The sequence below is a fragment of the Cryptosporangium japonicum genome (genome assembly GCF_039524755.1).
Classification (GTDB): Bacteria; Actinomycetota; Actinomycetes; order Mycobacteriales; family Cryptosporangiaceae; genus Cryptosporangium; species Cryptosporangium japonicum.
On record NZ_BAAAGX010000046.1, the window covers coordinates 211254 to 268924 of the forward strand.

Genomic DNA, 57671 nt, shown 5'->3' on the forward strand with positions numbered 1-57671 from the left:
ACCTGGCGATCAACGCGGCGGTCGGCGAGTTGTCGCAGCACAACGGACGGGCCCCGACCGCCAGCGAGCTGGCCGCGCACCTGAACCTCTCCCGCGAGGAGGTGCTCGAGGGCCTGGAGGCCGCCAACGCCTACCAGTCGACGTCGCTGGACACCCCGGTCGGCGCCGAGGCGGACGCGCCGTCGCTCGGCGACACGCTCGGCGGTGAGGACACCGCGATCGACGCCGTGGAGTACCGGCAGGCGCTGCAGCCGCTGCTGGCGAAGATCCCGCCGCGGGAACGGCGCGTGCTCGCGCTCCGGTTCTTCGGCAACCAGACCCAGACGCAGATCGCCCAGGAGATCGGCGTCTCCCAGATGCACGTGTCCCGTCTGCTGGCCGCGACGCTCGCCAAGCTGCGAGCGGGCCTGCTGGAGGAGTGAGCAGCTGTGCAGAGCGTGCGCTTGTTGATCCCGACCACCCCCGACCGGGTCTTCTCGGTGCTCGCCGACGGCTGGGCCTACGCCAGCTGGGTGGTGGGCGCGAGCCACATCCGGGACGTCGACGAGGGCTTTCCGGCGGTCGGGACGAAGATCCACCACAGCGTCGGCGGGTGGCCGGCGATGGTGAAGGACAACTCCGAGGTGCTGGAGATCGAGCCGGACCGGCTGCTCGTCCTGAAAGTGAAGGTCTGGCCGCTGTTCGCCGGCATCGTGCGGGTGCAGTTGGAGCCGGACGGCTCCGGGACCATGGCGACGATCTCCGAGGAGTTCGTCGACGGTCCCGGCAAACTGCTGCCCGAGCCGCTGATCGCGCCGGTGCTCAACGCCCGCAACCGCGAGTCGCTCAAGCGGCTCGCGGCCCGGGCGCTGAACGACAACCGTTACGCGGCCGGCGGGTCCCTCGGTCAGCGGTAGACCGCCCGGTTGGCTGCCCGGATCAGCGACGCGTAGGCCGGACCACCGAGCGAGTCGCGCTTCAGCGCGGCTCGCGCGGCGTTGCTGCCGGGCCCGCCGTGCACTCCCCCGCCGGGGTGGGCCGACGCGCTGGCCAGGTAGAGCCGGTCGATCGGGGTGTCGGCCCGGCCGAGCCCCGGCACCGGCCGGAAGAACAGCTGCTGGTGGATCGCCGCGGTACCCAGGTTCGCGACACCCTCGGGCAGCGACGGGTTCCCGTGCGTGACCTCGGCCGTGCTGAGCACCCGGCGCGCGACGATGCGGTCGGCGAAACCGGGCGCGTGCTTCTCGAACAGGGCCTGGACCTTGTCGGCGTGGCGCTCGGTCTCGCCCGGCTTCCACTCCCGGCCGTGGGGCACGTGCGTATACGCCCAGACCGAGTCGCCGTTGCCCGGCGCGCGGGACGGGTCGGCCACCGCCATCTGGCCGGCGAGCACGAACGGGTGCTCCGGGATCCTGCGGCGCGCCAGGTCGGCTCCGTACTGGGTGAGCCCGTCGAGGTCGACGCCCAGGTGCACGGTGCCGGCCCGGCGGGCGGCCTCCGCGGTCCACGGGATGCGGTCGGAGAGCGCCCAGTCGATCTTGATGATCGCGTTGTCCCAGGCGAACCGGTTGAGGTCGTCGACCATCCGCGGCGGCAGGTGCCGGTCCCCCACCAGCTGGCGGTACAGGTGGAGTGCCGCGGTGTCGGCCAGCACGGCTTTCCGGGCCTGGATCAGCGCACCCGACGCCGTCCGCACGCCCACGGCCTGACCGCGGGCCACCAGCACCTTCTCGACCGGCTCGGAGCAGCGCAGCTGCCCGCCGGCGGCGGTGAGCCGGGACACCAGCGCACCGGTGAGCGCACTCGCGCCGCCCTCGGGCACCGGGAAGCCCTGGAACTGCCCGAGCATCGCGAGCAGCCAGCCGAACACCGAGCTCGCGGCGCTCTCCGGCTGCAGGTCGGTGTGGAGCGCGTTGCCGGCCAGCAGCACCTTCGCGCCCTCGCCGGAGAACGTCTCGGCGGTGTACTGCTTGACCGGCTGGACGGCGAAGCGGGCGAACCGCAGCGCCTCGGCGACGCCGAGCGTGCGCAGCAGCCCGGTGGCGGCACGCACCGGCGGGAACGGCTGGAACAGCGCGTTGATGAGCTGGTCGGCGACCCCGCGGAACCGCTCGGCCTCGCGGCGCCAGGCGTCCCCGTCGCCGGGGGCGAACGCGTCGACCGAGGCCGCGGTCTCGTCCAGGTCGCGGGAGAGCACGGCGGCCCGGTCGTCGGGCAGCACGTGGGCCAGCACGTGCGGCGCGTGCCGCCAGCGCAGGCCGTGCTGCTCGAGGTCGAGTCCGGCCAGCACCGGCGAGGCGCCGCCCAGCGGGTAGAACGCGCTGCACAGGTCGGCGACGTAACCGGGGCTGATCTCGTCGGAGCGGACGGCGCCGCCGGGCTCGGCCGCCGCCTCCAGCACCAGCACGTGCCAGCCCGCGTCGGCGAGCAGATTGGCGGCTACCAGCCCGTTGTGTCCGCCGCCGACGACGACGGCGTCGACGGTCTCGGTGGGGGTGGTCATCGGCGTCCCTTCACCAGGACGGCGGTCGCGGCGATCACCGCGCCGCCGGCCGCGAGCACCAGGGGCTTGCGCCCGGCGGCCCAAGCCTGCCAGCTGTGCGACTTGGCCTTCTCGTCGAACACACCGTGCGCGCCCCGGTCCTGGACGTCGTCCAGCGGGCGGCTGAGGTTGTCCTTCCAGGCCGTGGCGTCGATCTCGTCGGGGGTCTGCTGGCTGGCGACGCCGTTGCGGGCCAGGTAGTGGTCGAGCAGGCGCGGAATGAACTTCTGGCCCCAGCGGGTCGCGACGGTGATCAGGCCGACGTCGAGCATCCGCTGACCGGTCCCGGCGGCACGCACGATCGCCTCCGCACCGACCTCCGGCTGGTAGATCGGGGGAACCGGCTGGGGGTGGCGGGGCAGGCGCGTGCGCACCCAGCCGAACTGGGGGGTGTTCATCGCCGGGAGGTTGACCTGGCTGATGCGCACGTCGCTCTTCTCCGCGAGCAACTCCACCCGCAGCGACTCGGTGAAACCGGCCACCGCGTGCTTGGAGGCGCAGTACGGCGCCTGCAGGGGGATCGAGCGGTAGGCCAACGACGACCCCACCTGGACGATCGTGCCGGAACCGCGGGCTCGCATCCGCTTGAGCGCGGCCAGCGTGCCGTTGACGACCCCGAGGTAGGTGACCTCGGTGACCCGCTTGAACTCGGACGGCGTGACGTCCCAGGTGTAGGCGAACACGCTGGCCATCGCGTTGTTCACCCAGACGTCGATCGGGCCGAGCTCGGCCTCGACGCGGGTGGCGGCGGCCTCGACCGCGTCCGCGTCGGAGACGTCGGTCTGGACGGCGAGCGCGGCCGCGGCGCCGTGGTCGAGGGCCTGGCGGCAGGCGGCCTCCAGGCCGGCCTGGCCGCGGGCGAGCAGTCCGACGGCCGCTCCCCGTCGGGCGAAGGCCAGCGCGGTGGCGCGGCCGACACCCGCGCTCGCACCGGTCACCACGACTACAGGGGCACCGGACGCAGTCGGCATGGCCGTCGTCTCCTTCTCCTCGGCGCGATGTGCTCCGACGAGGTGCCCGAGTCCTCCCGGGGGCAAACCGCCCGCGTCGATCAGCCTTTCAACGTGAGCGCGTGGAACTCGCGGGAGGTGACGAGCGTGCCGTCGAGCGTGCCGGTGACGATCGCCTTCGCACCGGAGGGCAGCGTGGAGAGCGCCCGGCGCTGTCCGTCGACGGTGATCGTGGCTCCGGCGACGAGCGCGACGGTCAACTCGGCGTGGCGACGGCGGCCGTCCTGTACGTCGCGGATCGTCACGGTGCTCTCGAGGAGGTCGAACCCGCTGATCGTGCCGACCAGCTCGACGTGCTGACCCCGGCGGCGTCGGTCCCGCACCACCGGCGCGTCGGCGACGGCGGCGAGCGAGTGCGTGCCGACGGAGGCGGCGGCGAACAGGTTGTCGGTCATCGGATCTCCCGGTAGGTCGGCGGTTGCCTGCACCGGGTAGTTCGGGCCGCTCCGGTCGCCTCCGAAGCGCAGGCGAGGGGCAGAACGGTTGCTCAGTGCGCGGCCCAGGAATCTCGGAGGTTCCTGGCGGCGATCTCGCGGAGGACGCGGTCGGCGGCTTCGGCGCTCACCTCGCCGTTGCTGCGCAGGCCCAGCACGGCCGCCTGCTCGGCCTCACGCAGCTTGCCCGCGACCCGGCCGGCGTCCATCATCCGCTGACGCACGTCCTCCGGCAGGTCCTCGCGCAGGTCCGGCACGATCCGGGCGTAGCGGCGCCGGATCAGGTCCACCACCCCGTCGTCGACCCGGCCGTCGGCGTGCAGTTCCTCCAGCCGGGCCATGGCCGCCCCCGCGGCCACCGAGCGGGCCTGGCCCACCTCGTCGAGCTCCTCCTCGGCCGAGCGGACGCCGAGCGCACGCACCATCCAGGGCAGCGTCAGCCCCTGCCCGACCAGCGTCACGACGACGACCGCGATCGAAGCGAACAGCACGACCGGCCGCCCGGGGAAGTCCATCGGCAGCGCCAGCGCGGTGGCGAGCGTCACCACGCCGCGCATGCCGGCCCAGGACACGACGACCGACTCACGCCACCCGTGGCCGTCGCTGGTCCTGCGCATCCGGCGCCCGGCCACCCAGCCGAGCGGCAGCACGAACAGCGCTCTGGTCGCGATCGCCGCGGCGCACACCGCGGCGGCGACACCGGCCCCGTAGGTGGGCACACCCGGGTCGAGCACGACCTTGACCAGCGCGTAGCCCACCAGCCCGAACGCGAACCCGCCGATGAGCCAGTCGAGCACCCGCCAGACCGTGCCACCGGCCAGGAACCCCGCGCCGGTGTAGGCGTCGCTGCCACCCTGGCCGAGGATCAGCCCGGCGACCACGACCGCCAGCACGCCCGACCCGTGCAGCTCCTCGATGCCCAGGTAGGCCGCGTACGGCAGCAGCAGCGACAGGCCCACCTCGGCGCGCGGGTCGGACAGGCGGCTGATCAGCGTCCGGCCGATCCAGCCGACGGCGATCCCGACCAGCGGCGCGACCAGCACCGACACGGCGAGCGTCCCGGCCGCGTCGGCGAGCGAGAACGCGTCGGTGAGCGCGGCCGACACCGCGGTCGTGTAGATCACCAGCGCCAGCGCGTCGTTGATCAGGCCTTCGCCCTCCAGCACCGCGACCAGCCGCTTGGGCAACCCGAGCCGGCCGGCCAGCGAGGTGGCCGCGACGGGGTCGGGCGGCGAGACGATCGCGCCGAGCGCGACCGCGGCCCCGAGTGTCAGGCTGGGGTCCACCCACTGGGCGATCAGGGCCACGACCGCGGTGGTGACCGCGACCAGGCCCACCGCGAGCGCGAGCAGCACCTTCCAGTTGCGGGTGAAGTCACGCCGGGAGCTGCGCTGCGCGGCCGCGAACAGCAGCGGCGGGAGGAACAGCGGCAGCACGAGATCCGGTTCGATGAGTTCGCGCGGCGTCTCCGGCACCAACGCCAGTACCGCGCCCATCAGCGTGAGCGCGACCGGGGCGGGCACCCCGAACCGGTCCGCGAACGGGCTGAGGAGAACGACGCCGAGCAGCAGGACCAGGACGACGACCAGAGCGTTCACAGGCACGTGCTACCCAGTGAACGCCAATCGGCACGCGGGGCGGAGGATTGCACCGGGCCGAACCGGGGCAGGACAGGTTCGCGGCCTGTGGCGAGCGTCGCTGGATCGATCACGAGGAGGCACGATGCAGGTGTGGGCCGGCACCAGTTATCCGCTGGGTGCGACCTACGACGGCGTCGGCACGAATTTCGCGCTGTTCTCCGAAGCCGCGACCAAAGTCGAGGTCTGCCTGTTCGACGACAGCGGCGCCGAGGAGCGGTACGCGCTACCCGAGGTGGACGGCTTCGTCTGGCACGGGTACCTCGCCGGCGTGCAGCCGGGGCAGCGGTACGGCTTCCGGGTGCACGGGCCGCACGACCCCCAGGCCGGCGTGCGCTGCAACCCCAACAAGCTGCTGCTCGACCCGTACGCGAAAGCGATCGACGGCGACGTCGACTGGGACGACTCGCTCTTCGGCTACAAGTTCGACGCCCCGCACGAGCGGTCCGACGGCGACTCCGCGAAGCACCTGCCGAAGTGCGTCGTCGCGAACCCGTACTTCGACTGGGCCGAGGACCGCTCGCCGCGCCACCAGTACCACGAGACGGTCATCTACGAGACGCACGTCCGCGGGCTGACGATGAAGCACCCGGGCGTGCCCAAGGCGCTGCGCGGCACGTACGCCGGCATCGGGCACCCGTCGGTCGTCGAGCACCTCTCCAAGCTCGGCGTCACCGCGCTCGAGCTGATGCCCGTGCACCACTTCGTGCACGACCACTACCTGGTCGAGAAGGGCCTGCGTAACTACTGGGGTTACAACACGATCGGCTTCCTGGCGCCGTACTCCGGCTACAGCAGCACCGGCACCCGCGGGCAGCAGGTGCAGGAGTTCCGGGCGATGGTCAAGGCGCTGCACGCCGCCGACATCGAGGTGATCCTGGACGTCGTCTACAACCACACCGCCGAGGGCAACCACCTCGGGCCGACGCTCGGCTTCCGCGGCATCGACAACCGCACGTACTACCGCCTGGTCGACGACCAGCCGGAGTACTACATGGACTACACCGGCACCGGGAACAGCCTGAACGTCCGGCAGCCCCATTCACTGCAGCTGATCATGGACTCGCTGCGGTACTGGATCACCGAGATGCACGTCGACGGGTTCCGGTTCGACCTCGCGGCGACGCTGGCCCGCGAGTTCTACGACGTCGACCGCCTCTCGACGTTCTTCGAGGTCATCCAGCAGGACCCGATCGTCAGCCAGGTGAAGCTGATCGCCGAGCCCTGGGACGTCGGGCCCGGTGGGTACCAGGTCGGCAACTTCCCGCCGCTGTGGACCGAGTGGAACGGCCGCTACCGGGACACGGTGCGTGACTTCTGGCGCGGCGAGCCGGGCACGCTCGGCGAGTTCGCGTCACGCATCTCCGGCTCGGCCGACCTCTACCAGCACGACGGGCGCCGCCCGGTGGCCAGCATCAACTTCGTGACCTGCCACGACGGCTTCACGCTCAACGACCTCGTCTCCTACAACGAGAAGCACAACGAGGCCAACGGCGAGAACAACAACGACGGCGAGAGCCACAACCGGTCGTGGAACTGCGGGGTCGAGGGCCCCACCGACGACCCCGAGGTGCTGGAGCTGCGTGCGCGTCAGCGGCGCAACTTCCTCGCCACGATGCTGCTCTCGCAGGGCGTGCCGATGATCGGGCACGGCGACGAGCTCGGCCGCACCCAGCAGGGCAACAACAACGCGTACTGCCAGGACAGCGACATCTCCTGGGTCGACTGGCGCAGCTCCGACGACCAGCTGGTCGACTTCGTCCGGCAGGTCTCGCAGCTGCGTGCCGAGCACCCGGTGTTCCGCCGTCGCCGGTTCTTCGACGGCCGTCCGGTGCGACGCGGCGCGGGCACCCCGCTCAGCGACGTCGAGTGGTTCACGCCGGACGGGCGGGAGATGAGCGAGGACGACTGGGAGAGCGACTTCGGCCGCGCGATCATGCTGTTCCTCAACGGGAACGGCATTCGCGAGCTGGGGCCGCAGGGCGATCTGATCACCGACGACTCGTTCATCCTGGCCTTCAACGCACACTACGAACCGATCGACTTCACGATGCCGCCGAGTGAGTACGCCACCAAGTGGAAGGTCGCGGTCGACACCGCTTCGCCGGCCGAACGGGCGGGACGGGTCGCCGAGGCCGGCGGTCAGATTCCGGTCGAGGCGCGCTCGCTCCTCGTGCTGCAGAGGGACGTGTGACATGGGCGCAATCCGAGGCACCTACCGCGTGCAGGTGCAGCCGGCGTTCGACCTGCGGTCCGCCGCCGGGCTGAGCGACTACCTGCGTGACCTGGGCGTCACCCAGCTGTACTCGGCTCCGCTGCTGCAGTCGACGCCCGGCTCGCAACACGGGTACGACGTCGCCGACCACTCGCACGTCAACACCGAGCTGGGCGGTGCCGAAGCGTTCGCCGAGCTCAAGGACGCCCTGCGTGCGCACGGGCTCGGGCTCGTCGTCGACATCGTGCCCAACCACGCCGGGGTGGCGGTGCCGCACGCGAACCCGGCCTGGTGGGACCTGCTGGAGCACGGGCCGGAGTCGGAGTACGCGCGCTGGTTCGACGTCGACTGGGAGCGCGGCCCGATCCTGATCCCGGTGCTGGGGTCGGACGACGACGTGTCGGCGCTGACCGTCGAGGACGGCGAGCTGCGCTACTACGAGCACCGCTACCCGATCGCGCCCGGCACCGGTGACGGTTCACCCCAGCAGATCCACGAGCGGCAGCACTACCGGCTGGTCGACTGGCGCCGGGGTGACGGTGAGATCACCTACCGGCGGTTCTTCGCGATCGCCGACCTGGCCGGGCTCCGCGTCGAGGACCCGACCGTGTTCAACGCCACCCACGGCGAGATCCTCCGCTGGTACGCCGAGGGCGGCCTGGACGGCATCCGCGTCGACCACCCGGACGGCCTGCGCGATCCCGGCGAGTACCTCCAGCGGCTGCGTGTCGGCGCGCCCGAGGCCTGGCTGGTCGTGGAGAAGATCGCCGAGCCCGGCGAGGAGCTGCCGGAGTGGCCGATCGACGGCCTGACCGGCTACGACGCGCTCGGCGAGGTGGGCGCGCTGTTCGTCGACCCGGCCGGCGAGGACGCGTTCACCGCGCTGGACACCGAGCTCACCGGCGTCGCCACCGACTACCCGGAGCTGCTGTACGCGTCGAAGAAGGACGTCGCCACCGGCATGCTGCTCGCCGAGCTGCGACGGCTGGCCCGGCTCGTGCCGGACGAACCGCAGGCCGAGGCGGCACTCGCCGAACTGCTGGCCGCGTTCCCGGTGTACCGGTCCTACCTGCCGTTCGGCCTCGACCACCTGGCATCGGCGCTGGTCACCGTGCGGGAGCGCCGACCCGAGCTGGGGCCGGCGCTGGACACGCTGGAGGCCAGGCTCACCGACCCGGACGACCCGCTGGCGATCCGGTTCCAGCAGACGTCGGGCGCCGTGATGGCCAAGGGCGCCGAGGACACCGCGTTCTACCGCTGGACCCGGTTCGTGGCGTTGAACGAGGTCGGCGGGGACCCGCAGCGGTTCGGCGGATCGGTGTCCGACTTCCATGCCGCGCTGGCCGCGCGCCAGGCGCACTGGCCCCGGGGCATGACGACGCTCTCCACGCACGACACCAAGCGCTCGGAGGACGTGCGGGCCCGGCTGGCCGTGCTCGCCGAGATCCCGGACGAGTGGGCGACGGCCGTCCGTCGCTGGCGCGAGGCCGCCCCGGTGCCGGACGGCGCGATCGCGCACCTGCTCTGGCAGACCGTGGTGGCGACGTACCCGATCACCGCCGACCGGCTCAAGGCCGCGCTGCAGAAGTCGGCCCGCGAGGCCCGCACGGTGACGTCGTGGAACGACCCGAACGAGGAGTTCGAGGCGGCGCTGGAGGCGGCGATCGACACCGCGCTCGCCTCGCCCGACGTGGCCGCGTTCGCCGAGCTCGTCACGCCGTACGGGTGGGTGAACGCGCTCGGGCAGAAGCTGGTGCAGCTCACCATGCCCGGCATCCCGGACACGTACCAGGGCACCGAGCTGTGGGACAACTCGCTCGTCGACCCGGACAACCGGCGCCCGGTCGACTTCGACGCCCGGCGCAAGCTGCTGGCCCGGATCGACGACGGCTGGCTGCCGCCGCTCGACGCCGAGGGCGCGGCCAAGCTGCTCGTGACCTCGCGTGCGCTGCGGCTGCGCCGGGACTCCCCGGAGCTGTTCGAGTCGTACACGCCGATCGCGGTGACGGGGTCGGCCGCCGACCACGCGGCCGCGTTCGACCGGGGCGGGGCGATCACCGTGGTGACCCGGCTGCCGATCGGTCTCGAGCGGCGCGGCGGCTGGGGCGACACCGTGCTCGAACTGCCCGACGGCGAATGGAAGGACGTGCTGACCGGGGCCGAGTACTCCGCCGGCGCGGACGGACCGGTCGGTTTGATCGACGTGCTGTCGCGGTATCCGGTAGCGCTTCTGACTCGAGTGTGAGGGACTCCGTCGTGACGACGTTCGAGCTGTGGGCACCCGTACCGTCCCGCGTCCGGGTGCGGGCCGGTGGCCGGGACACCGAGATGACCGCCGGTGAGGGTGGCTGGTGGCGAGCCGAGGTGCCGGACGCCGGTCCGGGCACCGACTACGCCTACCTCCTCGACGACGACGAGCACGCCTACCCCGATCCGCGCGCGGTCTGGCTGCCCCACGGCGTGCACGAGGCCGGTCGGGTGTACGACCACGGCGCGTTCGAGTGGACCGACGGGCTCTGGACCGGACGGCAGCTGGCCGGCAGCGTGCTCTACGAGCTGCACGTCGGTACGTTCACCCCGGAGGGCACGTTCGACGCGGCGATCGACCGGCTCGACCACCTCGTCGAGCTCGGCGTCGACATCGTCGAGCTGCTCCCGGTGAACGGCTTCAACGGTGCGTACAACTGGGGCTACGACGGCGTCGCCTGGTACGCGGTGCACGAAGGGTACGGCGGCCCCGACGGTTTGAAGCGCTTCGTCGACGCCTGCCACGGCAAGGGCCTCGGCGTCGCGCTCGACGTCGTCTACAACCACCTCGGGCCGTCGGGCAACTACCTGCCCCGCTTCGGGCCCTACCTGAAGGCCGGCTCGAACACCTGGGGCGACCTGGTCAACCTCGACGGACCGCAGTCCAACGAGGTGCGCGCCTTCATCCTCGACAACGTGCTGGGCTGGCTCCGCGACTTCCACGTCGACGCCCTGCGCTTGGACGCCGTGCACGCGCTCGCCGACACCCGGGCGTCGCACCTGCTGGAGGAGTTCTCGCGCGAGGTCGACGTCCTCTCGACGCACCTCGGCCGCCCGTTGTCGCTGGTCGCCGAGTCCGATCTCAACGACCCGCGGCTGATGGCCCCGCTCGAGGCCGGCGGGTACGGGCTCACCGCGGCCTGGGACGACGACGTCCACCACGCGCTGCACTCCGCGCTGACCGGTGACCGCAGTGGCTACTACGGCGACTTCGGTGCGCTCTCGACGCTGGCCATCGTGCTCACCGAGGCCTATTTCCACGCCGGCACCTACTCGACGTTCCGCCAGCGGATCCACGGCCGCCGGGTCGACCGGCGCAACACGCCCGGCCACCGGTTCGTCGTGAGCCTGCAGAACCACGACCAGATCGGCAACCGCGCCACCGGCGACCGGCTCTCGGCGACGCTCTCCCCCGGCCTGCTGACGATCGGCGCGGCGCTGATGCTCACGTCGCCGTTCACGCCGATGCTGTTCATGGGCGAGGAGTGGGGCGCGGGCACCCCCTGGCAGTTCTTCACCAGCCACCCGGAGCCGGAGCTGGCCCTCGCCGTGGAGCGCGGCCGCAAAGCCGAGTTCGCCCAGCACGGCTGGGGCGAGGCGGAGGTGCCGAACCCGCAGGACCCGGCGACGTTCGAACGCTCGAAGCTGGATTGGAGCGAGCTCGGCTCGAAGCCGCACGCGGATCTGCTGAACGTGTACCGCGAGCTGATCGCGCTGCGCCGGCAGGTCTCCGACCTCACCGACCCGCGCCTGGACCGGGTGTCGGTGGAGTACGACGAGGACGCCCGCTGGATCGTCGTCCACCGAGGCGACCACGCGGTCGTCGCGAACCTGTCCGCCGAGCCCCGGCGGGTCCCGCTCAGCGCCACGACGGTCCTCTTCGGCGAGGCCGAGCCCGCCGGGAGCGGCCTCGACCTCGGCCCGGAATCGGTGGCCGTCGTCCGCCGCTGATCGGCCCGACCGGGTGTACCGGGTAGTGGGTGGTTGACAGACTGTCGCCATGGGTGGGCATGTGTTCGTGTCCTACACGGCCGCGGACCGCAAGTGGGCGGAGTGGATCGCCTGGGTCTTAGAAGACAACGGGCTGCGGGTGGTGCTGCAGGACTGGGATTTCGTCCCGGGCACCGACTGGGTGCGGAGGATGGAAGACGCCGTCCTCCGGTCGGACCGCATGCTCGTGTTGTGTTCCCCGGCGTACCTGTCGTCGTCGGACTACGGCCGGATGGAGTGGCAGGTCGCGCTGCGCGCGGACCCGGCCGCGGCGGAACGGCGACTGGTGCCGGTGAAGATCCGCGACTGCACCGTGCCGGGGGTACTGGGCGGGCTGACGTGGATCGACCTGACCGGGCGCGGCGAGGCCGAGGCGGAGCGGTTCCTGCTGGACCGACTCACCGCGGCCGACTCCGGACGGGCCAAACCGACGGAACGACCGGGCTTCCCCGGTGCGGAACCGACCGGCGCGCCGGTTCCGCGGCCGGACTTTCCGGGGCGCCTCCCGCCGGTGTTCAACGTCCGGCGCCCGAACCCCCGGTTCACCGGACGCGAGCATCTCCTCGCCCGGCTCGGTGAGGCGTTGCGGTCGACGGGCCGGGTGACCGTGGCGTCCGTGCGGGGCCTGGGCGGGGTGGGCAAGACCGAGACCGCGGTGGAGTACTGCCACCGCCACGCGACCGGCTACGACACGGTGTGGTGGATCGACGCCGAGGACCCCGGCACCATCCCGGCGCAGCTGGCCGAGTTGGGTGCGCTGCTCGGGGTGGCGGCCGACCCGGGCGACGCGGTGGCGACCGCGCAGCAGGTCCGGCACCGCCTGGCCCGCCAGGACGACTGGCTGCTGGTGTTCGACAACGCCGAGGATCCGGCCGGGATCACGACGTGGATACCGGACGGAGGCCGCGGCGCCGTGCTGGTGACCACCCGCCGGACCGGCTACCAGTCCCTCGGCCCGGTTCTCGAGGTGCCGGTGTGGGAGCGGGCCGAGTCGCTGGAGTTCCTCACCGAACGCCGACCGGACATCACCCGTACGGACGCCGAGCACCTCGCCGAGACGCTCGGGGATCTGCCGCTCGCATTGGAGCAGGCCGCCGCATATCTCGACACCGCCCAACTGACCCCGACCCGCTACCTGGAGCTGTGGGACAAGGCGGGGGACCGGCTGTTGGGACGTGGACACGCCACCGGGCACACGCAGACCGTGGCGACGGTGTGGACGGTCGCGATGGACCGGATCGCCGGTGAGTCACCGGCGGCGGAGGTGCTGCTGCGGGTGTGCGCGCTGCTGGCCCCCGAGCCCATCCCCACCGGCCTCTTCACGGCAGCTCCGGAGCCGTGGCCGCCGGTGCTGGCCAGGGCCGTCGAGGACGAGTTGGAGTTCGAGGACGCTCTCGGAATCCTGGCCTCGTACGCGCTGATCACTCGTGACCGCGACACGATCCGGCTGCACCGCCTCGTGCAAACCGTCACCACCACCAGTACACCGCCGCCGCAGCGCGAGGAACTGCTCCGCGCTGTCCTGGCCTCGCTGCGTGCCGCCTGTCGCTTCGACGTGACCGCCCCGGCGGCGTCGGCGTGGTGGCGCGGCCATCTGCCCCACGTACTGACCTGCGCCCGCGCCGGGCTCCGGCGGCCCCGCCCGGCGCAGTCGGCCCGAGCGCGCACCGACGCTTCGGTCCTCCTCCACGCCACCGGCCGGTACCTCGGCGAGATCGGACAGGTCGGGCAAGCCGTCGAGCTGCTCGAAACCGCCCTGACGAGCGACACCGACATCTTCGGCCCGGACCACGTCGTCACCCTGACCACCCGGCAGGACCTGGCGGGGTCGCGGGGCGAGACCGGGGACCCCGACGCTGCGGCCGACACCTTCGCGGACGTGGTCGACGACTGTCTGCGCGTGCTGGGACCCGACCACCTCCACACCCTGATCGCCCGGCACAACCTGGCGAACTGGCGGGGCCGGGCCGGGGACCCGGACGCCGCCGCGGACGCGCTCGCGGCCCTGCTCGACGACTGTCTGCGCGTGCTGGGACCCGATCACTCCCAGACCCTGACCAGTCGGCACGCCCTGGCCCGGTGGCGGGGCAAGGCCGGGAACCCCGACGCCGCCGCCGACGCACTGGCCGCTCTGCTCGACGACCATCTGCGGGTCCTCGGGCCCGAGCACCCCCATACCCTGACCACCCGCCACAACCTGGCGTACTGGCGAGCCCAGGCGGGGAACCCCGCGGCCGCGGCCGACGCACTCGCCGACCTGCTCGACGACCGGCGGCGGGTGCTGGGGCCCGACCACCCCCAGACCCTGACCACCCGCCACAACCTGGCCTGCTGGCGGGGCGAGGCCGGAGACCCCCACGCGGCCGCCGACGCGCTCGCCGAGCTACTCGACGACCGGCTGCGTGTCCTCGGCCCCGACCACCCCCACACCCGGATCACCCGGGTCAACCTGGAGTACTGGCGGAGGAAGGCCGCGCTTTAGCGCGCGGCGGCTCGGACGCCGTCCCAGAGTTTGCGGGCCGCCGCCCGGGACTCCTCGGTGGGTTCCAGGACGTGCCCGATGTCGTCCGGGTGCTCGGCCGGCGCGTTGCCGACATGCTCGGCCAGCGCCACCGCCAGCTCACGCAACCGCACGTTGTAGCGCTGGCTGGCCTTGTCCAGCACCTGGAAGGCCTGCGGCGCCGACAGGCCCGCGGTCGCCATGACCGCGCCTTTGCACTGCTCGATCACCCGGCGGTACTGCACCATCTTCGCCATCTGGTCGGCGCGCATCGACTCGCGCTGGCAGAACACCACCGTGGCCAGGGCGTGCGTCACCATCGGCTCGATCCGGTCGAGCACCGCGACCGTCTTCTCGGTGGGGCCGCGGTCGAGGTAGAGGGTGAACTGCGAAGGACCGCCCTCGTCCCAGGAACCGGGCGTCGCCACCGCCCCGAGCGTGCCGGGCAGCCCCACCAGGAACGTGCTGTCCAGCGCGCGGGCCAGCGACGGGTACTCCGGGTCGGCGCGCAGGTTCTGGCTCAGCACGGTGCGCTCGGTGGCGCGGGTGGTCACGATCGGGCCCTCGCCCAGCTCCCACTGCAGCCGATCGAGTTCGGGGGCGAGGCCGATCGACGCGAACATCTCCACCTTGCCGTCGCGAACGAGGGTCACTCCGGCACCCAGGGCTCCGGCCACCTCGTCGACGGCATACGCGAGCAGGCGTTCGATGAGTTCTTTGCCTGAGGTGTTGTCGTCGTCGTTCACCTAGATTTGATTCCCCCCAGATCCCGGGTCAATCGTGGGTGGGAACTTCCCCACCACGCTCGCCCCACCACCGGGCCAGCTGGCCGGCCCGGCTCACCGCACGCAGCCTGCGCTCGGTGGCCCGCCGGTCGGCCGTCGTGGTGACGACGAGGAACTGGTCACCGACCCGGAAGCGGGTGTGCTCGTCGGGCACCGAGCTCTTCCCGTCGCGCACCAGCAACGTCACCACCGCACCGTCGGGCAGGCGCAGGTCGGTCACCCAGACGCCGGCCAGGCGGGACCGCGGCGGGATCGCGACGGCCAGCAGGTCGGCGCGGAGTTCGTCGAGCGGCGCCGCCTCCACCACGATGTCGCGTGCCTCATCCGGGGCCGCCACCCCGAGGCGCCGGGCGATCCACGGCAGCGTCGGCGCCTGCACCACGGTGAACACCAGTACCAGCAGGAACACCACGTCGAACATCCGCGCGCGGCCGGCGAGCGGCGCCACCGCCGGGATCGTCGCCAGCACGATCGGCACCGCTCCGCGCAGCCCCGCCCAGGAGAGGAACGCCTGTTCGCGCCACGGCAACCGGAACGGCGTCACCGAGACGAGCACCGAGAGCGGCCGGCCGACCAGGAGCAGCGCGGCCCCGACGACGAGCGCCGGCACCAGGGCGTCGTCCAGGCGGCTCGGCGACGCCAGCAGGCCGAGCAGCACGAACATGCCGATCTGCGCCACCCAGGCGATGGCCTCGGCGAACCCGAGGGTGGCGTTGCGGTGCGGCAACGACGCGTTGCCGAGCACCAGCCCGGCGACGTAGACCGCGAGGAAGCCGCTGGCGTGCAGCTGGCCGGCCGCGCCGAACGCCAGCAGCGGGATCGCGATCGCGCTGATCGGGTACAGCCCGGACGCCGGGAGCGCGACCCGGTTGAGCAGCCACTGGCCGGCGAACCCGACGAACAGTCCGAACGCCGCACCGGCGACCAGCTCGTAGAGCACCAGCCCACCGATGCTCCACGGCGAGGCCTCACCCCAGGCGTCCGAGGCCACGACGCTGACCAGGATGACCGTCGGCGGGTCGTTGAACCCGGACTCGGCTTCGAGGGTGGCGCTCAACCGCCGGCGCAGCGGCAGCCGGCGCAGGACCGAGAACACCGCGGCCGCGTCGGTGGACGACACGACCGCGCCGATCAGGATGCCCATCCGCCAGTCGAAGCCGAGCAGGAAGTGCGCGCAGGCCGCGACCGCGCCGACGCTGACCAGCACGCCCACCGTCGACAGGACCGCGGCCGGCCCGATCACCGGCCGGATGTCCGGCCACCGGGTGGTGAGGCCCCCTTCGGCCAGGATCACCGCCAGCGCCGCGAAGCCGACGACCTGCGCCACCTCGGCGTCGTCGAAGCGGATCCCGACGCCGGCCTCACCCAGCGCGAGCCCGACCAGGAGGAACGCCAGCAGCCCGGGCATCCCGACCCGGGACGCGACTCGGACGGCGATGACCGCGGCCAGAAGAACCGAGGCCCCACCGAGCAGGATGAGATTGAGCGCGTGCATTCACGTGGCAGAATATGCGCACGGGTTTCGCGGCCTTCGCGGTATGTCGCGGTGACGCGCTGCTGTTACGGAGTTTTGTCTTCTCTGATCCTGTTCTCGTAACTAGCCTGTGAACATGGGTGCGCGGGGTAAAGACGGCCGGGCGAAGCTCTTCGCGATAGTCCTGTGTGGACTCCTGACGGGCGTCGTGATCGCGGCCGCGGCCTTCCCGGTCGTCGCGGTCACCGGGCTCACCGCCAAGTCGGCGTCGGACGAGTTCGAGAACCTCCCGAGCGAGCTGTCCACACCGCCGCTGCCCCAGACGTCGTACCTGCTGGCCGCCGACGGGTCCCCGATCACGTCGTTCTACTCCGAGAACCGCATCCCGATCCCGATCGCCGAGGTCCCGCAGGTGATGCAGGACGCGATGGTCGCGGCCGAGGACGCGCGCTTCTACCAGCACAACGGGGTCGACGCCCAGGGCATCATCCGGGCGTTCGTCCGCAACCAGCAGGCCGGCGACATCCAGCAGGGCGCCTCGACGCTCACCCAGCAGTACGTGCGTAACGTGCTCTCCTACGCCGCGAACACGGCGGCGGAGCGGCGTCTGGCCACCGAGGAGACGGTCGGCCGGAAGGTCCGTGAGGCCCGGTACGCGATCGCGGTCGAGAAGCAGTTCACCAAGCAGCAGATCCTCGAGCGCTACCTGAACATCGCGTTCTACGGAAACGGTGGTTACGGCATCGGCTCGGCGTCGCTGCGGTACTTCTCGAAGCCGCCGAAGGAGCTCACGCTCGCCGAGGCCGCGATGCTCGCCGGCATGGTCCGCAGCCCGTCGACGTACGACCCGATCGGCGGGGACGCCGCCGCCGCGAAGACCCGCCGGGACTACGTCCTGACCCGGATGGCCGACCTCGGCTACATCACCCGCACCGAGGCCACCAAGGCCGCCGCGACCGACCTGACGTTGAAGCCACGCAAGCCGCAGGGTTCCTGCGTCAACGGCAACCCGCTCTACGGCTTCTACTGCGACTGGTTCCTCGACTGGTGGAAGTCGAACCCGGCGTTCGGGCGCAACCGCACCGAGCGCGAGTCGAACCTGAAGACCGGTGGCTACAAGATCGTCACCGCGCTCGACCCGGCCACCCAGCGCGCCGCGCAGAAGGCGGTCGACGACGAGGTCAGCCGCGGCAGCAACTTCGCCACCGGCATCGTCATCGTCGAGCCCGGCACCGGGCGGGTCAAAGCGATGGCGATCAACCGGACGTACAGCCTGAAGAAGAACCCGAAGGGCAAGTCGGCGCCCAACACGGTGAACCCGCTGCTCACCGGCACCAACGTGTCGCCCGGGTACCAGGCCGGGTCGACGTTCAAGCTGTTCACGATGGCGGCGGCGATCGAGAAGGGCCTGCCGCTGGGCACGAAGATCAACTCGCCGAGCCGCATCAGAACGCAGTTCCGCAACGCCAGCGGCCCGGTGGCCTGCGACGGCGACCACTGGTGCCCGAAGAACGCGAGCGGGCGCATGGCCGGTACGCACACCATGTGGTCCGGCTTCGGCGAGTCGGTGAACACCTATTTCGTGCAGCTCGAGGAACGGATCGGCGTCAAGGCCGCGGTCAACATGGCCGAGCGGCTCGGCGTCACGTTCCGGTCCAGTGCGGACTACGAGCAGCGCAACGCCGTGCAGTCCAACCCGAACGCGTGGGGCTCGTTCACGCTGGGAACCGCGCTGGTGACGCCGCTGGACATGGCGACGGCGTACGCGACGATCGCCGCCCGCGGCAAACGCTGCGACCCGACGCCGCTCAAGTCGCTCGCCGACCGGAACGAACGGCAGATCGCGTTCGGCAACCCCACCTGCAAACAGGTGATCGCGCCCGACGTCGCGGACGCGGTGGCCGACGCCGCCCGCTGCCCGGTCGGGGACGACGCGGCCAGCGGCTGCTCGCGGCGCAACGGCGTCACCGCGTCCCGGGTGGGCGGTGCGTTCGTCCGTCCGATCGCCGGTAAAACCGGTACCACCGACGAGAACAAGGCGGCCTGGTTCGTCGGGTTCACGCCGAACCTGGCGGCCGCGGTGTTCTACTCCGACCCCGACAACCCGTCGAAGCGTCCGGTGCCGAACTACCGGGTGCCGGCCTCGGTGTTCATCAAGACGATGCAGACGGCGCTGTCCACGGTGGCGCCGAAGACCTTCGTGGCGCCGAACGCGCTACGCAAGTGGGGGCCGGACGGCTCACCACCGACGCTGAAGAGCGACCCGAGCGTCGGCGGCGGCCCGGAGGATCCGGATCGGGAGCGCGAGCGCCGCCGTGACCGCGACCGGGAACGTGATCGGGACGGCCGATCGCCGAGCCCGGACGCGGACGACGACGACGACGGCGATGACGACGGCGGCGGCCGGCGCAGCCCGTCACCCGGCGACTAGCAGCTCCGTCCGGAGTTCGTGGGCGCCGTCGGCGCGGGTCCCCTCGTAGAAGACGCGGGTGCCGACGCCGGGCAGCGGCACCGCCGAGACGTAACGCAGCCCGCCCGGCGCGAACGGGGACCGCGTCGGCGGGCGCGGATCGGCGGTGAACGGCGTGAACAGGCCGTCGTCGCCGAGCCGGCCGTGGGCGACGCCGGTGACCTCTTCCCAGTTCTCCTCGGCCGTCGCGCGGCCGTCGTAGAGCGCGGTCACCCGGTCGTGGTCGACGAGCACCGAGGAGAACCGCACGCCACGCGCGTCCCACTGCCCCGGCCGCCCGGCGAGCGCGGTGCCGTGCCAGCTCCACTCGACGCCGTCCGGGCTGGTGGCGTACTCGGTCGTCATCCGGTCGGCGTGCTCGTCGGACTCCAACGGGTGCACCGAGGCCCAGAGGTGCCACCGGCCGGCCGCGGAGACGATCACCGGGTCCTTGACGCCGACCGTCTCGTCACCGGGCAGCACCGTGCGCGGCGTGGCCAGCGGGAGCTTCTCCGGTGTGTCGGCCTCGAGCAGCACGACCCGCCAGTGCTTGGTGCCCGGCGTCGCCACGCTGACGTAGAGCCGCCACCGGCCGTCGGGGGCACGCAGCAGCGCCGGGCGCTCCAGCGAGTCGGCGTCGAACTCCTCGCGGCGCACCTCCGCGATCGGTTCGAAGTTCAGCCCGTCGTCGGACCTCGCGATGACGTTCGCGTAGCCGCGGCCCTCCCCGATCGGCAGCCGGAGCCGGTAGGCCAGGTAGAACGACCCGTCGACCAGGACCGCGCTGGGCGCGCCGGCCCACGATCCGGTGGTCAGGTCCGGCGGTTCGACGACGACCGTCGCTCCGTCCCAGCGAGGCAGCACGCTATCTCCTTCGATGGTGTTCGGGTGGATTCTCGAGATCCAACCAGTCCTGGAACGACTCCTCGGTGACCTTCTCCAGTAACGCGATGTCCTCGGTGAACCACGGCAGGATCGTCGCGCGCTCGTCCGCGGTGAGCCGGGGGCGCGGGCCCTTCTGCCGGTGCAGCGCGGTGAGCAGGGGGCCGCGGGCGGCGAGCCGCAGCGGCACCGGGAAGTGCTGGCCGAACGTGCCGCCGACACGCAGCGCGGTACGCAGAACGGTGTTCAGCGGAGTGTCCGGCACGTACGGGGTGACGTTCTCCGACGGGACGGCGCCGAGCAGCCCGGTACGCACCCCGAGGAACGCGCAGACCCGGTCGAGCGCCTCGACGGGGGTGTCGCGCAGGTCCCGGTAGCGCATCAGCAGCACCTGCTCGCGGTCGAACAGCGTGAACAGGTGCTGCAACTGCTCGCCGTAGCGTCCCTGGCCGAGGTAGTGCCAGAAGTGGGCCCACCCGGCCGCTCTCCGGGCCGGTTCGGCGTCGCAGGCCGCGACGAAGCTCCGCTCCGGCTCCAGGCCCGCGGCCCACAGGTGGTACCAGTTCGAGTGCGCGCGGTCGACCGGGTTGCGCAGCACGACGATCAGCTTCGCGTCGGGGACCGCGCGCTTGATGCGGGCCTGGGCGTCGAGGTCGTAGAGGTAGAACGGGGTCGCCTCGCCGGTCAGCGTGCCCGGCGGGGCGGGGGCGAACAGCGCTTCGTAGTCCGCGCGCCGCCAGACGTGCTCCTGATAGGTCTGCGCGTCGCCGGGGCCTCCCTGCGCCGGCGGCGGCCCGTCGGAGAGGAAGTACTTCGGCTCCTTCACCGCGGACAGGTAGAGGTCGGGGTGGCGCACCAGCGCGGCGTGCAGCGCGGTGGTGCCCGCCTTCGGCACGCCGATGACCAGGAAGTCGGGCAGCGTCACGGCGTCTCTCTCCCCAGGCGGCGCACGAGTGCGGCGGCGATCGTGTCGCCGGTGCGTTCGGCGAGCAGCAGCGCGGCGCCGGTGGTGCGGTCGACGCCGTACGGGTCGACCGCGAGTGGCTCGGCGACGGCGATCGTCACCCGGCCGATGTCGTTGGTCTCCAGACGGTCGGCCGGGCGTCGCTTGCCGGTGTCGATGTCGACGGTGTCGGTGACGTCGCGGACCTGGCCGCGGACGAGCTTGCCACCCAGGCGGACCTGGACGCGGTCGCCCGCGGTGACCGGTCGCTCCCCCACCACCGCGAGGTCGGCGACGAACTCGCGCACCACCTCGGCCGGGGTGTCGGCCGCGACGATCAGCTCGCCGCGTCCGACGTGGAGGTCGTCGGTGAGCGTGACGGCCACCGCGGCGCCCTCGCCGGCCGCGGTGAGCGTCCCGTCGGCGTCCTCGACCGTCCGGATCCGGGTGCGCCGCCCGGCGGGCTGCACGATCACCTCGTCGCCCGGCCGCACGATGCCGGCGGCCACCGTGCCGAGGTACTTCCTGGTGCCGCCGCGGGCCACCCATTGCACGGGCAGGCGTAGCGGTGCGTCGGCGCGGACCGGCACCTCGACCGAGGCGAGCAGGTCGAGCAGCGTCGGGCCCTCGTACCAGGGCGTGCGGTCGGACCTCCTCGTCACGTTGTCGCCGCTCTTCGCGCTCACCGGCACCGCGGTGACCTGCCCGATGCCGACCTCCTCGGCGTAGGCCTCGGCGTCCTCGACGACCGCGGTGAACGCGACCTGGTCGAACTCGACCAGGTCGATCTTGTTGACGGCCAGGATCAGGTGCGGCACCCGGAGCAGCGCCGCGACCGCCGCGTGCCGCCGGGTCTGCTCCACCAGCCCGTTGCGTACGTCGACGAGCAGCAACGCGACGTCGGCCGACGACATGCCGGTGACCGTGTTGCGCGTGTACTCGACGTGTCCCGGGCAGTCGACCAGGATCACGTCCCGCGCCGGGGTGGACAGGTAGCGGTGCGCGACGTCGATCGTGATGCCCTGCTCACGCTCGCTGCGCAGCCCGTCGACGAGCAGCGAGAGGTCGAGGTCGGCGCCGCGGGCGCGGCTGGCCGACGACACCGCCTGGAGCGTGTCGGCGAGCACGGCCTTGCCGTCGAACAGCAACCGGCCGACGAGCGTGCTCTTGCCGTCGTCGACCGAACCGGCGGTGGCGACACGCAGTAAACCGGTCGCACCGGCCGATCGGATCGGGGCTTCCAGGAGACTCATCAGAAGTACCCCTCCCGTTTGCGGTCTTCCATCGCCGCGTCGCTCGTGCGGTCGTCGGCCCTGGTCGCGCCGCGCTCGGACTGTTCGGCCAGCGTCACCTCGGCCAGCACCGCGTCGGCGTCGGTGGCGTCGCTCGGCACCGCGCCGGTGCTGATCGCGTCGCCGACCGTGCGGTAGCGCACGCGACGCCGGCGCGCGGCGGCCCGGTCGGAGTCGGACGACCACTCGGTGATCGCGAGCAGCATGCCGTCGCGCTCGACGACGTCGCGTTCGTGGGCGTAGTAGAGCGCGGGCAGCTCGATGCGTTCGCGGGCGATGTAGCGCCAGACGTCGAGCTCGGTCCAGTTCGACAGCGGGAAGACGCGGACGTTCTCCCCCGGCTGGTGGGCCCCGTTGTAGAGGCGCCAGAGCTCGGGGCGCTGGCGGTGGGGGTCCCAGCCGCCGAACGCGTCGCGCAGCGAGAAGATCCGCTCCTTGGCGCGGGCCTTCTCCTCGTCGCGGCGGGCGCCGCCGATCAGCGCGTCGAACGTGTTGGCCTCGATCGCGTCGAGCAGCGTGCGGCTCTGCAGCGCGTTGCGTGACCGGCCCCGGGCGACGTCGGTGACGCGGCCGGCCGCGATCGTGTCCTCGACGTGGGCCACGACGAGCCGGGCGCCGGTCTGCTCGACGCGGCGGTCGCGGAACGCGAGCACCTCGGCGAAGTTGTGTCCGGTGTCGACGTGGAGCAGCGGGAACGGCAGCGGTGCGCCGCCGAACGCCCGGGTGGCCACGTGCAGCAGCACCGCGGAGTCCTTGCCGCCGCTGAACAGCAGCGCCGGCCGGTCGAACTGGCCGGCGGCCTCACGCAGCACGTGGATGGCCTCGGCCTCGAGCAGGTCGAGCGCGCCCGGCGCGGAGTGCCCGGGGATCAGCCCGGCGACCCGGTCGCGGACGCCCGGCTCGGCCGGGGCGCTCATGCGAGGCCCCGGTCGGCGAGGAGGGCCACCAGGTGGGCGGCGCTGGCCGCCACCGGCTCCTCGTGGGTCTTCACCACGAGATCCGGGGCGGCGGGCACCTCGTAGGGGGCGTCGACGCCGGTGAGGCCGGTGACCGCGCCGGCACGCTGGCCGGCGTAGAGCCCCTTGACGTCCCGGTCGGCGCACACCTCGACCGGCGCGGCCGCGTAGACCTCGAGGAACGGCAGACCCTCGGCGTCGGACGCCGTGCGCAGCGCGTCCCGGTCCGCGGCGTAGGGCGACACCAGCGGCGCGAACGCGAGCACGCCGTTGCGGGCCAGCAGCCGCGCGATCCACCCCACGCGTGCCACCTGGGTGGCCCGGTCGGCGCGGGAGAACCCGAGGTCGGCGGAGAGGAACGCGCGGATCTCGTCGCCGTCGAGCACCTCGACGCGCCGCCCGCCGGCACGCAGGCGCTCGGCGGCGGCGAGCGCGACGGTGGTCTTCCCGGCGCTGGGCAGGCCGGTCAGCCAGATGGTGGCACCAGGGGATTCGTGTGTCACGCGGCCATTGTTACCCGGCTGGACCCCTCAGTTACACCTATCCCACCGATGCGATAGGGAATTAGGCGGCGGAGATCTTCACCACCACGTTGTCCGCGGTGATCTCCTGCACGGAGATGTTGAAGCCTTCGGACTGGGCGTCCTGTCCGACCGGGACGGTCACCTGCTGGCCGGCGATCTCCAGCGTCGCCTGGCTGTTCTGCACGTTCACCAGCTTGGCGTCGACGCCCAGCACCGAGACGCTGGCGTTGACCCCGCGGTCGAACGTGACCGTGCAGGAGTTGAGATTGCAGTCCGTCTGAGAACCTTCTCCGCCACAGCCGGAGAGCAGGGCCAGCCCCAGTGCGGCAGCCGCGACGAACCCACCGAGTCGACGTGCTTTTATGCTGGTCACACACCCAGTGTAGGAACACCGCGCCACCGGGTGACCGGTCGCGAGGGGCAACCAACACGGCGTCGGGCGCCCGGCAACCCCATCCGGGCGCCCGACGGCCGAATGGCCGCCGGCCCGAGCGCGCAGGGTCCACCTAGCAACTGCGCGCCCGGGCCGACGGGTTGGGGCCGGCCGCGGATGACGGGGGGCAACCGCGGAGGCCCCGCTCAAGGGTGCTCTCAGCTGAGCACCGGGTGGTTGCTGCGGATGACACCGAGTGGGTCACGGTGCCGCTTGACGTTCCGCAGCCGGGCTAGTACGTCGGGCGGGAACGCCGCCACCGGGCTCTCCTCCGACCCGAGGAACGTGAAGAAGATCCGTCCGCTGGCGTGCGGTGCGAACGCCTCGGCCAGCAGCGCCTGGTGGGCCTCGATGTGCTCGGCCATCCCCGGCCCCATCGGCATGCCGATGCCGGTCAGCGCGAACTTCTCCTCGAGGTGCCCCACCGCGCCACCGCCCGCGGTCGGACGCGCCAACGCCCCGCCGAGGTGGCGCAGCTGCACCGACGTCAGCGGCGACCCGCTGTGCGGCCCGGCCACGCCGAGCAGCGTGTCGGCGGCGTCGTCGTCCAGTTCGGGCAGCAGCGCCGCGTACTCCATCGCCGGCACCGGGTCGAGCGGCTCGGCGGCGACCGAACCCAGGTCGGCGACCTGCAGCGTCCCGACGGTGTCGAGCAGCGTGCCCGGCACCGCCAGCAGGCGCGCCAGCAGTTCGCGCCCGGTCACCAGCCCACCGAGGTAGGTGGCGTCGACCGCGACCATCGCCCGGCCGCGGAGGAACTCCGGCAGCTCGGGGATCGGCGGGAAGCGCAGCAGCGTGTACCAGAGGCTCAGCTCCTCGGGCGCCGTCGCGACGGTCTCGCGGTAGGCCTCCAGCACCTCGGCGGCGCGCTCGGCCGGCCAGAGCAACCGGCCGCCGTAAAGGAGCGGGGCCGGGTGCAGGTCGAACTCGAGCTCGGTGACCAGCGCGAAGTCGCCGCCACCACCACGCAGGGCCCAGAACAGCTCGCTGTCGCTCGCGGCGTCCACCCGGTAGCGGTCACCGAACGCGTCGACGACCTCGGCGGAGCGCACCGCGTTGGCGGCGAAGCCGTACTTGCGCCCGAACCAGGAGAGCCCGCCACCCAGCGTGAACCCGACGACGCTGGGGCCGGTGGAGCTGCCGGCCAGTCCGGTCAACCCGTGCGCGCCCGCCCGGGTCAGCACGTCGGCCCACCCGGCGCCGGCCGCGACCCGCGCGGTCCGGGCGACCGGGTCGACGTCGACGCCGCGCAGCGCCCCGGTACGCAGCAGGATCGTGTCACGCAGCGCGGTCGTGGCGCCGTGGCCGACCGGCTGGGCGGCGACGGTCAGACCGTTGCGGTTCGCGTACCGCACGGTGGCGGCGACGTCGTCGGCGTCCTCGGCGATGACGACGGCCCGGACCTCCTGCTTCACCTGGAGGTTCCAGGGTCGGCGGGCCACCTCCCAGCCGGAGTCGCCCGGCGAGAGAACCTGGCCGCGCACCGCGCGGGCCAGGTCCGAGCCGACCGCGTTGGTGGTGATCATCGTCCGTGCCCCCACTGCCTGTTCCGTGTCCCGACAACGGAAACAGTGGCCTAAGCGGCTTGGCGGCGACTTGATCCTGACTTGGAACGCCACTTGCACGCTTGAATCGGTAACTTGGACGGCTTTTTGGCCCGAGTTGCGGCAATGGCTGGATTGGCGCCCTAGCCGGATCCAAGTCGGCCCCTAACCGGCCCGGGAATGCTCACGGACGTGACTAGTCCCCTGCCTTCAGACGACGTGACGGTCGCGGACATGGTGGTGTTCCGGATCTCCCCGCCCGCGGCGCCGGAGCCGGCGATCGACCTGCTGCGCCGGTGCGCGCTGGAGGCGCCCGCGGGCGCGTACTACTACGTGCTGGTGGACGTGGCCGCCGAGGATCCGCACCGCGCGCTGGCGGCCGCCGCCGTGGCGGGGCGGCGGATGGCCGCGATCGCGGTCGAGCCCGCGCTGCGGGGCCGTGGGCTGGGTTCCCGGCTGCTGGCCGACGTCCGCCGGACGCTCCACGCCCGGGGCGAGGTCCTCGAGCTTCGTACCAACGCCGACGCCGCGACGACGAAGATCTTGCGCGGACTCGGCTTCACGGCCGATACCGACGCTGTGAGCGGCAATTACGCTTCCGACACGGAAGGGCGCCCGACACGTTGGTTGTCCCGGGACATCTGACGGAGGGCCGATGCTCGATTTCCGGTTGCTCGGACCCCTCGTCGTGCTCGACGGGGACGGCCGTCCGGTCGACATCGGTCCGCGCAAGGAGCGCGCGATCCTGGCGATGCTGCTCATCACCCCCGGTGAGGTGCTGCCGCTCGACCGGCTGATCGATCAGCTCTGGGCCGACGAGCCCCCGTCCAGCGCGACCGGCACGCTGCAGGCGTACATCTCGCAGTTACGGCGCGCGCTGGAGCCCGACCGCGCGCCGCGGACCCCGCCGAAGACGCTGCTCACCCGGGAACCGGGATACCTGCTCGACATCGAGCCCGAGCAGGTCGACCTGGTCCGGTTCACCCGTGACGTCGACGCCGGGCGGCGGGCGTTGCGGGCCGGCGACCCGGCCGCGGCCGACGAGCACTTCCGGGCGTCGGTGACGCACTGGCGCGGTTCGGCGCTGCAGGACTTCTCCGATCTCGCGTTCGCCCAGCCGACGATCACCCGCATGCACGAGGAGCACCTGGTCTCGCACGAGCTGCAGATCGAGGCGTGGCTGGCGCTGGGGCGGCACACCGAGGCGGTGCTCAAGCTCGAGCAGATCGTCGAGCGGCACCGGTTCCGGGAGCGGTTCTGGGCGCTGCTCGCGCTCGGGCTCTACCGCGGCGGGCGGCAGGCCGACGCGCTCGGCGCGATCCAGCGGGTACGCACGCTGCTCGGTGACGAACTCGGCCTCGATCCCGGCCCGGAGCTGCGCGAGCTGGAGGCGGCGGTGCTCCGCCAGGACCGGTCGTTGGACCTCCCGTCGGTCCCGGCCGGCTCGGCCGTGGTCGCGGGCCCCACGCCCCACCCGGCCCCGGCGGCGCCACCCACCGACGCGGTTCCCTCGGCCGCGCCGATCGTGGAGATTCCGCCGCAGCCGCACGGAACGCCGGCTCCGGTCGTGGAGCGCCCCCGGCCGGCGCTGTCGGGAGCCGGCGCCCAGCCGCTCATCGCGCGCACCTTCCAGCTCGGCTGGATCACCAGCCGGCTGCAGGAGCTGCCCCGCGGCCGCGGCGGCGTCGTGCTGCTCACCGGCGAGGCCGGGATCGGCAAGACCCGGCTCGCCCAGGCCGCGGCCGAGGCCGCCACCGGCCTCGGGTTCCCGGTGGCCTGGGGCCGCTGCGTGGAGAGCAGCGCCTCCCCGGCGTTCTGGCCCTGGCTGCAGGTGCTGGAGGCCACCGGCGCCACCGAGGCACGCAACCTGCTCACCGGCGTCACCGCGAGCGACGAGGCCGACCCGGACGCGGCCCGGTTCCAGCTGCACGCCGGGGTGACCAGCGCGCTGCTGGCGGGCGAGACGCCCCAGCTGCTGGTCATCGAGGACCTGCACTGGGCCGACGCCTCGTCGCTCGAGCTGCTCGCCTACGTCGCCGGCGAACTGCACCGCTCCCCGACGCTCGTCGTCGTGACGCTGCGCCAGGAGCCCGGCGAGCACGCCGCCGCGCTCCACCACACGCTCGGCGACGTGGCCCGCCAGCCCGGCGTCGAGCGGGTCAGCGTGCACCCGTTCACCGCCGACGACGTCGCGGAGTTCCTCGGTGCGCACCACGTCGACGCCCCGCCCGAGCTCGTGCGCGTGCTCCACGACCGCACCGGCGGCAACCCCTTCTACCTGGGCGAACTCCTCCGTCTACTGAGCAGCGAGAACCCCGGCGCGTTGAACGGCACCGAAGCCGCCCAGTCCGCGGTGCCCGCCGGGGTGCGCGAGGTCATCGACCGGCGCGTGGCCCGCCTTCCCCAGGACACCCAGGCGCTGCTGCGCGCGGCCGCGGTCGGCGGCCGCGACATCGAGGTCGACGTACTCGAGACCGTGCTCGAACTCGACACCGAGCGGGTGCTCATGCTGCTCGAGCCCGCGGTCGCCAGCGGCCTGGTGGAGGAACTGCCCGACGGCTGGGACCACCGCTTCTCGCACGCGCTCGTCCGCGACGCGCTCTACGTCGGGCTGAGCCGTCTGCAACGGGCCCGGCTGCACCGGCGGGTGGGCGAGGCGCTGGAGGCGCAGGGCGGCGACCGCACCGCCGAGCTCGCGCACCACTTCGGGCTGGCCGCGCGGGTCGGCGCCGGCGCGAAGGCCGTCGAGTACGCGGTAAAGGCCGCACGGCAGGCCGCGAGCCAGCGGGCCCACCCCGAGGCGGTGGAGTTCTGGGAGCTGGCGCTGGCGGCGCTGGACGCCGGCTCGGGCGTGCGCCGGCGCGACCTCCTGGTCGAGCTGGGCCGCGCCCGCCGCGCCTGCAGCGACACCGAGGGCGCCCGCGAGGCGCTCGACGAGGCCGTGCAGCTCTCGCTCGCCGACGGCGACGAGACGACGCTGGTCGAGGCGGTCACCGTGTTCGGCGGCGTCGCCGCCTGGAACTGGCGGCCGTACAACGTCGTCGACGAGCGGATGGTGCAGATCCTGCGCGACCGGGTCGACGCACCCGGCCCCACCGACGCCCAGCGCGCCGCGATGCTCGGCACGCTCGGCGTCGAGCTGTACTACGGGCCGCACCGGGCCGAAGGCGAGCGGTACGCGGCCAGAGCGGTCGAGCTGGCCCGGCCGCTCGGCGACCCGGCCCTGCTCGGGCAGACGCTGAACAACTACTACATCGCCGCCTGGGTGCCCGAGCGCGAGGCCGAGCGCACCCGCGCCACCACCGAGGCGATCGGCCTGCCCGGCCTGCCCCGGCCGCACGAGCTGGTGGCCCGCATCCACCGCATGGGCAACCTGCTGCGCGCCGGTGACCTGCCGGCGTTCGACGCCGACCTGGCGCGCGCCCGCGAGCTGGTCGGCGAGGTCAACCGGCCGGAGCTGGACGGCATCCTCCGCTTCGCCGAGGCCACCCGCGTGATGCTGCACGGACGCTACGAGGAGGCCGAGCGCCTCTCGGCCGAGGCACTGGACTTCCACCACCGCACGAGCCTGTGGGGCGGCGAGTTCCCGTACCTGGTGCAGCTGTTCACCAGCCGCCGGGCCCAGGGCCGCCCGGGTGAGGCGCTGGAGAAGCTGCTGGAGTACGCCGGGAAGCCGCTCTTCGAGGTGCTGCGGCCGGCCACGATCCTGGCCGCGGTCGAGGCCGGCGACGAGGGCTACGCGCGGCGGCTGATCGGACGCTGGGGCACCACGATCCGGTCGAACTGGGCCACGGACTTCCTGCTCGTGCAGTGGGCGCTGATCGGCGCGCAGCTGGGCACCCCCGACCCGGAGAAGGTGCTCGCCGACCTGATGCCCTACGCCGACTGGCTGGCCACCCAGGGCACGGCCGGGACCTGCTGGGGGTCGACCCACCACCACATCGCGGTGGTGCAGGCCGCGCTCGGCCGGGTCGACGAGGCCCGCGGCCACGCGGGCAAGGCGCTAGCGGTGCACCGGAGCCTGGGTTTCCCCGTCCTCGCCCAGCGCACCGAGCTGCTCCTCGCTCAGCTCTGAGCGCATCGGCTTCCAGCGGTCGGGTTCGGCCGGGTCGGACTGGCCCACCCGGACCGCCTCGAGCTGCGCCGCGAACGCCAGCCCGAGGAACAGCGCGACCGACGTCAGGTTCGCCCACAGCAGCAGCGCGATCACCGCGGTCAGCGGCCCGTAGGTGTCGGGGAACGCCCCGCTGCCCTGCACGTAGAGCGCCAGGCCCAGCGTCGCGACCAGCCACAGCACGGTCGAGACCCCGGCGCCGAAGACCAGCCAGGACACCCCCGGCTGGCGCCGGCGCGGCGCCTGTTCGAAGAGCAGCGCGATCGACACGACGGTCAGCACCAGACCGAGCGGCCAGCGCACCACGTCCCAGGTGGTGTCGGCCCAGCCGGGCCAGCCGTACTCGCTGACCACCGAGTCGCCGAACGGCTCACCGGCGATGAGGATCAGGAAGCCGCCGAACGCGGGCAGCCCGGCGATGAACGAGAGCACGACCGCGCGGGCGTACTTCTTCAGCGCCGGCCGGTCACGCTCGACGCCGTACATCCGGTTCGAGCCCCGCTCGATCTGCGCCATCGCGGTGGCGAGCGCGACCATCCCGGTGATCAAACCGCTGACCAGGGCGAACTCCCCGGCGTCCTCGGCCTCCTCGCCGCCGCGCAGGGTCTGCTCGACGAGCGCGTCGCTGCTGCGCGGGGTGAGCTCGAGCACCGTGTCGGCGACGATCTTGCCGCCCTCCTCCGCCCCCAGGTCGGCGGCCAGACCGGTGAGCGCGATGAGGAACGGCACCACGGCCAGGCAGAGCTGGAACGCCAGCGCCCGGGAGTGGCTGAACCCGTCGCCGTACCGGAACCGGACGAACGCGTCGCGCAGCAGGTGCCAGCGCCCGTACTTGCGCAGCGTCGCCCAGGCGTCGTCGGCCGACAGCTGGTCGTGACCCATCAGCCTGGTTTCCGGGACCCGGTTCGTGCTACTCACCCGTTCATCTTGGCGGATGTGAACGAGCGCCCACCGGGTGACGTAGGACGAGATGTGACGACCAACGCGACGGCTCGACGCGCCGGGCCGAGCGGGCAGCGCCTACACTCTGTCGACGTGACCCCCTCCACCCACGCGCGCACGCTCGCCGCGACGGAGTGGGGCGGCGAACCCCTCCGGTCCGCCGCCGTCGAGGTGACGGGGCTGGTCAAGCGTTACGGCCCCACGCTGGCCGTCGACGAGCTCAGCTTCACCGTTCCGCGGGGTTCGGTCTTCGCCGTGCTCGGGCCGAACGGCGCCGGGAAGACCAGCACGATCGAGACGTGCGAGGGCTTCCGCCGGGCCGACGGCGGCTCGGTGCGGGTGCTCGGCCGGGATCCGGTGCGCGACGCCACGGAGCTGCGCCCCCGGGTCGGGGTGATGCTGCAGGCCGGTGGCGGTGCGTACCCGGGCGCCCGGGTCGGCGAGATGCTACGGCTCACCGCGTCGTACTGCCGGAACCCGATCGATCCCGCGCTGCTGCTCGACCTGCTGGGGTTGAGCGACTCCGCACGCAAACCGGTGAAGCGGCTCTCCGGCGGGCAGCAACAGCGCCTGTCGCTCGCGATGGCCGTCGTCGGGCGTCCGGAGCTGGTCTTCCTCGACGAGCCGACCGCCGGCCTCGACCCGCAGGCGCGCCACGCGGTGTGGGGCATCGTCGAGGCGCTGCGTTCCGACGGGGTCACGGTCGTGCTCTCCACCCACCACATGGACGAGGCCGAGCGCCTGGCCGACGAGGTGCTGATCGTCGACGCCGGCAAGAAAGTGGCGCACGGGACGCCGGCCGCGCTGACCCGGGGTGAGCAGCCGACGCTGCGGTTCCGCGCCGACGCCACGCTCGACGCCGACGCGCTGCTGGCGTTGACCGCCACGCTCCCGGCCGGTTGTGTGGCCGCGAGCACCGGCGACGGTGGATACCAGGTCACCGGTCCGCCGTCGGCGATCGGGCCGCACCTGCTGGCCGCGGTGACGGCCTGGTGCGCCGAGAAGTCGGTGATGCCGAGCGACCTGCAGGTCGGCCGCCGCACGCTGGAGGACGTCTTCCTCGACCTGACCGGACGGGAGCTGCGATGACGCTCGCGCCGGGCCTGTTCACGCCCGACCCCGGTCCCGCGTCCTGGCACCAGTTGCTGCGCGCGCAGACCTGGATCGAACTGAAGCTGACGCTGCGCCACGGCGAGCAGCTGCTGCTCAACCTCGTCATCCCGGTGCTGTTGACGGTCGTGCTGGTGACCCAGTCGTTCCTCGACCTGAAGACCACGTCCGGCCTGAGCAAGGTCGACTTCCTGGTGCCGGGCATCCTGGCCCTCGCGGTGATGTCGGCGGCGTTCACCGGGCTGGCGATCGCCACCGGGTTCGAGCGGCGGTACGGGGTGCTGAAGCGGCTCGGCGCGACCCCGCTGCCCCGCTGGGGGCTGCTCGGCGGCAAGACGCTCGCGGTGGCGGTGCTCGAACTCATCCAGATCGCGGTGATCAGCGGCGTCGGGGTGGCGCTCGGGTGGCGTCCGCACGGCAATCCGCTGTCGGTGTTCGTGCTCGTCGTGTGCGGCACGGCGGCGTTCGCCGGGCTCGGCCTGCTGATGGCCGGAACGCTGCGGGCCGAGGCGACGCTCGCGGCCGCGAACCTCGTCTGGTTCCTGCTGCTCTTCGCGGGCGGCATCGTGTTCCCGCTGTCGTCGCTGCCCGGCGGTGTCGCGGACGTCCTCGGGTTCCTGCCGAGCGCGGCGCTCGCCGACGGGCTGCGCACGGTACTGGGCGAGGGCGCCGGGCTGCCGGTGCAGGACGTGGTCACGCTGCTCGCGTGGGCGGTCGTGTCGCTCGGCGCCGCGGCGCGTTACTTCCGCTGGGAGTAGCCCAGGCGGGCGAGCCCTTCGGTGATCCGCGCGGGTGGCGACACCGCGAAGTTGAGCCGGACGTGACGCAGCCCGTCGGCGGGATCCAGGTAGAAGCGGTCGCCCGAGGCCAGGTCGACGCCCCGGTCGCGGGCCGCCACCAGCAGCTCGTCGGAGCGCCGGCCGGGGGGTAGCTCCACCCAGGTGAACAGGCCGCCGGCCGGCACCGTGAACGTCGCTCCCGGCAGATGCTCGGCCAGCGCGGCGGTCAGCGTGTCGCGCCGCTCGCGGTAGAGGCGGGTCGTGCGGCGCAGGTTGGCCTGGTAGCGCCCGATCGTGACGAACCGGTCGAGGGCGCGCTGCAGGAGCAGCGACGTGCCCAGGTCCGTGACCTGCTTGGTCTCCACCAGCCGCGGGCGCAGCGGCCCGTCGACGACCAGGTAGCCGATGCGAAGGCCCGGCATCAGCAGCTTGGAGAACGTCCCGGCGTAGAGCACGTGGCCGTGCTCGTCGAGCGACTTGATCGCCGGGATCGCCCGGCCGGAGTAGCGCAGGTCGCCGGCGAAGTCGTCCTCGAAGACCGGGACGCCGTGGGCGCGGGCGAGGCGCAGCAGCTCGCGACGGCGGGGCCCGCTGAGCGTCGCTCCGGTGGGGTTCTGGAAGTTGGGGGTGACGTAGAGGAGCGTGCTGCCCGGCAGCACCTCGGCGAGCCGGTCGACCCGGAGGCCGTGGTCGTCGACGGGGACGCCGACCAGGTTCGCGCCGACCGTACGGAACAGCCGCAGGGCCAGGTCGTAGGTGGGTTCCTCCACCACGACGGTGTCGCCCGGCCGGACCAGCACCTGGCAGACGAGCGCGAGCGCCTGCTGCGAGCCGGACGTGATCAGCACCGACTCCGGTGGCACGCCGATGCCCTGGCTGGCCAGGAGCTGGGTCACGGTTCGACGCAGGGAGGGGTCGCCGGCCGGGTCGGGCGCGTAGCCGAGCGCCGCCGCGCCTTCCCGGGCCAGCACCTGCCGCACGGTCCGCCCGAACTCCGCGACCGGGTACGCGGCCGGGTCCCCGACCCCGGTGAACGCGACGACGTCCGGCTCCTGCGGCCGGCCGGCCCACGCGTCGTCCCAGGGTGTGGGGGCTCGGCGGGCCGCGGTCGGGAGCACCGGGGCCACCCGGGTGCCGCTGCCGACCGCGGCCACCACCAGGCCGCCGCCGTGCAGCTCGGCGAACGCCGTTCCCACGGTCACGCGGCTCACGCCGAGGTCGGCGGCGAGCGCGCGGGTGGACGGCAGCCGGCTGCCCGGTGGCAGTGCGCCGCTCCGGATCGCGTCGGCGAACCACTGCTCGAGCTGCCGGTAGAGCGGCACGCCGCTCCCGGGATCCAAGGGGATACGCACCAAGTGGTCCTATCAGAATGGCGCCGAAGTGGCCGTGGTAACCGAGCCACTCGCCTCCTAGCGTCGAGCCATGACCACATCCCGAACCCTCGGCCGTTCCGGCATCGACGTCTCCGCCCTCGGACTGGGCTGCTGGGCCATCGGCGGCCCCTGGACGTTCCTCGGCTCCCCCGGCGGCTGGAGCGCGGTGGACGACGACGAGTCGGTTCGCGCCCTCCGCCGGGCGTACGAACTCGGCGTCACGTTCTACGACACCGCGGCGAACTACGGCGCCGGGCACAGCGAGCGGATCCTCGGCCGGGCGTTCCGGGGGCACCGCGACGAGGTGGTGCTGGCCACGAAGTTCGGCTACCGCGTCGACGAGGAGAACCGGGCCGTCTCTCCCAGCGACGGCCCGATCGACGTCCGGGACGCGCTCACCGCGAGCCTGCGTCGCCTCGGCACCGACTACGTCGACCTCTACCAGCTGCACGTCGGCGACCTCGTCACCGAGGAGGCCCTCGGGCTGGTCGAGGTGATGGCCGACCTCGTCCGTGAAGGCACGATCCGCACCTGGGGCTGGAGCACCGACAACACCGACGGCGTCCGCGCGCTCGCCGGCTCACCGGGCTTCGCGGTCGTGCAGCACGGGCTGAGCGTCCTCGGTTACGAGGACCCGGCGATGCTCGCGCTCCTCGACGAGTTCGACCTGGCCGGCGTCAACCGCAGCCCGCTCGCGATGGGCGCGCTCACCGGCAAGTTCACGCCGTCGACCACGTTCGCCGACGACGACCAGCGCCGACGCGCGTCCTGGCACCCGGCGTTCGCGTCGGGCCGGCCGACCGCGGAGTGGCTGGCCTCCCTGGACGCGGTCCGGGACGTGCTCACCAGCGACGGCCGCACGCTCGCGCAGGGTGCGCTGGCCTGGATCTGGGGCCGCAGCAGCCGCACGGTGCCGATCCCGGGCTTCAAGACCGTCGCGCAGGTCGAGGACAACTGCGGGGCACTGGCCAAGGGCCCGCTGGCCCCGCACCAGATGGACGAGATCGCCAAGATCCTCAGCTGACCAGCCGCCGCAGGACGTCGTCGTCGCCGCGGAACGTGACGAGCTTCTGATCGGGCGCGTCGGCCGGCTGCAACACCAGGTGCTCCAGCCTGACCTCGCCGATGACCTCGTTGCGCAGGAGTATGGCCCCGCTGGAGAGCGGAGCCACGTCGGAGTCGCCCCACCGGCGGCTCGGCCGACGCCAGACGGTACAGCAGCCGGGCAGATCGAGAAGCGGCTCACCGAGGACGGCGTCGACTACGAGGTCGTCGTCTACCGCGGTGCGCCACACGGCTACTTCGCCGACGAGCGGGACACCTGGCGCCCGGAACCGGCCGCCGACACCTGGCGGCGGCTGGAGGAGCTCCTGGCGCGGAACGTGCGGCGGTAGGTGCCGGGTGGCACCCCGACCGTGCGGTTGAAGTGCCGGCGCAGCGTCGTCGCGGTGCCCATGCCGGTGGCCACCGCGATCGCGTCGACGCTGTCGTCGGTCTTCTCCAGCAGTTCCTGGGCGCGGCGGATCCGCTGGGTCAGCAACCACTGCAGCGGGGTGGTGCCGGTGGCGGCGTGGAAGTGGCGCCCGAGGTTCCGTGAGCTCATCCGCACCCGCCGGGCCAGGTCCTCCACGGTCAGCGGCTGGTCGAGCCGTTCGAGCACCCAGGGGAACAGCGCGAGGAGCGGATGGTCGTCCCGGGCCGGCACCGGCGCGGTGACGAACTGCGACTGGCCGCCGGCCCGGTGCGGCGGCACGACCAGGCGCCGCGCGACGACGTTCGCGATCGACGACCCGTGGTCCAGCCGGACCAGGTGCAGGCAGAGATCCAGCGCCGCGGCCTTGCCCGCCGACGTGAGCACACGCCCGTTGTCCACGTAGAGCACATCCGCGTCGACGTCCACCCGCGGGTGGCGCCGGGCCAGCTCGGCCGTGTGGGCCCAGTGCGTCGTCGCGCGCGCCCCGTCCAACAGACCGGCCGCGGCCAGCACGAACACGCCCGTGCAGAGCGACGCCACCCGCGCGCCGGCGTCGTGGGCGGCACGCACGGCGTCGACGAGCTCGGCCGGCGGCTCCCGGTCGACGTCGGCCCACCCGGGCACGATCACCGTGTCGGCGTCGCGGAGCCGGTCGAGGCCGGCGTCGGGCTCGAGCCGGAAGCGGCCGACCCGCACCGCGGCCGGGCCGCAGACCGTGAGGTCGTACCAGGGCACGGTCACCGTGTCGGGAGCCGCGGAGAACACCTCGTAGGCCAACGCGAGCTCGAAGTGGAGCATCCCGTCCGTGACCGCCAACGCGACCGATGTCATGTCCGGAAGTGTATGGGGATTGGCGTTCCGGACACTCACCGGTCGGGTACGCGGGGCCCGAGGATCGGGGTCATGAGTTCAGTCACGGTGTACGGCGCCTACGGGCACACCGGCCGGTTCGTCGTCGCGGAGCTGGCCCGGCGCGGGTTCACGCCGGTGGTCTCCGGTCGCGACGAGCACCGGCTCCGCGCGCTGGGGTACGAGGCCCGGCCGGCGGCGGTCGACGACCCGGCCGCGCTCGACCGCGCCCTCGCCGGTGCGGCCGCGGTGATCAACTGCGCCGGACCGTTCGCGGTCACCGCCGGGCCGGTCGTCGAGGCCGCCGTGCGCGCCGGGATCCCCTACGTCGACGTGGCCGCCGAGATCGAAGCCAACGTCGACACGTTCGCCCGGTTCGGCGACCGCACCGACACCACGATCGTCCCGGCGATGGCGTTCTTCGGCGGGCTCGGCGATCTGCTGGCCACCGCCGCCGTGGGCGACTGGGCCGGGGCCGACGAGGCGCACGTGGCGTACGGGCTGAGCAGCTGGCATCCCACGAACGGCACCCGCGTGGCCGGCGTGGTCTCCCGCGAGCGGCGCGGCGGCCGGCGAGTCCGCTTCACCGGCGGGCGGCTCGAGTACCACGACGACGCTCCGCGCACGGTGACCTGGAACTTCCCGGAGCCGCGCGGCGTCGTCGCCGAGTTCTCGATGGCCGACGTGGTCACGATCCCCAGCCACCTGGCGATCCCCTCGGTGTGCTCGTACCTGACGGTCGAGGCGGTCCGGGACCTGACCGCGTCGGACACCCCGACCCCGGGCGTCGAGCAGACGTTCGTCGTCGACGTGGTCGTCCGCCGCGGCGACGCCGAGCGCCGCGCCACCGCGACCGGCCGGGACATCTACGCGATCAGCGCGCCGCTGGCCGTGGAGGCGGTGGAGCGCATCCTCACCGGGCGCACCAGGGCGGTCGGCGTCGCGTCGGCCGGGGCGATGTTCGAACCGGTCGATTTCCTCCGGGCCTTGACTGGTGTGACGGTTGGGATCGACGGGTATGACCCTCCCGTACATACGTGCGAAAGGAGTTAACCCGTGGCTGACCCCGATGTCCAGCAGCAGCGCAGCTTGGAGAAAGACCCGTCCGACTGGGTGACCGGCGACGAGCCCGCGACCGGGGCGCAGGACTCCTACCTGCACACGCTGGCCCGCCAGGCCGGCGAGGAGGTCCCGGACGATCTCACCAAGGCTGAGGCGTCCGAGAAGATCGACGAACTCCGGGAGGAGCTCGGTAAGTAGGTGCGGTCAGCCGCACCTCCGTCGACCGGCTCACCCGGCTGTGCTCCGGCGTCGCGCTCGCGACGCTGGAGCACATGAACACAGTCGAACTCGAGCACGTCACCCGCCGGTACGGCCGCGTCACCGCGCTCGACGGCGTCTCCCTGGGCATCCCGGCCGGTTCGTTCGTGGCCGTGATGGGTGCCACCGGTTCGGGGAAGAGCACGCTGCTGCAGTGCGCGGCCGGGCTCGACCGGGTCACGTCCGGGCGGGTCCGCCTCGCCGAGCGGGACATCACGCGGATGAGCGAGCGACGGCTGACCCGGCTGCGCCGCGACCGCGTCGGCTTCGTCTTCCAGTCCTACAACCTGCTCAGCGAGCTCACCGTCGGGCAGAACGTCCTGCTGCCGGTGCGGCTCGGCGCGTCCGGCGGCCGCGCGGTCGAGGACGCGCTGCGCGCGGTGGGGCTCGACGGCCTGGGCGCGCGGAAGGTCGGCGCGCTCTCCGGCGGCCAGCGGCAGCGGGTGGCGCTGGCCCGGGCGCTGATCACCGCACCCGCGGTGATCTTCGCCGACGAGCCGACCGGCGCGCTCGACCCCACGACCGGTGGGCAGGTGCTCCGGCTGCTGCGTGACGTGTGCGACCAGGACGGCGTCACGGTCGTGATGGTGACGCACGACCCGGCGGCCGCCGCGTGGAGCGACCGTCTGGTCCTGCTGCGGGCGGGCGCGGTGGTCTCCGACTCCCCCACCCCCGACGCGGCGACGATCGCCGACCACCTGGCCGCGGTCTCCGCCCCCGGCGGGGGCGCCGCGAACGCCCGCGTCGGTGGTGCGGCGTGAGGGCCGGGCTGGTCCGGCAGGCGCTGCGGGCGCACCCCTGGTCGTTCGCGGGGCCGGCGATCACCCAGTGCCTGGCCGCCGCGCTCGTGACCGGCGCACTCGGGGCAGCCACCTCGCTGCCGTCCGGAAGCGACCTCGCCGCGTTCGCCGGGATCCTCGTCGGGATCGCGGTCTACCTCTCCGCGATCCTCGTCGGCGTGACGATGAGCTCGACGATCGCCCGGCAGGCGCGGGACATCGCACTGGTCCGCGCGGTGGGCGCGGCCCCGGGGACGGTCCGGCGCGCGGTTGCCGGCCAGGCCGCGGTCGTCGCGGTACCGGCGAGCCTGATCGGTGTCCCGCTCGGCCTGCTCGGCGGCCGCGCCTGGGTGGACAGCCTGGTCACGCACGGCGCCGCCCCCGCCGGCACCGTCTTCGAGCCCTACCTCCCCGCACCGGGCATCGCGCTGGGGATCGTGCTCGCGACCTCGGTGCTCGGCGCGCTGATCGCCGCGATCCGTCCGTCCCGCGTGCGTCCCGCGGTCGCGCTCACCGACGCCGCGACGGCCCGCCGCCAGTTCGGCCCGGTCCGCGCCGCGCTGGGGATCCTGTTCGCCGCCGGCGGCGTCGCCGGGGCCGTGCTGGTCTCCAACCGCGCCACGGACGACGCCGAGGACGCGGTGTTCTTCGTCCTGCTGGCGATGTGCGTCGGCGCCGGTCTGCTCGCGCCGGCGCTCCTGCGCGTGGCCGCACCACTGGCCCGGCCGGCCGGACGCAGCGGCACCCTCGCCGCCGACAACGTCGCCGCCCGGGCGAGGTCCTACTCGGGCGCGTTCGTCCCGCTCGTGCTGGCCGCGGCCTTCGCGACGATCAAGGTCACCGCCCACACGACCGCCGAACACGTCACCGGGCGGCCCGAACCGGCCGCGGATCTCTGGCTGGACTACTCCGGCACCGCCGTCTACACCGTGTTCGCCGCCGTCGCGGCCCTGACCACGCTGATCACCGTCGTACTGGGACGTCGCCGGGAACTCGCGCTGCTGCGCCTGGCCGGCGCCACCCGATCCGACGCGCTGCGGATCGTCGTCGGCGAGGCTCTGATCGTGACGGTCACCGGTCTGCTCGTCGCGGCCGGCGCCGCGACCGCGACACTGGTGCCGATGCTTCCCGCCACCCCGTACCTGCCGCCCGGCCTCGCGCTCGCCGGTGTCCTCGCGGTCGCGTCGGTGGTCGGGCTCGGCATGGTCACGCCCGCGCTCGGCGTCATGCGCCGCCCGGCGATCGTGTCGCTCGGCGACGGCCCGTGATCCGGGCGATCCTCCGGGCCCCGGTGGAGCGGCGGACGTGGCGGGAGGTCGGCTACGTCCTGGTCGGGCTCGTCGTCGCGTTCCCGGTGTTCCCGATCGCCCTGGCCGGCGCGTTCGGTGTCGTCTACTCGGTCGTCACGGTCGGCCTCCCGGTGCTGGTCACGGCTCTGTGGCTGCTCCGGCGCACCCCGAACTGGTTCCGGGTCCCGGCCCGCCGGTTCTTCGCCGAGGACTGGCCGGACCCGCCGGGGAAGCCCCGCCGGCCCGGCCCGGCCGGGTTCGTACTCGCCACCCTCGGTGACGGCACCGCCTGGCGCGCCCTGGTCTACGGCCTCGCGAAGTTCCCGCTCGTGCTGGTGACGACGTACGTCGGCGGGTGCGCCGGACTGGCCGGTGTCGCCGCGATCACGTACCCGGCGTGGTGGTTCGCGTTCCCGCTCGACCGCGAATGGTCGGCCACCTGGCTGTTGGCGCTCCAGGGCGTCGGCCTCGTGCTGCTTTTCCCGTGGGTGATCCGGGCCGCGGTGAGCCTCGACCGCCTGCTGATGCGGACGCTGCTGGCGCCCGGCACCGACCGGCTCCGCATCGCCGAACTGGAGGCGAGCCAGGCCGCGTTGCGCGCCGACTCGGCCGCGGTGCTGCGCCGGGTCGAACGCAACCTGCACGACGGCACCCAGGCGCGGCTGGTCACGCTCGGCGTCACGCTGTCCCGGATCGAAGCCAGGGCCGGCGACGACCTCCGGCCCCTGGTCGACGACGCCCAGCAGGCGGTGGTGGACGCGCTCGCGGAACTGCGTGACATCGTCCGGGGACTGCATCCACCGGCTCTCGACGGCGGCCTCGCGCTCGCGATCGAGACGCTCGCCGGCCGCGGCGCGGTCCCCGTCGACGTCCACGTCGACCTGCCGCTGCGCCCGCCGGACGTGATCGCGTCCGCGGTGTACTTCACGGTCGGTGAGCTGCTGACGAACGTGTCGCGGCACGCCGGGGCCACCCGTGCGCGGGTGGACCTCCGCTCGGTCGACGGCCTGATCCGGCTCGAGGTCACCGACGACGGGCGCGGCGGTGCCCGCCCCGACGCGGGCAGCGGCCTGGCCGGCCTCCGCCGTCGCGCGCTCGCCCTGGACGGTTCGCTCTCGATCGACAGCCCCGACGGTGGCCCGACCACCGTCACCCTGACGCTCCCACCGGAGGCGTGAACATGCGCGTGGTCATCGCCGAGGACAATCCGCTTCTCCGCGACGGCATCCGGTTGCTGCTCAGCGACCACGACATCGCGGTGCCCGCCGCGGTCGACAACGCCGACGACCTGCTCACCGCGGTGGCCGAGCACCAGCCGGACGCGGCCGTCGTCGACGTCCGGATGCCGCCGACTCACACCGACGAGGGCATCCGGGCCGCGCTCGAGATCCGCGCGACCGGAACGCCGGTGCTGGTGTTCTCCCAGTGGGTGGAGACCGGTTACGCGCGCCAGTTGCTCGCCGACCACCCGACCGGCGTCGGCTACCTGCTCAAGGACCGGATCGTACGCACCCGCGACTTCCTCGACGCGCTGCGCCGGGTCACCGACGGCGGCACCGTGCTCGACCCGGAGGTCGTCCGCCAGCTGATCGCCGTCCGCCCGAAGGACGCGGGCCTCGACCGGCTCTCGGCCCGGGAGACCGAGATCCTGGGCCTGCTGGCCGAGGGGCGGTCCAACCTGGCGATCGCCGACCAGCTCCACCTGGCCGCCCGCAGCGTCGAGAAACACGTGACCGCGATCTTCACCAAGCTCGACCTGCCCCCGGCCCGCACCGACCACCGGCGAGTACTGGCCGTCCTGCGCTACCTGGACGCCCATCGCGCGTGACACTGGCGGACGCCAAGTCGCGTCGCAAGTGTGGGCCAAGCCCACGCCAACCCCCCTCGGCGACGGTGTCGGCACACACCACGAACGAGGGAGCAAGAGATGACCGACGTGAGCGTCGCCGCGCCGCTGGAGGACCTGACGGTCGCGGGGCGGGTACTCCGACCCGGCGCGCCCGGTTACGCCGAGCTGGCGACGCCGTGGAACGTCGCGGTGCGCAGCGAGCCGATCGCCGTCGTCGAGGCACTGACCGCCGACGACGTGGTGGCCGCCGTCCGGTTCGCGCGCCGCTCCGGGCTGGAGGTGTCGGTGCAGGCCACCGGGCACGGGGCGGTGGCCACCCGACGCCCGTCGCTGCTCGTGCACACCGGCCGCCTGAACGAGCTGGAGATCCGGGGCGATGGCACCGCCAGGGCCGATGCCGGGGTCCGGTGGGCGCAGGTGCTGGAGGTCGGCGCGCCGCTCGGGCTGGCCGGGCTCGCCGGGTCCGCGCCGAACGTCGGCGTCGTCGGGTACCTGACCGGCGGTGGGATCGGGCCGGTCGTGCGCACGTACGGCGTCTCCTCCGACCGGGTCACCGCGTTCGACGTCGTCACCGGCGACGGGGAGCTGCGCCGGGCCACGCCGACGGAGAACCCGGCGCTGTTCTGGGGGCTGCGTGGCGGCAAGGGCACGCTGGGCATCGTCACCGCGGTCGAGTTCGAGCTGGTCGAGCTGGCGGAGCTCTACGGCGGCTGCGTCTACTTCGACGCCACCGACGCGTCCGCGGTCCTGCGGGCCTGGGCGCGGTGGACCGAGGACCTGCCCGAGCAGGCGACCACGTCGGTCGCGCTGCTGCGGATGCCCCCGATGCCCGGCATCCCGGAGCCGCTGGCCGGCCGGTTCGCGCTGGCGCTGCGCTTCGCCTGGGTGGGCGACCCGGCCCGGGGCGAAGAGGTCGTCGCGCCGATGCTGACCCGCGGGAACATCGTCCTCGGCCGGATGGGTCCGCTGCCCTACGCGGCGATCGGCGCGATCCACGCCGACCCGGTCGACCCGATGCCGGTCACCGAGACCGCCGGGCTGCTCCGGTCACTGCCCGCCGACGCCGTCGACACGGTGCTCGCGCTGGCCGGGCCGGACGCCGAGTGCCCGCAGGTCATCGTCGAGCTGCGTCACCTCGGCGGGGCCTACGCCCGCCCGTCGGCGCACCCGAGCGCGTTCGACCACCGCGACGCGGCCTACACCGTGCAGACGATCGGCCTCGGGGTGCCGCCGGTGGTGGACGCCGCGAACGGGCACGGCGCGGCCCTGCTCCACGCGCTCGCCCCGTGGACGACCGGCGGCTGCCTCCCGAACTTCGCGGTGTCGACCGAGCCCGCCGACGTGGCCCGCAAGTACGGCGCCGAGACGCTGACCCGGCTGGCGACGCTCGCCACCACGTACGACCCCGACGGCGTCATCGCCGCCGCGCAGCCGGTGCACGCCGCCTGCCTGCTGACGAAGTAGCGGGAATACGACTCGGGTGCGCGCCGAGGTGCTCCACGGGGTGAGGATCACCCCGTGGAGTACCGCGTCCTGGGCCCGTTGGAAGTCGAACGCGACGGGTCACCGCTCGATCTGGGCGCGCCCAAGCAGCGCACCGTGCTGGCGCTGCTGCTGCTCGAGGCCGGCCGGGTCGTGTCGATCGACCGGCTGCTCGACGCGGTCTGGGGCGACGACCACCCGCCGAGCGCGACGGCGAGCCTGCAGGCGTACGTCTCGAACCTGCGCCGGATCCTGCGTGACGGCGACACGGTCACGTCACCGATCGTGCGGCGCATGCCGGGATACCTGCTCGACGTCCGGCCCGCCGCCGTCGACGCCGAGGAGTTCCTCGCCGACGCCGACCAAGCGCACACCGCGGTGCTGGCCGGCGACTGGGCGGCGGCCGTGGTGGCCGCGGAAGCGGGGCTGAACCGCTGGCGCGGGCCGCTGCTGGCCGAACTGGCGGACTCCGACTGGGTCCGCACCGCCGCCACCGGGCTGGACGAGCGGCGGACCGAGTGCACCGAGGACCTGGTCACCGCGCTGCTCGGAGCAGGGCGGGCCACCGCGGCGCTCGGCCGGGCCCGGCAGTTGCACGAAGCCGAGCCGCTGCGGGAGAGCGCGTGCCGGCTCCACGCGCTGGCGCTCTACCGCTGCGGGCGCACCGGCGAGGCCCTCGACGTCCTCCGCGCGTACGTCCGCGTGCTCGACGTCGAGCTGGGCCTGGAACCGGGCCCGGCCGTGCGTGACCTCCAGACCGCGATCCTCCGCCAGGACCCGGCCTCGTTCGCGCCCCCCACCGCCGGGAACGTCGCGGTGGCCCGGCCACCGGAGAACGGCGGTGAGCCCCTGGTGGGCCGGGAACGGGAGCTCACCGAAGTGGACGCGCTGCTCGCCGATCTGCGGAGCGGATCCGGGCGCTGGCTGGTGATCACCGGTCCGGCCGGCATCGGCAAGACCCGGCTGGCCGAGGAGACCGTCGCGCGCTGGCCGGGCGCGGTCACCAGGGCCAGCTGCCCGGACGACGACGGCGTGCCGCCCTGGTGGCCGATCCGCCAGCTGGTCCGCGGCCTGGGCGCCGACCCCGACACCGTCCTCGCTCCGCCGGCCGACGTGGACGCCGACGCCGCCCGCTACGCGGTCTACGAACGCGTCCAGGGGTTGCTGTCCGCGGTCGGCTCCCCGCTCCTGCTCTTCGTCGACGACGTGCAGTGGGCGGACGCGATGTCGCTGCGTTTCCTCATCCACCTGGCCGCCACCCCGGACCCGTCGGCGCTGGCCGTCGTCCTGACGGTCCGCGACGCCGGCACGGCGGCGGGCCCGGATCTGCGCCGGCTGCTCGCGGCCGCCGCCCGGCGCACCGGCACGCGCCAGCTCCCGGTGCCGCCGCTCGCCGCCGACGAGGTGGCCACGCTCCTCGGCTCGGTCAGCGGTGAGGCCGTCGCCGACGCGGAGGCCCGCGAGCTGGCCGAACGCACCGGCGGCAACCCGTTCTTCGTCAGCGAGTACGCGCGGCTGCCGCGGGAGGAACGGTTCTCGGGTGAGCTCCCGCTCGCCGTGCGGTCGGTGCTCGGGCGGCGTCTGGCCGGCCTCGACCCGGCGGTGGTGGGGGTGCTGCGCGCGGCCGCGGTGATCGGCGATCCGCTCGATCTCGGGCTGCTCCGCGCGGTGACGCGCCTGGACGCCGAGGACCTGGCCGACCTGCTCGACGAGGCCGCGGACGAGCGGATCATCGTCCCGGCCCCCGGCACCGGCTCCTACACGTTCGCCCACGCGCTGCTGCGCGACGAGGTGCTGGCCGGCCTCTCCCCGGTGCGGCTCCAACGCCTGCACGCCCGGGTCGCCGAGGCACTGGCACCGGGCGGGAACACCGAGCGGCTCGTGCGGCGGGCGGCGCACCTGGTGGCGGCGCTGCCGATGGTCGACGCCGCCGAGGCGCACGAGGCGTGCCGGGCGGCGGCGCTCGACGCCGAGGCGCGTTGGCAGTCGGATTCGGCGGCGCAGTGGTGGGGCTCGGCGCTCACCACGTTCGCCGCTCTCCCGCCCGAGGTCCGCGGCGACTCCGACCGCGACGACATGCTCGTCGCGCAGGTGAACGCGCTGGCCCGCGCCGGACGCGGACAGACCGTCCTGGACGTGGTGGACGCCGCCCTGCTCGACGCCGTCCGCGAGGGCCGCACCCGGTCGGCCGGCCGCCTGGCCGGAGCGCTGCTGCGCACCACCGGCTCCTGGCCGTGGGCGACGTACGGCTCCGACCCGGGGCCGCTGCTGGCCCGGCTCGCCGGGGTCGAGCGCCGGCTGGCGTCCGACCCGGTCGCCCACGCGCAGGTGCTCGCCGCTCTCGCGGTGGGCAGCTTCTACGACCCGGACTCGACCGTTCCGGACCTGCTGAGCCTTCGCGCGGTCACCGTCGCCGAACGCAGCGGCGACCCGGACGCGCTGGCCGACGCACTGCTCGGGCGCGCGCTCACGATCTCCTCGATCGGCGTACGGGCCGAGGAGTCGATCGAGGTGCTCGACCGGCTGGCGGCCCTGCCGCACGGACAGGCACCGGTGGACGACGTCCTGCGGCACGGGATGCTCTGGCTGGTCGCGTTCCACCGCGGCGACCTGGACGCCGCCGAGGAGCACCACCGGCTCGGTGCCGCGGGCAGCGATCTCCTGCGGCTGCCGGTGAGCCGGGTGCAGTTCCGGTGGGCCGAGGGCGCGATGGCCGCGTGGCGCGGTGACCTCGACGCCGCCCGGGCCAGCTACGACCACGCCTACGAACTGCACCGCCAGACCGAGCTGTACATCGGCGGGGCGCAGTACCTGTCGCAGCTGTCGATGCGGTGGGAGCAGGGGCGGTTGGCGGAGGCATCCGCTCCCGAGGAGTGGGCGGAGGACACCGAGGCCAACCCCGACGTCCTGGACTTCACCCGGGCCGCGCGGGCCGCCGGGCAGGGCCGGGTGGACGAACTGGACGCGTTGGTGGCGTCCGCGCTGGCCCGCAGCACGCTGCTCACGTGGACGACGCACGCGAAGCTCACGCTGCTGGCGCACCTCACGGTCGACGCCGGGCTGACCCGGCACGTGCCGGCGCTGCTGGCCGCGCTGGGTCCGCTGGCCGGTGGCCGCATCGCGAACATCGGCCAGGTCGGCACGCTGGGCCCGATCGATCTGGCCCTGGCGCGCCTGCACCGGCTGGCCGGTGACCTACCCGCGTGCCGCCGGGCGCTCGACGACGTCCGCGCGCTGGCCGACCGCACCGGCGGCGCACCCGCGCTCCGCCGCTACCACGAGCTCAGCGCCGAGCTCGCCGACACCACCGCCCGGCCGGCCTGACCGGGCCGCGTGGTCAGCCGAAGCGGTCCTGGCCCCGGGTGGTCATCTCCACTCCGGCGGCGAGGAAGTCGAGGATCTGCGCGCTCATCCGCGCGTCCTCCTGGGCGTCGAACTCGACCGCGGCACGCACCCGCGGGTCGACCGGCGAGAGGTGCCGGACCTGGTCCTGGGTACGCGACGCGAACCCGTACAGCGCCACCAGCCGATCCGCGGTGAGCTGGCCCGGCGCGAGCACGTGGTAACGCTCCAGCTCGTCCTCGTCGCCCGGCAGCGCCTCGCCGCGCGCGCACGAGCTGACCAGACGGCACTCACCCTGCGTGGTGACGAAGAGACCGGTGGACGATGTCACCCGCTGGCCGTAGGAGTCGCCGTCCGGCCGCCCGGCGACGGCCTCGTTGTAGCCGCCGGTACGCAACTCGTGGGTCTGCGGCTGGGCGGCGAGCACCGACCATCCGCTGAAGATCGGCGCCGGCCACGGCGGAGCGGGCGGCGTCCGCTGGAACAGCCGCCGCCGGGGCCGCTCGGGGCGGGGCGGCGGCTCCTCGGCCAGCACACCCTCCGGCGGCAGACCCGCCGCGGCGAAGCGCCGCGCGGCTTCGTGACCGAACACCACCAGGCCCTGCTGGAACGCCGCGTTCCGGCGATCCTCGGCCCAACCCCGTGCGGTGGGGTCGCTGTTGATGCTCACGATGCCAGGTTTACACGAGCAACCGTTGGGACGTATCGGCTGGAGAGCCGGGAAGGCCCGCTGACCGGTTGATGCATCAACCGGTCAGCCACGGCGGAACCATCGCAACCAGATCTCGGCGACGGGCACGCCGAACACGCAGCCGAACGCGTCCTTGGACCCGATCGACCCGATCGAGCGCAACGAGCCGATCGAGCCGATCGACGCGATGCTGCCGATCGAGCCGATGCTCGCGATCGAGCCCAGCGACCCCGCCGACGCGATGCTGCCGGCCGAGCCGATGCTCGCGATCGAACCGGCACTCCCGATCGAGAGGACGCTGCCGGTCGACCCGATCGACGCGACCGATCCCCCGGACCCGATCGACAGCACCGAACCGTGGGAGTCGGCCGAGCTCTCGGACTCACCGACCCCGTCGATGACGCGGAACTTGTGTTTACCGGACACGCTGCTCAGTCTCCCACTCGCTCGGGGGCGCCGGTCGGAAACCGGCCGTCGTCGCGGCGTTCGCGCTCCCAGCCGATTCGGTACGGACCGTCAACGGCCAGTAGGGCGTCGTGCGTTCCGCGCTGGACGATCCGGCCCCCGTCGAGCACCACGATCTCGTCCGCGTGCTCGCATCCGGCCAGCCGGTGCGTGATCAGCACCGTGGCCCGGCCCTCGGTCGCGGCCAGCAGGTCGAGCGTCAGCGCGTCCGCGGTGGGTGGGTCGAGGTTGGCGGTCGGCTCGTCGAGCACCACGACCGGGAAGCCGGCCAGCACGACCCGGGCCAGCGCGAGACGCTGCCGCTGGCCGCCGGACACCCGGGTGCCGCGTTCCCCCACCGGGGTGTCCAGGCCCGCGGGCAGCGAGCGCACCCAGTCGGCGATCCGGGCCGCGTCCAGCGCCGCGAACAGCTCCGGCTCGCCCGCCTCCGGGCGCGCGACCCGCAGGTTGTCGCGGATCGACGTGTCGAACAGGTGGGCGTCCTGCGCGCACCAGCCGATCCGCTCGCGCACGGCGTCCGGATCGAAGTACTGGACGGGGCGTCCGGCGAGCGTGAACGTTCCCGCCGACGGGTCGAGGAACCGCACCAGCAGGGCGGCGAGCGTGCTCTTCCCGGCACCGGAGGCGCCGACGACCGCGATCCGGCGACCGGCGTCCACGCGGAGGTCGACGTCGGTGAGCGCGGCCGTCGACGCGCCCGGCCACCGCGCGCCGACGCCGGAGAGCACCAGCGGGAACACGCCGTCGGGGCGCGCGGAGCCGGCGGTGACGGGTGGCTCGGCGGCGACGATCTCGGCCAGCCGGGCATCCGACTCGCGTACCCGGGCCAGCGACCGGGCCGCCACCGGCAGACCGGTCACCGTCTCGAACGCGGCCAGCGGGAGGAGCACCACGACCGCGAGCAGCACCGGATCGAGACGGCCGCCCTCGACCGCGGACGCGCCCGCCGCCAGCGCCGCGAGCACCGCCCCGCCGGTCGCGAGCGCGGTCAGGGCCGCGGCGAGCCCGGTGGCCCAGGCCGACCGGGCAGCCGAGCGCTCCAGCCGGCGGTCGAGTTCGTCCAGGGCACGCAGGCGTGCGCCGGCCGCGCCGTGCGCGATCAGCTCCGGGGCGCCCTGCAGCAGTTCGACGGCCGACGTGGTGAGCGCCGCCCGGTCGGCGACCGTCTCGCGCTCGGCCCGTTCGGCGGTGCGCACGGTCAGCCACGGCACGACTACCCCGCCGATCAGCAGCGCGACCGCCAGCGCCGCTCCGGCCGCGGGCAGCAGCACGGCCGCGCCCAGCACCGAGAGCACGCCGACCACGACCGCGATCGCGAACGGCAGCCGGATCCGCAGGTAGCGGTCCTGGATCTGGTCGACGTCGGCGACGAACCGGGCGAGCAGGTCGCCGCGCCGGAACGCGGGCAGTGCGGCCGGGCCGAGACGCTCCAGCCGGGCGTACACCCGGCTGCGCAGGGCGGCGAGAATGCGGAACGTCGCGTCGTGGCCGACCAGGCGCTCGACGTAGCGCAGCAGGCCGCGGCCGATGCCGAAGGCGCGCACCGCGGTGACCGCGACGGCCAGCTCCAGCACGGGCGGCTGCTGCGAGGCCCGGCTGATCAGCCAGCCGGAGGTCGCCAGCAGCGCCACCGAGCACCCCAGCGCACCCGCCCCCAGCCCACCGGCCAGCACGAGCCGCCCCCGGGACCGCTCCGCCGAAGCCGCAGCGGTCTCAGCCGCGGCCGGGGCTCCGAGCTCAGCCGGGGCTCCGGGCGGCTCAGCCGGGGAGTTGCGGTCAGCGGGCAACGGGGGCACCTCCCAGCCGGATCACGTGGTCGGCCAGGGCCAGCAGCGCCGGCCGGTGGGCGACCAGCACCGCGGTGCGCCCGTCGACCAGGCGGCGGAGGCCGGTGAGCACCCGCTCCTCGCTGTCGCCGTCGAGGTTCGCGGTGGGTTCGTCGAGCAGCACGATCCGCGGGTCGCGCAGGAACGCCCGGGCCAGCCCCACCCGCTGCCGCTCACCGGCCGACAACCCGGCCCCGTCCTCGCCGAGCACGGTCGCCAGCCCGTCCGGGCGCCCGGCGATCACGTCGGCCAGCTCGGCGTCGGTGGCCGCGCGCGCCACCTCGGCGTCGGTGGCGTCGAGGCGGCCGAGCCGGATGTTGTCGGCGATCGTGCCCGCGACCAGCGTCGGCCGCTGCGGCACCCAGGCCAGGTGGCCGCGCCAGACGTCGGGGTCGAGCTCGGCGAGGTCGACGTCCCCGATCCGCACCCGGCCGCGCTCCGGCCGGACGAAACCCAGCAGCACCGCCAGCAACGTCGACTTCCCGGTTCCGCTCGGGCCGGTCAGGGCCGTGACGGTCCCCTCCCGGACGACCAGCGACGTGTCGCGCACGGCGGGTTCGCTCCGCCCGGGGTAGGTGACCGTGACGTTCTCGAACGTCAGCGCACCGGCCGGAACCGTCGTGCGGGTGCCCGCGGGCGGCAGCGGCGTCTCGAGCACCGCGAACACCGCGTTCGCCGCCTCCAGGCCCTCGGTGCTGGCGTGGAACTGGGCCCCGACCTGGCGCAGCGGGAGGTAGACCTCGGGCGCGAGTATCAGCACGAGCAGGCCCGTCTCGAGCGTCAGCTCACCCTCGACCAGCCGCAGCCCGATCGACACCGCCACCAGCGCCACCGAGATCGTGGCCAGCAGCTCCAGCACGAGCGACGACAGGAACGCCGCACGCAGCACCCCCATCGTGGTGCGCCGGAACTCGCCGGTGATCCGCCGGACGGTCTCGACCTGGGCCTTGGCCCGGCCGAACACCATCAGCGTCGGCAGGCCGGCGACGACGTCCAGGAAGTGGCCGGACAGCCGCGCGAGCGCGTCGTACTGGCGCTTCGTGCGGCCCTCGGTGTACCAGCCGACCAGCGCCATGAAGAGCGGGATCAGCGGCACGGTCACCACCAGCACCACCGCGGTGAGCCAGTCGGCGAAGAGCAGCCGGGCCCCGATCAGCGCGGGCACGACCGCGGCCAGCACGAGCTGCGGCAGGTAGCGGGCGAAGTACCCGGTCAGCGCGTCGACGCCGCGGGTCGCGAGCGTGGCCAGCTCGCCGGTGCCGCCCGGCCCGAGCGCGACCGCGTGGGCGAGCAGCGCCCGGCGCAGCGTCGAGATGACGGTGGCCCCGGTGCGATGGGCGATCGTGTCCTGCGCCCAGGCCACCCCGGCGCGGCCGAGCGTGACCGCGGCGAGCCCGGCGAGCTCGCCGCCGACCGCGAAGTCGCCGTCGACGACCACTCCCGCGATGGCACTGGCCAGCAGCGTCGCCTGCGCGATCAGCAGCGCGGCCGACACCGTGCCGAGCACCACGCTGACGACCAGGAAGAGGCGGGTCGCCGTGGCGTAGCGGAGCAGGCGCGGATCGAGCGGCTTCATCGGGACAGCAGCGCCGCTCCGGCCGACGGCGGGAGGTCCCGCACGCCGATGCGCTTGCGGAACACCCAGTAGGTCCAGCTCTGGTACAGCAGCACCAGCGGGGTGAACGCCAGTGCCGCCCAGGACATGATCGTCAGGGTATACGGCGTTGCCGCGGCGTTCGTCGTCGTGAGGTCGTTCGCGGCGGCCAGCGTCGACGGCACGACGGCCGGGAAGAGCAGCGTGAACAGCGTCGCGGTGGCCAGCACGATCGCCGCGCCGGTGCCGAGGAACGCCCAGCCCTCACAGCCGCGGGCGTTCGCGGCGGCGGCCCCGAGCAGGGCGACGAGGGCCAGCGCGCCGGTGGCCCAGGTGACCGGGTCGCCCCGGTCGAGCTGGGCGACGACCAGGCCGGCCCCGCTGACCACGACCGCACCGAGCAGGATCCGGCCGGCCAGGGCACGGGCCCGGTGGCGGATCTCGCCGTGCGTCTTGAGCGCGACGAACACGGCGCCGTGCAGGACGAACAGCGTCAGCGTCGTGGCGCCGCCGAGGAGGCCGGCGAGCGTGAAGAGGTCGGTGAGGTGGCCGGCAAACTCCCTGTCCGCGTCGATCGGGAGACCGCCGAGCAGGTTGCCGAACACGAAGCCCCAGGTGAACGCCGGTACCACGGAGCCGAAGACGATGCACCGGTCCCAACGCCGCTGCCAGGCCTCCTCGACGCGCTTGCCGCGGTACTCGAACGCGAGCGCGCGCAGGATCAGCGCGACCAGGATCAGCAGCATCGGCAGGTAGAACGCGCTGAGCAGCGTCGCGTACCACTCCGGGAACGCGGCGAACGTGGCGCCGACCGCGGCCACGACCCAGACCTCGTTGCCGTCCCAGACCGGGCCGACCGTGTTGATCAGGACGCGGCGCTCGGTGTCGTCGCGGCCCAGCACCGGCAGCAGCGCGCCGACCCCGAAGTCGAACCCTTCCAGGAAGAAGTACCCGGTCCAGAGGAACGCGAGGACCACGAACCAGACGGTGGTGAGTTCCATCGTTCTTCCCCCTAGTACGCGAAGGCGAGCTGACGCTGTTCGGGCTGGGCCTCGTCCGGTTCCGGCGGCGCCTCGGGGCCGTTCATCGCGTACGTCCGGATCAGGCGGAACTCGATGACGCCGAGGATCACGTAGAGCAGCGTGAACACCGTCAGCGAGGCTGCGACCGTGCCGGCGCTGACGCTCGGCGAGACGCCGTCGGCGGTGCGCAGCATGCCGTAGACCACCCAGGGCTGGCGGCCCATCTCGGTGAAGATCCAGCCGAACGAGTTGGCCAGGATCGGCAGCGGGATCGCCCACACCGCCGCACGCCACACCCAGCGCGGCACGGTGTCGCCGTCGCGCGGACCGATCCGCCGGGGCCACAGCCCCCTGATCCACCGTCCCGGCCGGCCGGTGAGGAACAACAGGGCGGCGGCGAGCGCGGCGGCGGCCAGGCCGGTGCCGATCATCAGGCGGAACGTCCAGTACGTGACGGGGACGATCGGGCGGTAGTCGCCGTCGCCGTAGGTGGCCACCTCGCGGCGCTGGACGTCGTTGATGCCCTCGACCTCGCCGTCCCAGCGGCCGGTGGCCATGAACGACAGCAGCCGGGGTACGCGGATGCTGAACACCTCGTCCTTGCCGTCGAGCGACCCGATCGTGAAGACCGAGAACGACGCCGGCGCCACCGTGTCGTAGAGCGCTTCGGCCGCGGCCATCTTCATCGGCTGCTGTTCGGTCATGATCCGGGCCTGCATGTCGCCGCTGATCACCACGCCGAGCGCCGCGACCACCATCGTCCAGGCCGCGAGCTTCAACGACGGACGCATCACGTCGGCGTGCCGTCCGCGCGCCAGGTGCCAGGCCGCGATGCCGATCATCAGCGCGGCCGCGGTCATGAAGCACGCGAAGATGACGTGCGGGAACGCCGAGAGCAGCGTGGAGTTCGTGATCACCGCGAGGAAGTCGGTGAGCTCGGCGCGCCCGGTCTCGGCGTTGATCCGGTACCCGACCGGGTGCTGCATCCACGAGTTCGCGGCCAGGATGAAGTACGCGGACAGCATGGTCCCGACCGCGACCACCCACATGCACGCGGCGTGCGCCCACTTCGGCAGCTTGTCCCAGCCGAAGATCCAGAGCCCGAGGAACGTCGACTCGAGGAAGAACGCGAGCAGCGCCTCGATGGCCAGCGGCGCACCGAAGATGTCGCCGACGTAGCGGGAGTAGTCGCTCCAGGCCATGCCGAACTGGAACTCCTGCACCAGCCCGGTGGCGATTCCGATCGCGAAGTTGATCAGCAGGAGCTTGCCCCAGAACTTCGCCGCCCGCTTGTAGTGCTCCTTGCCGGTGCGCACGTACGCGGTCTCGAGGACGGCGACCAGGAACGACAAACCGATCGACAGCGGCACGAAGATGTAGTGGTAGACGGTCGTGATGCCGAACTGCCACCGGGCGAGGTCGAGCTGGTCCATGACGGTCCCCGATCCGCAACCGTCTACGCCATGTAGACGTCCTGTATTGACTACAGCACGTAGACGATTCCGGCGCCAAACCCGTGACAGGTGGCGTTGCGCACACGCCGAGGAGCCCCACCGGCGGTGGGGCTCCTCGGGTGGATCAGGTCAGCTCGCCAGCCGGGTGGCGAGGGTCTCGAGCACGGGTAGTGCGGCCTCGATGGCGGCGCGCTCGTCGGGCGTCAACTGGTCGAGCTCGGCCTGCAGCGCCTTCGAGCGCACCCCGGCCAGCCGGGTCAGGAACGCCTCGCCGGCGTCGGTGATCCGCACCAGGTAGGCGCGCCGGTCGGCGGGGTCGTTCTCCCGCGCCAGGAAGTGGTTGCCCTCCAGCAGGGAGACGATCCGGGTCATCGTCGAGGGCGTGACCCCCTCACGCAGCGCCAGGTCACCGGGGCGGATCGGCCCTTCGCGCCGGACCGTGCTCAGTGCCGCGATCGACCCGGGCCCCAGCTCGCTGGGCTCGGTGCGGCGCAGCGCCCGCTGCAGCCGGGCCAGCGCGACCGGCAGCCGCGTGGTGACGCTCTCCTGCGCCGGCGCGGTCACGACGTCACCTGTGCTGGCACTGCGTCCTCCTGCGTGCTCTCGGCCGGGGCCGTGACGGCGCGGCGGCGGGTGCCGCCGATCAGGGAGGCCAACGCGGCGACCACCATCATGACGGCAGCGGCTCCGAACACCACGACCAGCCCGTTGTGGAACGGCTCGGAGATCAGCGCCGGGAAGAACTCCTTGCCGGTGAGCGTGGCGGCCTGGGCCGCCGTCACCTGGTCCAGCGCGCCGGTGGGCCCGAGCAGCTCGGCGAGCGGGTTGTAGCCGAGGAACGCCGCGAACAGCGTCCCGACCGGCGGTAGCTGCGCGACCTGGTCGGCGATCCCGGCCGAGACCCCCTGCTCCCGCAGGCCGCCGGAGAGCGTCTGCGGCAGGTGGGTGGAGAGACCGGCGATCATCAGCGAGAAGAACACGCCGATCGACAGCGCCGACCCGGCGTTGAGGAACATGGCCCGCATCCCCGACGCGACGCCACGCTGATCGGTCGGCACCGACCCCATCACCGCCGCCGTGTTCGGCGAGCTGAACAGGCCCGAGCCGATGCCGTTGAGCAGTGTCAGCGCCGCGAACACCCAGTACGGGAAGTTCACCGGTACGAGCAGCAGCCCGACGAACGACGCGGCGACGAGCAACAGACCGCCGACCGCGAACGGCCTCGATCCGTAGCGGTCGGACAACCATCCGGACACCGGCCCCGCCACCAGGAAGCCGATCGTCACCGGCAGCAGGTAGATCCCGGCCCAGAGCGGCGTCGACTCGTAGGCGTAGCCGTGCCGCGGCAGCCAGATGCCCTGCAGCCAGATGATCAGCATGAACTGCATGCCGCCGCGGCCGATCGCCGACAGCAGCCCGGCGAAGTTCCCGGCCGCGAACACCCGGTTGCGGAACAGGCCGACGTGGAACATCGGGTACTTCACCCGGCTCTCGACGACGACGAACGCGGCGAGCAGCGCGACGCCGCCGACCAGCCCGGCCACCACCCACGGGTTCGTCCAGCCGGTGGCGTGGCCGCCGTAGGGCTGGATGCCGTACGTGATCGCGGCCAGCAGCACGCCGAGCCCGACGCCGAACGTGACGTTGCCCAGCCAGTCCACCGGGTCGGTCTCGCGCGTGGAGAGCTCACGCAGCGACCGGTACGACCAGACCGTGCCGAGCACACCCAGCGGGACGCTGACCCAGAACACCGCCCGCCAGTGCCACTCGGAGAGCAGGCCGCCGAGGACCAGCCCGATGAACGACCCGGCGATCGCCGCGACCTGGTTGATGCCCAGCGCCATGCCCCGCTGGTTGCCGGGGAACGCGTCGGTGAGGATCGCGGTCGAGTTCGCCATGATCATCGCGCCGCCCACGCCCTGCACCACGCGCCAGCCGATCAGCCAGAGCGCGCCGGCGTCGCCGACCGCCGGATCGAGCGAGAGCGCGATCGACGACACCGTGAAGACGACGAAGCCGAGGTTGTAGAGACGCACCCGGCCGTACATGTCGCCGAGCCGGCCGAACGTCACCACCAGCACCGCGGACACGAGCAGGAAGCCCATGATCATCCACAGCAGGTAGCTGACGTTGTTCTCGTCCAGCGGGTCGAGATGGATGCCGCGGAAGATCGCGGGCAGCGAGATCAGCACGATCGACGAGTTGACCGTCGCCAGCAGCATGCCGACGGTGGTGTTCGAGAGCGCGACCCACTTGTAGCCAGGCTGAGCCATGGCCGTCAGATTAGTTGGTTGGTGCTAACTAATCATTTCGGGTGACGCAGGTCACCCGGCCAGCGCACCGGCGTGCACTCCGGCCCCGGCGACCACACCGGCTCCGGTCACCACGGAGATCAGCGCGCCCAGCGCGGCTCGCCCGTCGACCGTCAGCAGCTGCCCGCCCGGCCGACGCACCGCACGCACCGGCACCCGGAGCAGATCGGCCGCGCGCATCAGCGTGCCCGCCGACCACGGGTCGCCGACGCGCACCGCGAGCCCGTCCGGGCCACCGCGCCCCGGACCGACCGCGAGCAGCGCGCCGCGCCACGCCGCCGCCGCGATCACCAGTTCCCGGCGACGCCGCCCCGGCACGGCCGGCGTCACCCCGCCGGCCCGCAGCGCGGCCGCGCCGGCCGCCGCGGACCGGGCGAGCATCTCGTGCACCTGCGGGCCGGACTCACGGGGCACGGTCACCCGGTGGATCTCGTAGCGGTGGCGGCCACCCTGGTAGCCCGACTCGACCACCGCGGACGGCGCCACCCCGGCCAGCGTCGACACCAGCCGGCTCGCCGCCGCGTCGGTGTCGAACTCGGCGAGCAGGCCCGGCTCGTCACCCCAGCGCTCGGCGCGGGGGTGGTGCACGGTCGGACGCGTTCCCGGCGATCGGCAGATCCCCGGCCGGGCCGCCGCCCGAACCAGCATCGCGGCTTCGAACGGTGCCCACGCGGGGTCGAGCGGTGCCCGAACCATCGCCACGCGAAGCGCTTCCATTTCCGAGCGGATCATGGAGACCTCCCAAACAGTCGCCAGCCGTTCATCTCGTTGCCGCAGAGCATCCGCGTGCTTCGCTCCGGAGACCGCATATCTGAGCTAGTTCTGAGGAGTCCGCTTCTGGTCGCCTATCCGCGGAAATCCACTGGAAACAGCAATCACTCCCGTCCCCGGCCCGGGCCGCACTACGTTGACCGCCGTGCAACCCACCCCGCATCCAGGACGGATCGTCGTCGACCGTCTCTCGAAGCAGTTCGGCTCGATCCGCGCGGTGGACGACCTGTCGTTCACCGTCGAGCCCGGCACCGTCACCGGTTTCCTGGGGCCGAACGGCGCCGGCAAGACCACGACGCTGCGCATGCTGCTCGGCCTGGTCGCGCCGACGTCGGGCGCCGCGACGATCGGCGGCTACCGCTACGCCGAGCTGCCGCGGCCCCTGGAGGCGGTCGGCGCCGCGCTGGAGGCGTCCGGCTTCCACAAGCGCCGCACCGGCCGCGCCCACCTGCGCGTGCTCTGCGCGGCCGCGGGGCTCCCGGCCCGCCGCGCCGACGAGGTGCTCGACCTGGTGGGGATGGCACCGGCCGCCGGGCGGCGCGTCGGCAGCTACTCGCTCGGCATGCGTCAGCGGCTGGGGCTGGCCCAGGCCCTGCTCGGCGATCCCACGGTGCTGATACTCGACGAACCGGCGAACGGGCTCGACCCGGCCGGCATCAGCTGGCTCCGCGATCTGCTGCGGTCGCTGGCCGCCGCGGGCAAGACCGTGCTCGTCTCCTCCCACCTGCTCAGCGAGGTCGAACAGACGGTGGACGACGTCGTGATCATCGCGGCCGGGCGCAGCGTCCGGCAGGCCCGGGTCGCCGAGCTGAAGGCCGAGGCGCAGTCGGGGGTGCGGGTACGGACACCGCACGCCGACCGGTTGGCCACGGCGCTGCGCGGCGCGGAGATGCGGGCCGGCGCCGAGCCCGGCGTCCTGCTGGTGGAGGGGGTACCGGCGGCGGAAATCGGCCGGGTGGCGCTGGCCGCCGGGGTGGAGCTGCACGAGCTGACGCCGCTCCAGTCCGATCTGCAGGAACTGTTCCTCGCGCTCACCGACGGTCAGGCAGGTATCCGGTGAAGGCCTTCCACAGCGAACTGCTCAAGATCCGGTCGCTCGCCGCCGGCTGGTCCACCGCGATCGGTGTGTTGCTGGTGACGACCCTCGCGCTGCTGTTCTGGTACCTGGTGCTGCGGTCGCAACTCACGCCCCGGACGGACCTGCGCGAGAGCGCACCG

46 protein-coding genes and 1 pseudogene (2 of these 47 cut by a window edge) are annotated in these 57671 nt (G+C 73.2%); 23 read left to right on the plus strand and 24 right to left on the minus strand.

What is annotated here, in order from left to right; all coding sequences use genetic code 11:
- Both ABD437_RS41305 and ABD437_RS41310 read left to right on the plus strand, forming a co-directional pair.
- Nucleotides 1-422: the 3' portion of an RNA polymerase sigma factor SigF gene (locus tag ABD437_RS41305; RefSeq protein ID WP_425558383.1), read on the plus strand. It extends 340 nt beyond the left edge of the window; the window shows 422 of its 762 coding nt (coding positions 341-762); the start codon falls outside the window, past its left edge; its stop codon occupies nt 420-422.
- Between the two features lie 6 nt (nt 423-428).
- Nucleotides 429-896, plus strand: a complete 468-nt coding sequence (locus ABD437_RS41310) for an SRPBCC family protein (RefSeq protein ID WP_344654452.1) — start codon at nt 429-431, stop codon at nt 894-896.
- Here ABD437_RS41310 and ABD437_RS41315 read toward each other — a convergent pair.
- The 4 genes from ABD437_RS41315 to ABD437_RS41330 form a co-directional block, all read right to left on the minus strand.
- Complete coding sequence (locus ABD437_RS41315) at nt 887-2482, minus strand: phytoene desaturase family protein (RefSeq protein ID WP_344654453.1); 1596 nt, start codon at nt 2480-2482, stop codon at nt 887-889. The genes ABD437_RS41310 and ABD437_RS41315 overlap by 10 nt on opposite strands.
- Entirely contained in the window at nt 2479-3492 is a 1014-nt protein-coding gene (locus ABD437_RS41320; RefSeq protein ID WP_344654454.1) for an SDR family oxidoreductase, read from the minus strand. The genes ABD437_RS41315 and ABD437_RS41320 overlap by 4 nt, the downstream gene beginning before the upstream one ends.
- An 80-nt stretch (nt 3493-3572) precedes the next feature.
- The gene (locus tag ABD437_RS41325) at nt 3573-3926 is read right to left on the minus strand and encodes a hypothetical protein (RefSeq protein ID WP_344654455.1); all 354 of its coding nucleotides are present in this window, start codon (nt 3924-3926) and stop codon (nt 3573-3575) included.
- A 92-nt stretch (nt 3927-4018) separates the two neighbouring features.
- Nucleotides 4019-5563, minus strand: coding sequence for a Na+/H+ antiporter (locus ABD437_RS41330; RefSeq protein WP_344654456.1), 1545 nt, complete (start codon nt 5561-5563; stop codon nt 4019-4021).
- Between the two features lie 124 nt (nt 5564-5687).
- Between ABD437_RS41330 and glgX the strand changes: the two genes are divergently transcribed.
- The 4 genes from glgX to fxsT are packed head-to-tail and all read left to right on the plus strand — an operon-like array spanning nt 5688 to nt 14316.
- A complete protein-coding gene (gene glgX, locus ABD437_RS41335) occupies nt 5688-7796 on the plus strand; it encodes a glycogen debranching protein GlgX (RefSeq protein ID WP_344654457.1) in 2109 nt (702 codons plus the stop codon).
- A gap of 1 nt (nt 7797) precedes the next feature.
- On the plus strand, nt 7798-10062 hold the full coding sequence (gene treY, locus ABD437_RS41340) for a malto-oligosyltrehalose synthase (protein ID WP_344654458.1): 2265 nt from the start codon (nt 7798-7800) through the stop codon (nt 10060-10062).
- An 11-nt stretch (nt 10063-10073) separates the two neighbouring features.
- Nucleotides 10074-11795 (plus strand): malto-oligosyltrehalose trehalohydrolase, encoded by a 1722-nt coding sequence (treZ, locus tag ABD437_RS41345; protein ID WP_344654459.1) that lies wholly within the window; start codon nt 10074-10076, stop codon nt 11793-11795.
- Between the two features lie 49 nt (nt 11796-11844).
- Nucleotides 11845-14316 carry an FxSxx-COOH system tetratricopeptide repeat protein gene (fxsT, locus tag ABD437_RS41350; protein WP_344654460.1) on the plus strand — a complete coding sequence of 824 codons (2472 nt, stop codon included), beginning with the start codon at nt 11845-11847 and terminating at the stop codon, nt 14314-14316.
- On the opposite strand, the gene ABD437_RS41355 is transcribed toward fxsT, so the two are convergent.
- Nucleotides 14313-15080, minus strand: coding sequence for an ANTAR domain-containing protein (locus tag ABD437_RS41355; protein ID WP_344654461.1), 768 nt, complete (start codon nt 15078-15080; stop codon nt 14313-14315). The two genes, fxsT and ABD437_RS41355, sit on opposite strands and share 4 nt — an antisense overlap.
- 28 nt (nt 15081-15108) lie before the next feature.
- A complete protein-coding gene (locus ABD437_RS41360; protein WP_344654462.1) occupies nt 15109-16614 on the minus strand; it encodes a potassium/proton antiporter in 1506 nt (501 codons plus the stop codon).
- Nucleotides 16615-16729: 115 nt separating this feature from the next.
- Between ABD437_RS41360 and ABD437_RS41365 the strand changes: the two genes are divergently transcribed.
- Nucleotides 16730-19024, plus strand: coding sequence for a transglycosylase domain-containing protein (locus tag ABD437_RS41365; protein ID WP_344654463.1), 2295 nt, complete (start codon nt 16730-16732; stop codon nt 19022-19024).
- Here the strand turns inward: ABD437_RS41365 and ABD437_RS41370 are convergent.
- From ABD437_RS41370 to ABD437_RS41400, 7 genes are all read right to left on the minus strand, one after another.
- Nucleotides 19010-19906, minus strand: coding sequence for a glycoside hydrolase family protein (locus ABD437_RS41370; protein WP_344654464.1), 897 nt, complete (start codon nt 19904-19906; stop codon nt 19010-19012). The genes ABD437_RS41365 and ABD437_RS41370 overlap by 15 nt on opposite strands.
- Nucleotide 19907: 1 nt before the next feature.
- Nucleotides 19908-20849 (minus strand): sulfotransferase family protein, encoded by a 942-nt coding sequence (locus ABD437_RS41375; protein ID WP_344654465.1) that lies wholly within the window; start codon nt 20847-20849, stop codon nt 19908-19910.
- A complete protein-coding gene (locus ABD437_RS41380) occupies nt 20846-22120 on the minus strand; it encodes a sulfate adenylyltransferase subunit 1 (protein WP_344654466.1) in 1275 nt (424 codons plus the stop codon). The genes ABD437_RS41375 and ABD437_RS41380 overlap by 4 nt, the downstream gene beginning before the upstream one ends.
- Nucleotides 22120-23076, minus strand: coding sequence for a sulfate adenylyltransferase subunit CysD (gene cysD / locus ABD437_RS41385; RefSeq protein WP_344654467.1), 957 nt, complete (start codon nt 23074-23076; stop codon nt 22120-22122). The genes ABD437_RS41380 and cysD overlap by 1 nt, the downstream gene beginning before the upstream one ends.
- On the minus strand, nt 23073-23618 hold the full coding sequence (gene cysC, locus ABD437_RS41390; protein ID WP_344654468.1) for an adenylyl-sulfate kinase: 546 nt from the start codon (nt 23616-23618) through the stop codon (nt 23073-23075). Before cysC ends, cysD begins: the two co-directional genes overlap by 4 nt.
- 61 nt (nt 23619-23679) lie before the next feature.
- A complete protein-coding gene (locus ABD437_RS41395) occupies nt 23680-24012 on the minus strand; it encodes a hypothetical protein (protein WP_344654469.1) in 333 nt (110 codons plus the stop codon).
- A 218-nt stretch (nt 24013-24230) separates the two neighbouring features.
- Nucleotides 24231-25598: an FAD-binding oxidoreductase gene (locus ABD437_RS41400; RefSeq protein ID WP_344654470.1), complete on the minus strand. Its 1368-nt coding sequence runs from the start codon at nt 25596-25598 to the stop codon at nt 24231-24233.
- A 210-nt stretch (nt 25599-25808) separates the two neighbouring features.
- On the opposite strand from ABD437_RS41400, the gene ABD437_RS41405 reads away from it, so the two are divergent.
- The gene (locus ABD437_RS41405; protein ID WP_344654471.1) at nt 25809-26261 is read left to right on the plus strand and encodes a GNAT family N-acetyltransferase; all 453 of its coding nucleotides are present in this window, start codon (nt 25809-25811) and stop codon (nt 26259-26261) included.
- Nucleotides 26262-26271: 10 nt separating this feature from the next.
- Nucleotides 26272-29691, plus strand: coding sequence for an ATP-binding protein (locus tag ABD437_RS41410; protein WP_344654472.1), 3420 nt, complete (start codon nt 26272-26274; stop codon nt 29689-29691).
- Here the strand turns inward: ABD437_RS41410 and ABD437_RS41415 are convergent.
- Nucleotides 29620-30648 carry a YihY/virulence factor BrkB family protein gene (locus tag ABD437_RS41415; RefSeq protein ID WP_344654473.1) on the minus strand — a complete coding sequence of 343 codons (1029 nt, stop codon included), beginning with the start codon at nt 30646-30648 and terminating at the stop codon, nt 29620-29622. The genes ABD437_RS41410 and ABD437_RS41415 overlap by 72 nt on opposite strands.
- A 117-nt stretch (nt 30649-30765) precedes the next feature.
- On the opposite strand from ABD437_RS41415, the gene ABD437_RS41420 reads away from it, so the two are divergent.
- Together ABD437_RS41420 and ABD437_RS41425 are read left to right on the plus strand one after the other, a co-directional pair.
- Entirely contained in the window at nt 30766-31761 is a 996-nt protein-coding gene (locus tag ABD437_RS41420) for an ABC transporter ATP-binding protein (protein WP_425558367.1), read from the plus strand.
- Nucleotides 31758-32540, plus strand: a complete 783-nt coding sequence (locus tag ABD437_RS41425) for an ABC transporter permease (protein ID WP_344654474.1) — start codon at nt 31758-31760, stop codon at nt 32538-32540. Before ABD437_RS41420 ends, ABD437_RS41425 begins: the two co-directional genes overlap by 4 nt.
- Here ABD437_RS41425 and pdxR read toward each other — a convergent pair.
- Nucleotides 32522-33913, minus strand: a complete 1392-nt coding sequence (pdxR, locus tag ABD437_RS41430) for a MocR-like pyridoxine biosynthesis transcription factor PdxR (protein ID WP_344654475.1) — start codon at nt 33911-33913, stop codon at nt 32522-32524. The genes ABD437_RS41425 and pdxR overlap by 19 nt on opposite strands.
- Nucleotides 33914-33983: 70 nt before the next feature.
- Between pdxR and ABD437_RS41435 the strand changes: the two genes are divergently transcribed.
- Together ABD437_RS41435 and ABD437_RS43220 are read left to right on the plus strand one after the other, a co-directional pair.
- On the plus strand, nt 33984-34958 hold the full coding sequence (locus ABD437_RS41435; protein WP_344654476.1) for an aldo/keto reductase: 975 nt from the start codon (nt 33984-33986) through the stop codon (nt 34956-34958).
- 79 nt (nt 34959-35037) lie between these two features.
- Entirely contained in the window at nt 35038-35328 is a 291-nt protein-coding gene (locus ABD437_RS43220; protein WP_425558368.1) for a dienelactone hydrolase family protein, read from the plus strand.
- Here the strand turns inward: ABD437_RS43220 and ABD437_RS41445 are convergent.
- Nucleotides 35232-36239, minus strand: coding sequence for a helix-turn-helix domain-containing protein (locus ABD437_RS41445; protein WP_344654478.1), 1008 nt, complete (start codon nt 36237-36239; stop codon nt 35232-35234). The genes ABD437_RS43220 and ABD437_RS41445 overlap by 97 nt on opposite strands.
- Nucleotides 36240-36311: 72 nt before the next feature.
- Here ABD437_RS41445 and ABD437_RS41450 point away from each other — a divergent pair, with 72 nt between their 5' ends.
- The 8 genes from ABD437_RS41450 (at nt 36312) to ABD437_RS41485 (ending at nt 46300) form a co-directional block, all read left to right on the plus strand.
- A complete protein-coding gene (locus ABD437_RS41450; protein ID WP_344654479.1) occupies nt 36312-37310 on the plus strand; it encodes a saccharopine dehydrogenase NADP-binding domain-containing protein in 999 nt (332 codons plus the stop codon).
- Nucleotides 37311-37313: 3 nt separating this feature from the next.
- Nucleotides 37314-37517, plus strand: coding sequence for a DUF3072 domain-containing protein (locus ABD437_RS41455; protein WP_344654480.1), 204 nt, complete (start codon nt 37314-37316; stop codon nt 37515-37517).
- A gap of 74 nt (nt 37518-37591) precedes the next feature.
- Entirely contained in the window at nt 37592-38338 is a 747-nt protein-coding gene (locus ABD437_RS41460) for an ABC transporter ATP-binding protein (RefSeq protein WP_344654481.1), read from the plus strand.
- Entirely contained in the window at nt 38335-39624 is a 1290-nt protein-coding gene (locus ABD437_RS41465) for an FtsX-like permease family protein (RefSeq protein ID WP_344654482.1), read from the plus strand. The genes ABD437_RS41460 and ABD437_RS41465 overlap by 4 nt, the downstream gene beginning before the upstream one ends.
- Entirely contained in the window at nt 39621-40823 is a 1203-nt protein-coding gene (locus ABD437_RS41470) for a sensor histidine kinase (RefSeq protein WP_344654483.1), read from the plus strand. Before ABD437_RS41465 ends, ABD437_RS41470 begins: the two co-directional genes overlap by 4 nt.
- Nucleotides 40824-40825: 2 nt before the next feature.
- Nucleotides 40826-41473, plus strand: a complete 648-nt coding sequence (locus tag ABD437_RS41475) for a response regulator transcription factor (protein WP_344654484.1) — start codon at nt 40826-40828, stop codon at nt 41471-41473.
- A 99-nt stretch (nt 41474-41572) separates the two neighbouring features.
- Complete coding sequence (locus ABD437_RS41480; RefSeq protein WP_344654485.1) at nt 41573-42958, plus strand: FAD-binding oxidoreductase; 1386 nt, start codon at nt 41573-41575, stop codon at nt 42956-42958.
- Nucleotides 42959-43012: 54 nt separating this feature from the next.
- Nucleotides 43013-46300, plus strand: coding sequence for an ATP-binding protein (locus ABD437_RS41485; RefSeq protein WP_344654486.1), 3288 nt, complete (start codon nt 43013-43015; stop codon nt 46298-46300).
- Nucleotides 46301-46313: 13 nt separating this feature from the next.
- Here ABD437_RS41485 and ABD437_RS41490 read toward each other — a convergent pair whose 3' ends face one another.
- The 8 genes and pseudogenes from ABD437_RS41490 to ABD437_RS41530 form a co-directional block, all read right to left on the minus strand.
- A complete protein-coding gene (locus ABD437_RS41490; protein WP_344654487.1) occupies nt 46314-46988 on the minus strand; it encodes a hypothetical protein in 675 nt (224 codons plus the stop codon).
- A gap of 84 nt (nt 46989-47072) precedes the next feature.
- Entirely contained in the window at nt 47073-47435 is a 363-nt protein-coding gene (locus ABD437_RS41495) for a YdhT family protein (protein WP_344654488.1), read from the minus strand.
- Between the two features lie 5 nt (nt 47436-47440).
- Nucleotides 47441-50876, minus strand: a pseudogene (gene cydD / locus ABD437_RS43225) (thiol reductant ABC exporter subunit CydD).
- Complete coding sequence (gene cydB / locus ABD437_RS41510; protein WP_344654491.1) at nt 50873-51895, minus strand: cytochrome d ubiquinol oxidase subunit II; 1023 nt, start codon at nt 51893-51895, stop codon at nt 50873-50875. Before cydB ends, cydD begins: the two are co-directional and overlap by 4 nt.
- 11 nt (nt 51896-51906) lie before the next feature.
- Nucleotides 51907-53349: a cytochrome ubiquinol oxidase subunit I gene (locus ABD437_RS41515; protein ID WP_344654492.1), complete on the minus strand. Its 1443-nt coding sequence runs from the start codon at nt 53347-53349 to the stop codon at nt 51907-51909.
- A gap of 150 nt (nt 53350-53499) precedes the next feature.
- Complete coding sequence (locus ABD437_RS41520) at nt 53500-53934, minus strand: MarR family winged helix-turn-helix transcriptional regulator (RefSeq protein ID WP_344654493.1); 435 nt, start codon at nt 53932-53934, stop codon at nt 53500-53502.
- Nucleotides 53931-55643, minus strand: coding sequence for an MFS transporter (locus ABD437_RS41525; protein WP_344654494.1), 1713 nt, complete (start codon nt 55641-55643; stop codon nt 53931-53933). Before ABD437_RS41525 ends, ABD437_RS41520 begins: the two co-directional genes overlap by 4 nt.
- Before the next feature lie 51 nt (nt 55644-55694).
- Nucleotides 55695-56414, minus strand: a complete 720-nt coding sequence (locus ABD437_RS41530; protein ID WP_344654495.1) for a hypothetical protein — start codon at nt 56412-56414, stop codon at nt 55695-55697.
- A 175-nt stretch (nt 56415-56589) separates the two neighbouring features.
- On the opposite strand from ABD437_RS41530, the gene ABD437_RS41535 reads away from it, so the two are divergent.
- Together ABD437_RS41535 and ABD437_RS41540 are read left to right on the plus strand one after the other, a co-directional pair.
- The gene (locus ABD437_RS41535) at nt 56590-57513 is read left to right on the plus strand and encodes an ABC transporter ATP-binding protein (protein WP_425558369.1); all 924 of its coding nucleotides are present in this window, start codon (nt 56590-56592) and stop codon (nt 57511-57513) included.
- Nucleotides 57510-57671: the 5' end (the start) of an ABC transporter permease gene (locus ABD437_RS41540; protein WP_344654497.1), read on the plus strand. It continues 630 nt past the right edge of the window; 162 of the gene's 792 nt are visible here — the first part of the coding sequence; it begins with the start codon at nt 57510-57512; the stop codon falls past the right edge of the window. The genes ABD437_RS41535 and ABD437_RS41540 overlap by 4 nt, the downstream gene beginning before the upstream one ends.

What these genes read in the sequence shown, in the direction of transcription:
- fxsT (WP_344654460.1), top strand. Translation starts at nt 11,845, where the DNA reads ATGGGTGGGCATGTGTTCGTGTCCTACACGGCCGCGGACCGCAAGTGG.
- ABD437_RS41450 (WP_344654479.1), top strand. Translation starts at nt 36,312, where the DNA reads ATGAGTTCAGTCACGGTGTACGGCGCCTACGGGCACACCGGCCGGTTC.
- ABD437_RS41360 (WP_344654462.1), bottom strand. Translation starts at nt 16,614, where the DNA reads ATGCACGCGCTCAATCTCATCCTGCTCGGTGGGGCCTCGGTTCTTCTG.
- ABD437_RS41320 (WP_344654454.1), bottom strand. Translation starts at nt 3,492, where the DNA reads ATGCCGACTGCGTCCGGTGCCCCTGTAGTCGTGGTGACCGGTGCGAGC.
- ABD437_RS41325 (WP_344654455.1), bottom strand. Translation starts at nt 3,926, where the DNA reads ATGACCGACAACCTGTTCGCCGCCGCCTCCGTCGGCACGCACTCGCTC.
- cysD (WP_344654467.1), bottom strand. Translation starts at nt 23,076, where the DNA reads ATGAGCGCCCCGGCCGAGCCGGGCGTCCGCGACCGGGTCGCCGGGCTG.
- ABD437_RS41315 (WP_344654453.1), bottom strand. Translation starts at nt 2,482, where the DNA reads ATGACCACCCCCACCGAGACCGTCGACGCCGTCGTCGTCGGCGGCGGA.
- glgX (WP_344654457.1), top strand. Translation starts at nt 5,688, where the DNA reads ATGCAGGTGTGGGCCGGCACCAGTTATCCGCTGGGTGCGACCTACGAC.
- cydB (WP_344654491.1), bottom strand. Translation starts at nt 51,895, where the DNA reads ATGGAACTCACCACCGTCTGGTTCGTGGTCCTCGCGTTCCTCTGGACC.
- ABD437_RS41460 (WP_344654481.1), top strand. Translation starts at nt 37,592, where the DNA reads ATGAACACAGTCGAACTCGAGCACGTCACCCGCCGGTACGGCCGCGTC.
- ABD437_RS41365 (WP_344654463.1), top strand. Translation starts at nt 16,730, where the DNA reads ATGGGTGCGCGGGGTAAAGACGGCCGGGCGAAGCTCTTCGCGATAGTC.
- ABD437_RS41475 (WP_344654484.1), top strand. Translation starts at nt 40,826, where the DNA reads ATGCGCGTGGTCATCGCCGAGGACAATCCGCTTCTCCGCGACGGCATC.
- ABD437_RS41425 (WP_344654474.1), top strand. Translation starts at nt 31,758, where the DNA reads ATGACGCTCGCGCCGGGCCTGTTCACGCCCGACCCCGGTCCCGCGTCC.
- ABD437_RS41435 (WP_344654476.1), top strand. Translation starts at nt 33,984, where the DNA reads ATGACCACATCCCGAACCCTCGGCCGTTCCGGCATCGACGTCTCCGCC.
- ABD437_RS41400 (WP_344654470.1), bottom strand. Translation starts at nt 25,598, where the DNA reads ATGATCACCACCAACGCGGTCGGCTCGGACCTGGCCCGCGCGGTGCGC.
- ABD437_RS41380 (WP_344654466.1), bottom strand. Translation starts at nt 22,120, where the DNA reads ATGAGTCTCCTGGAAGCCCCGATCCGATCGGCCGGTGCGACCGGTTTA.
- ABD437_RS41410 (WP_344654472.1), top strand. Translation starts at nt 26,272, where the DNA reads ATGCTCGATTTCCGGTTGCTCGGACCCCTCGTCGTGCTCGACGGGGAC.
- ABD437_RS41530 (WP_344654495.1), bottom strand. Translation starts at nt 56,414, where the DNA reads ATGATCCGCTCGGAAATGGAAGCGCTTCGCGTGGCGATGGTTCGGGCA.
- ABD437_RS41525 (WP_344654494.1), bottom strand. Translation starts at nt 55,643, where the DNA reads ATGGCTCAGCCTGGCTACAAGTGGGTCGCGCTCTCGAACACCACCGTC.
- ABD437_RS41445 (WP_344654478.1), bottom strand. Translation starts at nt 36,239, where the DNA reads ATGACATCGGTCGCGTTGGCGGTCACGGACGGGATGCTCCACTTCGAG.
- treY (WP_344654458.1), top strand. Translation starts at nt 7,798, where the DNA reads ATGGGCGCAATCCGAGGCACCTACCGCGTGCAGGTGCAGCCGGCGTTC.
- ABD437_RS41515 (WP_344654492.1), bottom strand. Translation starts at nt 53,349, where the DNA reads ATGGACCAGCTCGACCTCGCCCGGTGGCAGTTCGGCATCACGACCGTC.
- ABD437_RS41480 (WP_344654485.1), top strand. Translation starts at nt 41,573, where the DNA reads ATGACCGACGTGAGCGTCGCCGCGCCGCTGGAGGACCTGACGGTCGCG.